55 protein-coding genes, 1 tRNA gene and 2 pseudogenes (1 of these 58 only partly in view) are annotated in these 56548 nt (G+C 63.2%); 36 read left to right on the top strand and 22 right to left on the bottom strand.

The window, feature by feature from the left end; translation table 11 throughout:
* The 5 genes from rsmB to WK25_RS15280 form a co-directional block, all read left to right on the top strand.
* Positions 1-1182, top strand: partial view of a 16S rRNA (cytosine(967)-C(5))-methyltransferase RsmB gene (gene rsmB / locus WK25_RS15300; RefSeq protein WP_069241889.1) — the 3' portion only. 207 nt of this gene lie to the left of the window's left edge; only the last 1182 of its 1389 coding nucleotides appear in the window; its start codon lies beyond the left edge, outside the window; it ends in the stop codon at positions 1180-1182.
* On the top strand, positions 1179-1769 hold the full coding sequence (locus WK25_RS15295) for a DUF4390 domain-containing protein (protein ID WP_040142545.1): 591 nt from the start codon (positions 1179-1181) through the stop codon (positions 1767-1769). The genes rsmB and WK25_RS15295 overlap by 4 nt, the downstream gene beginning before the upstream one ends.
* Positions 1759-4173: a sensor histidine kinase EsaS gene (gene esaS / locus WK25_RS15290; protein WP_040142543.1), complete on the top strand. Its 2415-nt coding sequence runs from the start codon at positions 1759-1761 to the stop codon at positions 4171-4173. The genes WK25_RS15295 and esaS overlap by 11 nt, the downstream gene beginning before the upstream one ends.
* Complete coding sequence (gene esaR / locus WK25_RS15285) at positions 4174-4875, top strand: response regulator transcription factor EsaR (protein ID WP_040142540.1); 702 nt, start codon at positions 4174-4176, stop codon at positions 4873-4875.
* A 61-nt stretch (positions 4876-4936) separates the two neighbouring features.
* Positions 4937-5012, top strand: a tRNA-Phe gene (locus WK25_RS15280).
* A gap of 341 nt (positions 5013-5353) precedes the next feature.
* Here WK25_RS15280 and WK25_RS31245 read toward each other — a convergent pair.
* Genes WK25_RS31245 through WK25_RS15265 form a run of 3 tightly spaced genes read right to left on the bottom strand, consistent with a single transcriptional unit; the run spans position 5354 to position 8527 of the window.
* Complete coding sequence (locus WK25_RS31245) at positions 5354-6295, bottom strand: hypothetical protein (protein WP_156789033.1); 942 nt, start codon at positions 6293-6295, stop codon at positions 5354-5356.
* Positions 6296-6328: 33 nt separating this feature from the next.
* Complete coding sequence (locus tag WK25_RS15270) at positions 6329-7291, bottom strand: hypothetical protein (RefSeq protein WP_069241887.1); 963 nt, start codon at positions 7289-7291, stop codon at positions 6329-6331.
* 3 nt (positions 7292-7294) lie between these two features.
* A complete protein-coding gene (locus tag WK25_RS15265; protein WP_069241886.1) occupies positions 7295-8527 on the bottom strand; it encodes a hypothetical protein in 1233 nt (410 codons plus the stop codon).
* Positions 8528-8761: 234 nt separating this feature from the next.
* On the opposite strand from WK25_RS15265, the gene WK25_RS15260 reads away from it, so the two are divergent.
* The 16 genes and pseudogenes from WK25_RS15260 to WK25_RS15190 all read left to right on the top strand — a co-directional run.
* Positions 8762-9109 carry a helix-turn-helix domain-containing protein gene (locus WK25_RS15260; protein ID WP_069241885.1) on the top strand — a complete coding sequence of 116 codons (348 nt, stop codon included), beginning with the start codon at positions 8762-8764 and terminating at the stop codon, positions 9107-9109.
* Positions 9106-9975, top strand: a complete 870-nt coding sequence (locus WK25_RS15255) for an ImmA/IrrE family metallo-endopeptidase (RefSeq protein WP_083252995.1) — start codon at positions 9106-9108, stop codon at positions 9973-9975. The genes WK25_RS15260 and WK25_RS15255 overlap by 4 nt, the downstream gene beginning before the upstream one ends.
* Before the next feature lie 62 nt (positions 9976-10037).
* On the top strand, positions 10038-11873 hold the full coding sequence (locus WK25_RS15250; protein WP_069241884.1) for a DUF262 domain-containing protein: 1836 nt from the start codon (positions 10038-10040) through the stop codon (positions 11871-11873).
* Positions 11874-12056: 183 nt separating this feature from the next.
* On the top strand, positions 12057-12272 hold the full coding sequence (locus WK25_RS30470; RefSeq protein ID WP_083252994.1) for a hypothetical protein: 216 nt from the start codon (positions 12057-12059) through the stop codon (positions 12270-12272).
* Positions 12269-12742, top strand: coding sequence for a DUF2924 domain-containing protein (locus tag WK25_RS15245; RefSeq protein WP_069241883.1), 474 nt, complete (start codon positions 12269-12271; stop codon positions 12740-12742). Before WK25_RS30470 ends, WK25_RS15245 begins: the two co-directional genes overlap by 4 nt.
* Positions 12739-14157, top strand: coding sequence for a recombinase family protein (locus WK25_RS15240; RefSeq protein WP_069241882.1), 1419 nt, complete (start codon positions 12739-12741; stop codon positions 14155-14157). Before WK25_RS15245 ends, WK25_RS15240 begins: the two co-directional genes overlap by 4 nt.
* Positions 14154-14645 (top strand): hypothetical protein, encoded by a 492-nt coding sequence (locus WK25_RS15235; RefSeq protein ID WP_226209410.1) that lies wholly within the window; start codon positions 14154-14156, stop codon positions 14643-14645. Before WK25_RS15240 ends, WK25_RS15235 begins: the two co-directional genes overlap by 4 nt.
* Before the next feature lie 169 nt (positions 14646-14814).
* The gene (locus tag WK25_RS15230; protein ID WP_069241881.1) at positions 14815-15072 is read left to right on the top strand and encodes a helix-turn-helix transcriptional regulator; all 258 of its coding nucleotides are present in this window, start codon (positions 14815-14817) and stop codon (positions 15070-15072) included.
* An 11-nt stretch (positions 15073-15083) separates the two neighbouring features.
* Positions 15084-15569 (top strand): hypothetical protein, encoded by a 486-nt coding sequence (locus WK25_RS15225; RefSeq protein ID WP_069242014.1) that lies wholly within the window; start codon positions 15084-15086, stop codon positions 15567-15569.
* A 2-nt stretch (positions 15570-15571) separates the two neighbouring features.
* Positions 15572-16324 carry a Bro-N domain-containing protein gene (locus WK25_RS15220; protein WP_069241880.1) on the top strand — a complete coding sequence of 251 codons (753 nt, stop codon included), beginning with the start codon at positions 15572-15574 and terminating at the stop codon, positions 16322-16324.
* Positions 16324-17145, top strand: a complete 822-nt coding sequence (locus WK25_RS15215; protein ID WP_069241879.1) for an ATP-binding protein — start codon at positions 16324-16326, stop codon at positions 17143-17145. The genes WK25_RS15220 and WK25_RS15215 overlap by 1 nt, the downstream gene beginning before the upstream one ends.
* A gap of 2 nt (positions 17146-17147) precedes the next feature.
* Positions 17148-17774 (top strand): hypothetical protein, encoded by a 627-nt coding sequence (locus WK25_RS15210; protein ID WP_069242013.1) that lies wholly within the window; start codon positions 17148-17150, stop codon positions 17772-17774.
* Positions 17775-17788: 14 nt separating this feature from the next.
* Positions 17789-18253 (top strand): DUF6511 domain-containing protein, encoded by a 465-nt coding sequence (locus WK25_RS15205; protein ID WP_069241878.1) that lies wholly within the window; start codon positions 17789-17791, stop codon positions 18251-18253.
* Positions 18250-18987: a hypothetical protein gene (locus WK25_RS15200; RefSeq protein ID WP_069241877.1), complete on the top strand. Its 738-nt coding sequence runs from the start codon at positions 18250-18252 to the stop codon at positions 18985-18987. The genes WK25_RS15205 and WK25_RS15200 overlap by 4 nt, the downstream gene beginning before the upstream one ends.
* On the top strand, positions 18984-19241 hold the full coding sequence (locus WK25_RS15195; RefSeq protein ID WP_059844642.1) for a hypothetical protein: 258 nt from the start codon (positions 18984-18986) through the stop codon (positions 19239-19241). The genes WK25_RS15200 and WK25_RS15195 overlap by 4 nt, the downstream gene beginning before the upstream one ends.
* Positions 19228-20574, top strand: a pseudogene (locus WK25_RS15190) (hypothetical protein); the annotation flags it as partial. The gene WK25_RS15195 and the pseudogene WK25_RS15190, both read left to right, overlap by 14 nt.
* A 71-nt stretch (positions 20575-20645) precedes the next feature.
* On the opposite strand, the gene istB reads toward WK25_RS15190, so the two are convergent.
* From istB to WK25_RS30465, 6 genes and pseudogenes are all read right to left on the bottom strand, one after another.
* Positions 20646-21443, bottom strand: a complete 798-nt coding sequence (istB, locus tag WK25_RS15185) for an IS21-like element helper ATPase IstB (protein WP_069240801.1) — start codon at positions 21441-21443, stop codon at positions 20646-20648.
* Positions 21436-22914 carry an IS21 family transposase gene (gene istA, locus WK25_RS15180; RefSeq protein WP_249181359.1) on the bottom strand — a complete coding sequence of 493 codons (1479 nt, stop codon included), beginning with the start codon at positions 22912-22914 and terminating at the stop codon, positions 21436-21438. The genes istB and istA overlap by 8 nt, the downstream gene beginning before the upstream one ends.
* A gap of 141 nt (positions 22915-23055) precedes the next feature.
* Positions 23056-23727: pseudogene (locus WK25_RS15175) on the bottom strand (plasmid partitioning protein RepB C-terminal domain-containing protein); the annotation flags it as partial.
* Positions 23724-24626 (bottom strand): plasmid partitioning protein RepB C-terminal domain-containing protein, encoded by a 903-nt coding sequence (locus tag WK25_RS15170; protein ID WP_069241876.1) that lies wholly within the window; start codon positions 24624-24626, stop codon positions 23724-23726. The pseudogene WK25_RS15175 and the gene WK25_RS15170, both read right to left, overlap by 4 nt.
* On the bottom strand, positions 24623-26188 hold the full coding sequence (locus tag WK25_RS15165; protein WP_069241875.1) for a recombinase family protein: 1566 nt from the start codon (positions 26186-26188) through the stop codon (positions 24623-24625). Before WK25_RS15165 ends, WK25_RS15170 begins: the two co-directional genes overlap by 4 nt.
* A 166-nt stretch (positions 26189-26354) precedes the next feature.
* A complete protein-coding gene (locus WK25_RS30465; protein ID WP_083253019.1) occupies positions 26355-26801 on the bottom strand; it encodes a hypothetical protein in 447 nt (148 codons plus the stop codon).
* A gap of 402 nt (positions 26802-27203) precedes the next feature.
* On the opposite strand from WK25_RS30465, the gene WK25_RS15160 reads away from it, so the two are divergent.
* The 9 genes from WK25_RS15160 to WK25_RS15125 all read left to right on the top strand — a co-directional run bounded on the left by WK25_RS15160 (position 27204) and on the right by WK25_RS15125 (position 35126).
* Positions 27204-27950 carry a hypothetical protein gene (locus WK25_RS15160; RefSeq protein ID WP_156789032.1) on the top strand — a complete coding sequence of 249 codons (747 nt, stop codon included), beginning with the start codon at positions 27204-27206 and terminating at the stop codon, positions 27948-27950.
* An 81-nt stretch (positions 27951-28031) separates the two neighbouring features.
* Positions 28032-28835: a hypothetical protein gene (locus WK25_RS15155; RefSeq protein ID WP_069241873.1), complete on the top strand. Its 804-nt coding sequence runs from the start codon at positions 28032-28034 to the stop codon at positions 28833-28835.
* Between the two features lie 143 nt (positions 28836-28978).
* A complete protein-coding gene (locus WK25_RS15150) occupies positions 28979-30619 on the top strand; it encodes an anti-phage dCTP deaminase (protein WP_069241872.1) in 1641 nt (546 codons plus the stop codon).
* Positions 30620-30640: 21 nt separating this feature from the next.
* Entirely contained in the window at positions 30641-30847 is a 207-nt protein-coding gene (locus WK25_RS31240) for a hypothetical protein (protein ID WP_156789031.1), read from the top strand.
* A gap of 507 nt (positions 30848-31354) precedes the next feature.
* Entirely contained in the window at positions 31355-32089 is a 735-nt protein-coding gene (gene queC, locus WK25_RS15145) for a 7-cyano-7-deazaguanine synthase QueC (RefSeq protein WP_040142538.1), read from the top strand.
* A gap of 75 nt (positions 32090-32164) precedes the next feature.
* Positions 32165-32797: a 7-carboxy-7-deazaguanine synthase gene (gene queE, locus WK25_RS15140; RefSeq protein ID WP_069241871.1), complete on the top strand. Its 633-nt coding sequence runs from the start codon at positions 32165-32167 to the stop codon at positions 32795-32797.
* Positions 32798-32815: 18 nt separating this feature from the next.
* On the top strand, positions 32816-33268 hold the full coding sequence (gene queD, locus WK25_RS15135; RefSeq protein WP_040142535.1) for a 6-carboxytetrahydropterin synthase QueD: 453 nt from the start codon (positions 32816-32818) through the stop codon (positions 33266-33268).
* 299 nt (positions 33269-33567) lie between these two features.
* Positions 33568-34353 carry an HpcH/HpaI aldolase family protein gene (locus WK25_RS15130; RefSeq protein WP_040142533.1) on the top strand — a complete coding sequence of 262 codons (786 nt, stop codon included), beginning with the start codon at positions 33568-33570 and terminating at the stop codon, positions 34351-34353.
* Entirely contained in the window at positions 34350-35126 is a 777-nt protein-coding gene (locus tag WK25_RS15125; RefSeq protein WP_069241870.1) for a tetratricopeptide repeat protein, read from the top strand. The genes WK25_RS15130 and WK25_RS15125 overlap by 4 nt, the downstream gene beginning before the upstream one ends.
* A 105-nt stretch (positions 35127-35231) precedes the next feature.
* On the opposite strand, the gene rodA is transcribed toward WK25_RS15125, so the two are convergent.
* The 5 genes from rodA to WK25_RS15100 form a co-directional block, all read right to left on the bottom strand.
* Positions 35232-36380, bottom strand: coding sequence for a rod shape-determining protein RodA (gene rodA, locus WK25_RS15120; RefSeq protein ID WP_040142529.1), 1149 nt, complete (start codon positions 36378-36380; stop codon positions 35232-35234).
* A gap of 11 nt (positions 36381-36391) precedes the next feature.
* A complete protein-coding gene (gene mrdA, locus WK25_RS15115; RefSeq protein WP_040142527.1) occupies positions 36392-38680 on the bottom strand; it encodes a penicillin-binding protein 2 in 2289 nt (762 codons plus the stop codon).
* Positions 38681-38792: 112 nt separating this feature from the next.
* Entirely contained in the window at positions 38793-39305 is a 513-nt protein-coding gene (mreD, locus tag WK25_RS15110) for a rod shape-determining protein MreD (RefSeq protein WP_011886346.1), read from the bottom strand.
* Positions 39305-40396, bottom strand: coding sequence for a rod shape-determining protein MreC (mreC, locus tag WK25_RS15105; RefSeq protein WP_069241869.1), 1092 nt, complete (start codon positions 40394-40396; stop codon positions 39305-39307). The genes mreD and mreC overlap by 1 nt, the downstream gene beginning before the upstream one ends.
* A gap of 128 nt (positions 40397-40524) precedes the next feature.
* Entirely contained in the window at positions 40525-41568 is a 1044-nt protein-coding gene (locus tag WK25_RS15100) for a rod shape-determining protein (protein ID WP_004189550.1), read from the bottom strand.
* 367 nt (positions 41569-41935) lie between these two features.
* Here WK25_RS15100 and gatC point away from each other — a divergent pair, with 367 nt between their 5' ends.
* The 5 genes from gatC (at position 41936) to WK25_RS15075 (ending at position 47091) form a co-directional block, all read left to right on the top strand.
* Positions 41936-42235 (top strand): Asp-tRNA(Asn)/Glu-tRNA(Gln) amidotransferase subunit GatC, encoded by a 300-nt coding sequence (gene gatC / locus WK25_RS15095; RefSeq protein WP_006407213.1) that lies wholly within the window; start codon positions 41936-41938, stop codon positions 42233-42235.
* A gap of 66 nt (positions 42236-42301) precedes the next feature.
* Positions 42302-43792 carry an Asp-tRNA(Asn)/Glu-tRNA(Gln) amidotransferase subunit GatA gene (gene gatA / locus WK25_RS15090; protein WP_040142518.1) on the top strand — a complete coding sequence of 497 codons (1491 nt, stop codon included), beginning with the start codon at positions 42302-42304 and terminating at the stop codon, positions 43790-43792.
* Positions 43793-43796: 4 nt separating this feature from the next.
* Entirely contained in the window at positions 43797-45272 is a 1476-nt protein-coding gene (gene gatB / locus WK25_RS15085) for an Asp-tRNA(Asn)/Glu-tRNA(Gln) amidotransferase subunit GatB (protein ID WP_069241868.1), read from the top strand.
* Between the two features lie 125 nt (positions 45273-45397).
* On the top strand, positions 45398-46237 hold the full coding sequence (locus WK25_RS15080) for a polyphosphate kinase 2 family protein (protein ID WP_040142515.1): 840 nt from the start codon (positions 45398-45400) through the stop codon (positions 46235-46237).
* Between the two features lie 80 nt (positions 46238-46317).
* On the top strand, positions 46318-47091 hold the full coding sequence (locus WK25_RS15075) for an exodeoxyribonuclease III (RefSeq protein WP_040142514.1): 774 nt from the start codon (positions 46318-46320) through the stop codon (positions 47089-47091).
* Between the two features lie 103 nt (positions 47092-47194).
* Here WK25_RS15075 and WK25_RS15070 read toward each other — a convergent pair whose 3' ends face one another.
* Positions 47195-48247 (bottom strand): NAD(P)-dependent alcohol dehydrogenase, encoded by a 1053-nt coding sequence (locus tag WK25_RS15070; protein WP_069241867.1) that lies wholly within the window; start codon positions 48245-48247, stop codon positions 47195-47197.
* 228 nt (positions 48248-48475) lie between these two features.
* On the opposite strand from WK25_RS15070, the gene WK25_RS15065 reads away from it, so the two are divergent.
* Positions 48476-49420 carry an AraC family transcriptional regulator gene (locus WK25_RS15065; RefSeq protein ID WP_040142509.1) on the top strand — a complete coding sequence of 315 codons (945 nt, stop codon included), beginning with the start codon at positions 48476-48478 and terminating at the stop codon, positions 49418-49420.
* A 21-nt stretch (positions 49421-49441) separates the two neighbouring features.
* Here WK25_RS15065 and WK25_RS15060 read toward each other — a convergent pair whose 3' ends face one another.
* The 7 genes from WK25_RS15060 to argB all read right to left on the bottom strand — a co-directional run bounded on the left by WK25_RS15060 (position 49442) and on the right by argB (position 56420).
* Positions 49442-50479, bottom strand: a complete 1038-nt coding sequence (locus tag WK25_RS15060; protein ID WP_069242012.1) for a M48 family metallopeptidase — start codon at positions 50477-50479, stop codon at positions 49442-49444.
* Positions 50469-51890 carry an AmpG family muropeptide MFS transporter gene (locus WK25_RS15055; protein WP_040142507.1) on the bottom strand — a complete coding sequence of 474 codons (1422 nt, stop codon included), beginning with the start codon at positions 51888-51890 and terminating at the stop codon, positions 50469-50471. Before WK25_RS15055 ends, WK25_RS15060 begins: the two co-directional genes overlap by 11 nt.
* Before the next feature lie 116 nt (positions 51891-52006).
* Positions 52007-52615: a methionine biosynthesis protein MetW gene (metW, locus tag WK25_RS15050; RefSeq protein WP_040142505.1), complete on the bottom strand. Its 609-nt coding sequence runs from the start codon at positions 52613-52615 to the stop codon at positions 52007-52009.
* Complete coding sequence (gene metX / locus WK25_RS15045; protein ID WP_040142503.1) at positions 52612-53757, bottom strand: homoserine O-succinyltransferase MetX; 1146 nt, start codon at positions 53755-53757, stop codon at positions 52612-52614. The genes metW and metX overlap by 4 nt, the downstream gene beginning before the upstream one ends.
* A gap of 337 nt (positions 53758-54094) precedes the next feature.
* The gene (gene slmA / locus WK25_RS15040) at positions 54095-54766 is read right to left on the bottom strand and encodes a nucleoid occlusion factor SlmA (RefSeq protein ID WP_040142501.1); all 672 of its coding nucleotides are present in this window, start codon (positions 54764-54766) and stop codon (positions 54095-54097) included.
* Positions 54733-55524: a pyrimidine 5'-nucleotidase gene (locus WK25_RS15035; protein WP_069241866.1), complete on the bottom strand. Its 792-nt coding sequence runs from the start codon at positions 55522-55524 to the stop codon at positions 54733-54735. The genes slmA and WK25_RS15035 overlap by 34 nt, the downstream gene beginning before the upstream one ends.
* The gene (argB, locus tag WK25_RS15030; RefSeq protein ID WP_006490510.1) at positions 55521-56420 is read right to left on the bottom strand and encodes an acetylglutamate kinase; all 900 of its coding nucleotides are present in this window, start codon (positions 56418-56420) and stop codon (positions 55521-55523) included. Before argB ends, WK25_RS15035 begins: the two co-directional genes overlap by 4 nt.
* Positions 56421-56548: the final 128 nt, after the last annotated feature.

The raw sequence follows: 56548 nt of genomic DNA, 5'->3' as shown, positions 1-56548 counted from the left end.
GCGACGCAGGACGTCGCGTACCGGACGATGCGTCGGCTCGGCAGTGCGGACTGGCTGATCGGCCGACTCGTCAGCAAGGCGCCGCCTGCACACGTGCATGCGGTACTCGCCGGTGCGCTCGCGCTGCTGCTCGATCCGGAGGACGCGGCCGCGTATCCCGCATTCACGATCGTCGACCAGGCCGTGACCGTGATCGGCGCGCGGCGCGCGCACGCGTTCGCGAAGGGGCTCGTCAACGCGGTGCTGCGGCGTTTTCAGCGCGAGCGCGACACGCTCGTCGCCGCGATGCAGGACGATCCGGTCGCGCGCTGGAACTACCGCCCGTGGTGGATCGATGCGGTGAAGCGCGCATGGCCCGATGCATGGCACGCGATTCTCGCTGCAGGCGAGCGCCAGGGCCCGCTGACCCTGCGCGTGAACGCACGCCGCGCGAGTGTCGACGCGTATCTCGACACGCTGCGCGCGAGCGGGATCGACGCGACGGCGATCGGCCGCCACGCGGTGCGGCTCGCATCGGCGATGCCGGTCGAACGCATTCCGGGCTTCGCCGACGGCATCGTGTCGGTGCAGGACGCCGGCGCGCAATGCGCGGCCGAATGGCTCGGTGCGCGCGACGGCATGCGCGTGCTCGATGCGTGCGCGGCGCCCGGCGGCAAGACCGGTCACATCCTGGAACTCGCCGATGCGGAAGTCGTTGCGCTCGAAAGCGACGCATCGCGCGCGGCGCGTATCGGCGAGAATCTCTCGCGCCTGTCGCTCACCGCCGACGTCCGAGTCGGCGACGCGGGCGCGCCGCACGCGTGGCACGACGGCCGTCCGTTCGACCGGATCCTGGCCGACGTGCCGTGCTCGGCGTCGGGCATCGTACGCCGCCATCCCGACATTCGCTGGCTGCGCCGCGAAGCCGACATCGCGGCGCTCGTCGCGGAACAGCGCCGCATCCTGACCGCGCTGTGGCCGCTCTTGAAACCGGGCGGCGAGCTGCTCTATGTGACATGTTCGATCTTCCCCGAGGAGGGCGAATTGCAGGCCCGCTGGTTTGAAGCGGCCTGTGAAGATGCGGTACGATTGGACGCGCCCGGCCAACTGCTGCCGGGCGGCGCGCACGGCGGGGGGGCCGGCGCACTCGACCAGAACACCGATCACGACGGATTCTTCTACGCGCGGTTTCAGAAACGGTGACGATCAAACACCTTTTTCCACTTCGGTTCGCGGCCGTCTTGCTGGTCGCGTTGGCGCTGTGCGTGGCCGTCGTTCGGCCCGCGCGCGCCGAATCGATCGCCGTGCAGCGCGCGTCGCTGCAGGCTGACGGAAGCGGCTGGAGCCTCGATGCCCGATTCGAGTTCGAACTGAACCCGAGCCTCGAGGATGCCGTCAACAAGGGCATCCCGCTTTACTTCACGACGGACTTCGAACTGAGCCGCGCGCGCTGGTACTGGTTCGACGAGCAGCCGGTGTCGGTGTCACAGACGATCCGCCTGTCGTTCCAGCCGCTCACGCGCGAGTACCGCGTGTCGACGGGCGGGCTGCAGCTCGGCTTCCCGTCGTTGAAGGATGCGCTCGCGGTCGTGCGGCACATCACGTCGTGGCACGTGATCGACCGCAACCAGGTGCGTGCCGGCGAAACCTACACGGCTTCGGTGCGGATGCAGCTCGATACGGCGCTGATGCCGAAGCCGTTCCAGGTCGACGCGGTCAACAACCGCGACTGGACGCTCGGGTCCGACTGGAAACGCTTCAACTTCACGGTGACCGAACGTGCTAAATAAAGTGCGCCGCGCGGCCAGCGGGAAGAGCCTGCTCATACGCGTGATCGTGTCGACCGTCGCGATCACGGCGCTGCTGCTGCTCGTGCTGCTCGCGGCCGCGAGCGCGAACACCGAGTTTTTCGACCGCTACTACTCGTGGCTGTACGCGATGAACATCATCGTCGCGCTCGTGTTCCTGCTGGTGGTGCTCGGGCTGATCGGGATGATCGTCGTGCGGCTGAGGAAGGGCAAGTTCGGCACGCGGCTGCTCGCGAAGCTCGCGGTGTTCTTCGCGCTCGTCGGCGTGGTGCCGGGCGGGATCATCTATATCGTGTCGTACCAGTTCGTGTCGCGCAGTATCGAGTCGTGGTTCGACGTGAACGTCGAGACCGCGCTGACGGCCGGCCTGAATCTCGGCCGCGGGATGCTCGACGCGTCGCTGTCCGACCTGCAGACGAAGGCGCGGCTGATGTCCGACCAGCTCGCGAGCGTCGATGCGAACACGAACGGTACGACGCTCACGCTGCTGCGCCTGCGCGACCAGTTCGGCGTGCAGGACGCGACGATCGTCGAGCCGAGCCGCGGCGGCTCGGGCGCCGCGCCGGATCTGCACATCGTTGCGCAGGCGTCGGGCAATTTCGCCGCGCTGATTCCGGACGACCTGCCGACGCCGCTGATGCTGAGTCAGGCGCGCGAACACGGCGCATACGCGGCGATCGAGGGCGAAGTCGACGGCGATCCGCGCGCGCACGGCGCGAAGGGCGCGCTGCGGCTGCGCGTCGTGCGGCCGATTCCGGACGCGACGACATCGCTGCTGCAGCCGGCCGAGCGGTTCCTGCAGCTCACGCAGCCGGTGCCGCCGACGCTCGCGCACAACGCGGATGCCGTGCAGCGCGCGTATCGCGAGTATCAGGAAAAATCGCTCGGCCGCACGGGCCTGCGCAAGATGTACATCGGCACGCTGACGCTCGCGCTGTTCCTCGCGACGTTCATCGCGATGATGCTCGCGCTCGCGCTCGGCCAGCAGCTTGCACGGCCGCTGTTTCTGCTCGCGCAGGGCACGAAGGAGATCACGGAAGGCGACTACACGCCGAAGCGCGAGATCAAGTCGCGCGACGAGCTCGGCTTCCTCACGCAGTCGTTCAACGCGATGACGCGCCAGCTGTCCGAGGCGCGGCTCGCGGTCGAGAAGAACCGGATCGCGCTCGAACACTCGAAGACGTATCTCGAGAGCATCCTCGCGAATCTGACTGCCGGCGTGTTCGTACTCGACCGCCAGTTCCGGCTGACCACGGCCAACCGCGGCGCCGAACGCATCTTCCGGCAGCCGTTCGGTTCGATGATCGGCACGGCGCTCGACCGGATCGGCGTCGTCGCCGAGTTCGGCGCGATGGTGCGCAAGGCGTTCGCCGATCGCGAAGCGGCGTCCGACGGCGGCAGCGGCGATCGCGGCCACTGGCAGCAGCAGTTCGCGATCGAAGTGCCAGGCGAAAGCGATCCGCTGACGCTGCTCGTGCGCGGCACGCGCCTCGTATCGACGGTGGAAGGCGAGGCCGACGATCCGCAAACGTCCGGCTACGTGGTCGTGTTCGACGACATCTCCGACGTGATTTCCGCGCAGCGTTCGGTTGCGTGGGGCGAGGTCGCGCGGCGGCTCGCGCACGAGATCAAGAATCCGCTGACGCCGATCCAGCTGTCGGCCGAGCGGCTGCAGATGAAGCTGTCGGACAAGCTCGAGCCGCACGATGCCGATGTGCTCAAGCGCGGCGCGACGATGATCGTGAACCAGGTGGCCGCGATGAAGCGGATGGTCGACGACTTCCGCGAATACGCGCGCACGCCGCCGGCGGTGCTCGCGAACCTGCAGCTGAACGAACTGGCGAGCGAGGTGCTCGGGCTGTATGGTGTCGGCGAAGGCAAGAGCGCGATCGTCGCCGAGCTCGCGCCGTCGCTGCCGGTGATTCGCGGGGATGCGACGCAGCTGCGCCAGGTGATACACAACCTGCTGCAGAACGCGCAGGACTCGGTCGCGGACGTCGCGCATCCGCGTGTGTTGATCGAAACCAAGACAGTAGAATATGGCGATCCCGACGCCGAGGGTAAAACGCGCGTCGCGGTACGTCTTACCGTGTCCGACAACGGGCCCGGTTTTCCGGCACGCATCCTGACCCGTGCGTTCGAGCCTTATGTGACGACGAAGGCGAAGGGCACGGGGCTCGGGTTGGCCACGGTCAAGAAAATCGTCGACGAGCACGGCGCGCGGATCGATCTGCGCAATCGCATGCACGGCGAGACCGTCGAGGGTGCGCAGGTGTCGATCCTGTTCCTGCAGATGGCGAGCGATACGCCAGGCGCCGATCATGGCGCGCAGGGCGGGGCGGCGCCCGCCAAGACAAAAGCAAGTGTGCAGACAAAGGCAGCGTAAATGGCAACCATCCTGGTGGTAGATGATGAAATGGGCATCCGGGAATTGCTCTCGGAGATCCTCAGCGATGAAGGACATGTCGTGGAGGCGGCGGAGAACGCGCAGGCCGCGCGGGAATACCGGCTGAATCAGGCGCCCGATCTCGTGCTGCTCGATATCTGGATGCCCGATACCGACGGCGTCACGCTGCTCAAGGAATGGGCGGCGCAGGGGCTGTTGACGATGCCCGTGATCATGATGTCCGGGCACGCAACGATCGACACGGCGGTCGAAGCGACGAAGATCGGCGCCCTCGATTTCCTCGAGAAGCCGATCGCGCTGCAGAAGCTGTTGAAGTCGGTCGAGCACGGCCTCGCGCGCGGCGCGGCGCCGGTGTCGGTCAACGCGGCGGCGAAGGCCGGCGGCGGCCAGGTGTCCGGACCGGTGGCGGTTGCGTCCGCGGCGGCGTTGCCGACGCTCGGCGACGACATGGCCGCGGCGCTCGGCCTTGCAGGCCAGACGGCCGCGATTCCGTTCGACATCCCGTTGCGCGAAGCACGCGACGCGTTCGAGCGCGCGTACTTCGAATATCACCTCGCGCGCGAGAACGGCAGCATGACCCGCGTCGCGGAAAAGACTGGCCTGGAACGCACGCACCTGTATCGCAAGCTCAAGCAACTGGGCGTCGAGCTCGGCAAGAAGCCGTCGGAAGGCGCCGCTTAAAAATATTTCGCGAAAACACTTGCACAAGGACTGAGGGCTCGATATACTTTCCTTCTTCGTTGGCCCGGTAGCTCAGTTGGTAGAGCAGCGGATTGAAAATCCGCGTGTCGATGGTTCGATTCCGTCCCAGGCCACCAGAATTAGACGCCCAACCTCTCTCGGTTGGGCGTTTTCATTTGCGGCGTTCCGCGCGCCATGCGGGTTTTCCGGCGATTCTGCGTGTGCTACGCACTGCCCAGGATCGGGTCGGTTTGTGCCCCGTTTGCCTATATTTCGCCCTCTGTTCTCTCAAAATTCGCGGCAACATTTTCGCCGTGGCACACGCACACTTCCTTTCCTGGCAATAAGTTACGCGTGTGCTGGGGCGCTACGGTTGCGCGTGGTATCTGCATACCAGTACCGTCACGTACGCCCCGGGTTGTTGACGTCCGACTCTGTCCCTTGATCGTGAATCTTGGGCGTGAGCGGACCGAGAACGTTAAGCCGCGCAGATCTGAGATTTTGCGACGGGCCACAGCCGCATCTCATAATTTACAAATGTTTTGATTGGTGAGTTCGCTTTGGAATTGGCAATTCTGCTTTCGGGTTTCCACTGCCACATACCAAATGCAATGATAGTCTGCCCCTCTCGGTAATCCGAGAAAAAATTAACATCGGGAGACCAAATCGACGTGCATGCCACCTCCCGAGCATCTGCTTCGTCCATGTTTCGCATGGGGCGTACAAGATTGACAACCGAAAAATTTTCTTTTTTCCCGGGCACGGTTTTTATTGATTTGATTGTGCCGTGGACGGCGATAGGTATCTGGGTGGTTGAGCTTTTAAGTTGTCGATAGCACCGAAAATAGTCGGTGTCCTCGAAATAAAAATCAGACCATGGGACACTTACACCGTCAAATACGAGAGTAAGAAGATTTTCTATCTCGGCATGATCTTCGCATACGGAGCGAACCTTAAGCACCCGTTTTGCACTATTGATGTATGCCCCCAATTTCTCTTCGCTAGCTATGTACTCCTTCTGCTGGCTGATTAATTTTTTATCGTCGGTGAGGGATTTTTTTGTTTTGGCTAGTTCAATAAGCTGGTCAAGTGCTTTTTTTACGGCAAGCAATCGAAGTTCAAATTGATTATTCGAAATGGCCATAAAAACGTCGCCATCTGATTCACGAGCGATAACAGTCAGTTGGCCGACGGAGTTGTAATTGCAGCCTTCGTGATGTGTGCTTTTGGGCGCCAGCCTAAAAAATGGTTCGACAAAAACAATATCCTCCCCTACTTCCCTTGGATGCCCATTCACAAATGAAACGGATGCATCGCAAAATTCACACTTCAGTGGTTTTTCAAATGATCCATTTTCCGCCATTTGAATGGTGATGCGATTTCCATTTGCATCGCGGGCAGCGGGCATTTTCGAGGCCATAGTTGTTGTTCCTTCTGGGCGTGAGTCTGACTTCTATTGCGTGAAAGATGCGTGCATGGCCGTAGGGGCACAAGCGAGTGAATACAGCCCTTGGCGCCGTTGAGTGATGACGAGTGCTCGATAGGCTGCCAACGGCTGTTCGTATTCCGGTTTGCCCTTATCGCGGGTTTTCACCTTGAACACGTCGATTGGTTTGTCACTGGCGAGCCCCGCCCGCTGCATGATCCGATCGGCGGTGACCTCTTGGCCATTGAACGACCACAGGGCATTGAATACCTTGGCCTGAGCTTCGGTGCAGTGGATTGGCGAGCCGTTGCCATTTGGTAGCGTGACCCAGCGGAAGTCAGCCGAGAATGGACCGTTCACCGGTATGGCTGGATCGGCTGTGACCGCCTTAGTGGCTGGCGAGCCCGGGTCGATGAACGAAAGCGTGTCACCGTAGAGTGCGAAACGCTCCTCGATCGCGAGCCATTCCACTCCAGCACCGGGCGGAGCATGTAGCTGCGAGCGAGGCGTGATCAGCCGGATGACTTGCCCGTCAACGCGGACTCGATCGAGCAGAGCAGGCTCATGCCAGATGCGCGTCGGGTCGCGGGCAAGCAGTACTGGAATGCTGCGGGCATTGCCCAGACGCCAGACGCCATTCCCCAGATCGTCGATGCCGTCACGGCTGTTGATTTCGAGGGCGGTGCGCAGTTTTCGGCGTAGCCAATCCTCATCCAGTGCCATCGATGCACCGTCGTCCCGATCGATGGCGACCGGCCCACAGTCCGGGCAGCGGCACATCCGACTGCCGTGCCCATCACCCCAGACCTGTACCCTATGCTGCTGGCAGTGCGGACAAAGCACGAAATCGCGGTCCAGCATCGCCTGCTTGATTGCGTGGCCGACGGCAGGCAGGACATTGATCTCGCGCGGCGACAGCGCGGCGCGCAATACAGGTGTCCCGCCGGAAAACAGCCGGCAGATCAGTGACCAGGATTCGTGCGAGGTCATCGGTTAATTTACCGATTCCGGCGACGATCCGACCGCATCAGCCCCGGGCGGCATTTCCTGCGCATTGAGCATCTGTCCTTTCTGGAGGATGCCGACCTTGACCAGATAGCCTTCCAGCTGCGATTGCAAGCGGGCATCGAACTGATGCAGGTTCAGCCTCCCCTTGCTGGTCACTTCGACGGAAACTACCTTCGCGCGCCTGCCCGGCTCGGGCGGATAGTAGAGGTTGATTTGTGCCGCCGTCACGGTCCAGCGATCAGCAAGCGGGGCCGGCAGCTTTTCCTGCAGCAACTCATGAACAGATCGCTGCTCCTTGGAGGCCATGGCGACGCACTCGAGCTTGAGCTCACTGTCCGGGCTGAGCAGCGTGAGGGCTTTGAGTTGGACGACTGCAAAGCCATCCTCGAAGACCTCCGGCACATCGAAACCGGTACGCAGCGAAGACAGATCGAGCGTCGGCGACTTGAGCCGTTGAGCGCTCACCTTGGTGCCCAAAACATGCTCTGCAAACGCATCGACCAGCATCTGCTGGTATTTTGCTCCTCCACGTACAAGCGTGCGGACCACGCCCGTGGCACGAGAGTATTCCAGTGCCATTTGGATATTGGGATTGCCAACGTGGCGCTTCAGATTAGAGCCCTCAAACTCCAGGCGCAGCGTCGCCAGATCCTTGACGTGGACGGTCAGGAGGAACACGCCTGGACTGCGTTGCACGAGGTGAGCCACGCTGCTGTCACCGCACTGCAGCTCACGCAGGTAGAAATCGGAGATGGCACCGCGCAAAGCGTCCAGAGCTACCGTGGACGAATCCGGTTCACACGCGATGCCCAGATCGTACTGCTGCGTTTGTGGCCCGTGGTGCTCCCAGAAGTTGAAGTCGAGCGCACGTTCGAAGATTTCGGGGTGATGCACATACAGCCAGAACGACCGGTGCAGGTCGCTGCCGCACAGCGTCAGGCCCGTGAGTGCCGCGCTGTCCCACATCGCCGCCTCGAACAGCACCTGCCTGCTTGTTGCGTCGCCGAGACGGACGCTCGCCATGAGGTTGCCGATCATCTGGTCACGGGCGGCGGCATCGGGCCAATCGTGAACGGCATCTACCAGCGCGTTGGACGTGGTATCCGCCTGGTTCCAGTCGAAGCCAGCCGGTAGGGGCAGCCCATGGGACGTCAGAAAACCGCGCAGCGCTCCATCCACCGGCAGTTCGAGCAAAATATCGACATGCGTCTTTTTCATTGCTTCGGTTCTTCCTGAAGATGTCGGAGGCTGGGGACCGATATTTCTGGTCGCTAGCCGGCGACTGGGTTCGCCAAACAGAATCTAAAATAAGTAAAGTTTTGAGATACTGGGAGGGATTCTGTCCCTCTCTTTTCCTCTTGTCAATCAATTTGAAACAACCATTGCATAGATGTATCTCATTGCTATACTCTCGGGTTTAGCGAACTTGACCCATCGAAACAGGAGTGCGCCATGGCTTCGGCGTTCGGTATACGGTTGCGCCGTTTGCGGGAAGCAAAAAAATTGACTCTCCAGCAGGTCGCCGACGAGATCGGCTGTACCAAGGCTTATGTCTGGGAGCTGGAAATGAGGGAGGGGCAACGACCGACGGCAGAACGCGTCTATGCCCTTTCCAAGCTGCTGGGCGTCACGGTCGAGGATTTGATGGGTGAAGCGCCCAAGGACGTTCCGCAGGCAACCCCGGAAGATGTCGCGTTCTTTCGGGAGTACGCGGGCATGACTGACGGCGACAAACAGCGTTATCGGGATGCGCTCAATTTGATGTTCGGCTCCCGTAAGGATGGCGGGAACGCGCAATGAACGCGGTGGCGCTCAACGGATTCACGGCGGCGACAGCGATCCTGCGGCTGTTGCGCACAGCCTTTCCGTCAGGGCTACCCGATGTGATTGACCTTGATTTGGTTCGCCAAGGATTGCCTGGTACACCTTATGGAAAGGGTGTTCGCGAGATCAAGGCTCCGATGCCTTCGCCAATCGCCAGCTGTGAAGGTATGCTGGTGCGTAATCCGAACGATGCTGCCGAGTGGGGAATTTTCTATAACGGTAACGCCAGTCCGGAGCGCCAAAGATTCACGATAGCACACGAGCTTGGGCATTTTATTCTGCACCGGGATCGCCAGATGTCTTTTCAGTGCGATAAGGCAAGCGTGTACTCGGGACAGGACACTCTTGCGGTGATTGAGCGCGAGGCGGATGATTTTGCGAGCAATCTGCTGCTGCCGGGTGACGTGCTGCGAGACGCAATGGCCGGGCAGACCATCAGTCTGCATCTGCTGAGTCAGCTCGCGTCACGTTTTCAGGTGTCTTTTGAGGCACTGTGCATTCGTTTCATAAAATACACTGACGTTCGAGCCATCCTGCTGCACTGGGACAACGGATTCCTAAAATACGAGTGGCGCAGTCGATCTGCTGTTCTAAGCAAAGCACGAATTCAGCGGCTAACCAATCCCGTCGAGCCGTTGCCAGGAACCATCGCCGCAGACACCAGTGTTTTGCAGGAGCGAGACGGCGTCGAACTTCCGGCGTCGCTATGGTGTACAGACGAAGCGCCGTACATGAAACTCCACGAATTCAAGCATACGTATGCCGCGCGTGATCGCGTGCTCACGCTGTTGCTGCTCGAGGATGCGGAGCCGCGTCGCTGGAATGTAGCGGGCACAAGATGACAAATGAAGGCGGGGATTTTCATCGCGTTAGCGATTGTGTTGAATAACTGATCGGGGAATAAATGGCTCGTATTGAAAACCATAAGTACAGCATCGAGGAGGCCTTCAGGGAATGCTTCTACATCGTCCCGGACTACCAACGCGAGTACGTCTGGACGGACAAGGAAGTGCATCAGCTACTGGAGGATATCGGTGAGCAGATCGATGGGAGCACGACGCGGGAATATTTCATTGGCACCGTACTGGTGTCGCCGACCCATCAAAAGAATCACTACGAGGTCATCGATGGTCAGCAGCGCCTGACCACATTTTTCCTGCTGCTGTGCGCGCTGAAGCATCTGTTCCAGGGTGAGCCACAACGGCAAATGATTTCCGGACTGATATCGACCAGCTATGTGGACAGCGACGGCGAGGTCCGCACGAATCTGAAGCTGGAGCCTCGTTACGAGAATGCGGCCGAAGTGATGACCAAGCTGGTGGAGTTGGATGCCGATCCACAGGCTGTGCGCACGGGCATTCAGGCTTCAGGGATCGCCAGCTTCGGCTCCCTCGAAAATCTGGTCAATGCCTACAGCACGCTGTACCACTATCTGAAAGATAACTACGACGACGTCGCCAAGCTGAAGAAGTATTGGGGCTATCTGGCCAACAACGTGGTATTCATCCAGATATCCACCGACGTGAGTAGCGCGCTGAAGATCTTCGAGACCATCAACGAGCGCGGCGTAGGTCTGAACCCGATGGATCTGCTGAAGAACCTATTGTTCACGCAGGTCAATCAATCGCAGTTCACCCAGCTCAAGGACGAGTGGAAGAAAATCACCAAGCCGCTGGAGAAAGAAAAGGAAAAGCCGCTGCGCTTCCTGCGCTATTTCCTGATGGCCAACTACGTGATTAAGAACGAGCGTGGTGACTCGGTGGTGCGCGAGGATGAAATTTATGACTGGTTCGTGGCCAAGGACAACGCGGCCATGTGCGATTACGCGAACAAGCCCTTCGAGTTCGTTCGCAAGGTGATCCGTAACGTCGAGCACTATCTGGCCTTTGCCAACGGGCTGGGTAATGACGGCAAGCCCAGTTTGGCGATGGATAGCCTCAAGCGGTTGGCCGGTGGCGCATTCAGCTTGCATTACGTTCTGCTGCTGGCGGCCGCCAATTTCCCCAAGCCGTTGTTTGATCACTTCGTGGCGCAGTTGGAGAGCTTCCTCTTCTACTACATCTTCACGAAGACGCCGACCAAAGATCTGGAGCGCAACTTCTCTCAATGGGCCGATGAAATTCGCACCATTGCCGCCGTCACAGATCCGATGAAGCAGAAGGTGCAGCTCAACGCATTCATTGCTGACCGCTTTGATACGAGCATGGCCGGAAAATCTCAGGAACTGGTCGATGCGTTGCGACGCTTCACCCTGTATTCGATGCAGCAATACCGCACGCGCTATTTGCTGGCACGTCTGACGCAATATGTTGATATGGCTTTCAGCGGGCTGAAAACGCCCGGTAGCTTGGGCCCGTTTACCAGTCTGGAGATCGAGCATATTCTGCCCAATACGCCAACGCCCGAACTGCGTGCCAAGTGGGCTGAGGAAAATCCCGGTGCGGATTACGACGGCTACAAAAACCGGCTCGGTAATCTGACTTTGTTAGAGAAGCCGATCAATATTGTCGCCGGCAATGATTTTTACGCGAAGAAACAGGCCGAGTACTGCAAAAGCGGGAACTATCTTACGCGCAGTTTGGTTGAGCTGACCAACGTCGGTCAGAACACCTCCATTTCCCGAATCAATGAAAAGCTGAAGGCATTTCCTGTTTGGGATGCAAAGACCATCGATGCCCGTCACGCGCTGCTGATAACCTTGGTGCAGGACGTTTGGAAGACATCGCCCATCGACGTCTGAAAGACGCCAAGGGTCCAGCCAAGGCATGGAAGCAATCAACGGCGCCGGATCGGATGGCGGTCAATACTGTGGTCGCCATCCCACGCGGGCGTTTGCCAACTCACGCGCACTCCCGCTAAATCACGTTACGCGAAGTATCTTCGGCTCATAGCATGAGCAGCGTTTTCCACAGAAACGCTCACCATGTCTGATATCCAACCTGTCGCTATTCCGGTGCTTACCGACAAGCCCCGGCACCCGCAGCAGGAAATCATAGACCTGCTGGCCGTCGCGCTGCTACGGCTTCGCGCACATCTGGCAGGGTCGGCCTACGATCGCAGCGAACCGGTTGGCCTTGGCTTCTTCGGCCACGAGCGCGTCAATACGAACCCCTCTCAACCGACTGGAGTTCGTTCATGACGACACACGCAGGTCAGCCTGGCGCCCCGACCATCACGGCACGCATTGCCCAGCTTCCCCATCTGCCGATCGACAGCCTGTGGGCACTGTGGGACGAGTATTTCGACGAGCGCCCGAACCATCACAATCGCATCTGGATTGAAACCCGGCTTGCCTACCGGATGCAGGAACGAGCGTTCGGCGGACTGCGTGCATCGCTTCGCCGCAAGCTCGAAGAGATAGGCGAAACTGGCATCATGCCGCGACAGGTGCATCGCGCCGGCGAACGCCTACTTCCCGGCACGGTCATCACCCGCACCTACAACGACATCGATCATCGCGTGCTCGTGCGCGGCATCAACGACTTCGATTACCAGGGCATCCGCTTCCGTAGCCTCACAGCGATCGCGCGCGAGATCACCGGCAGTAACTGGTCGGGACCTGCTTTCTTTGGCCTGAAATCCGGTCGGCGGAAAGCGGAGGTCGCATGAAGGGGACACGCAACATCGCGCCCATGCCTGCAACGGTCATCCCGAAAAAACGCTGTGCCGTGTACACGCGGAAGTCCAGCGACGAAGGCCTCGATCAAGAATACAACAGCCTCGAAGCACAGCGCGATGCGGGTCTCGCCTACATCGCAAGCCAGCGTCACGAGGGCTGGATCGCGGTGAATGACGGGTACGACGACGGCGGATATTCCGGCGGTAATCTCGATCGGCCATCATTGCAACGACTGCTTGCCGATATAGAGGCTGGCACGATCGACATCGTGGTGGTCTACAAGATCGACCGGCTCACGCGCAGTCTCCCGGATTTTGCTCGACTCGTCGACGTGTTCGATCGGTGCGGCGTCTCTTTCGTCGCCGTCACGCAGCAGTTCAACACGACGACCTCGATGGGGCGACTGACGCTGAACATTCTGCTGTCGTTCGCGCAGTTCGAGCGCGAGGTGACGGGCGAGCGCATCCGCGACAAGTTTGCCGTGAGCAAGGCGCGTGGCATGTGGATGGGTGGCATGCCGCCGCTCGGCTACGACGTCGTCGATCGGCGACTGGTCGTCAATGAGCCGGAGGCCATGCTCGTGCGGGATATCTTCCGGCGGTATGGCGAACACGGATCGGCGGCGCGTCTCGTGCGCGAGTTCGCCATCGAAGGTCGCACCACCAAGGCATGGGTCACGCAAGACGGGCGTCACCGTACTGGTCGTCCGATCGACCAGCAGTTCATTTTCCATGTACTGCGCAGCCGCGTGTATCTCGGCGAGATCCACCACAAGGGCGAGTATTTCGCCGGGCAGCATGAGCCCATAGTGCCGCAGGAACTTTGGAACGCTGCGCACGCATTCATTGAACGACGCCAGCAGGGCCCACGCGAGCGGCGCACAAAGCACTCGGCACTGCTCGCCGGGCTGCTCTTTGCACCGGATGGCCAGCGCATGCTACACACGTTCGTGCGCAAGAAAAGCGGCCGGATCTACCGGTACTACGTGCCCTACCTGCATAAGCGCCGACATGCCGGCGCGACGCTCGCTCCGGAGATCCCCGGCACGGGCCATCTGCCCGCAGCCGAGATCGAGCAGGCCGTGCTGGTCCAGATTCATGCGGCCTTGAGCGCGCCCGAGGTGCTGATCGGCGCATGGCGGTCATGCCAACGGCATCCCGCCGGCGCGGCGCTCGATGAACCACAGGTGGTCGTGGCCATGCAGCGCATCGGCGCGGTGTGGGAGCAGCTGTTTCCGGCGGAGCAGCAGCGGCTCGCGCGACTCCTGATCGAACGAGTCCAGCTGCATGCGCTGGGACTCGACATCCACTGGCGTGAGGATGGCTGGCTCGGCCTCGGTCAGGACATCAGCGCGCACCCGCTCGTCGCGGAATTTCGCCCGGACGCGATGGAGGTGGCGCGATGAAGCGCGAGACCATGGGCGCGAAGTGTCTGCCGCCGGATCCGCGCACGATCCGCGTCGAGGTGGCCGGCGGTTCTCGCAGCTATTACGACGGCACGCAGCGCGTCACGACCGTAGCGCTGTCCGTGAAACGACGGCACAACCGTAAGCTGCTGATCCCGCCACCGGGTGAGCACTCCGCGACAACGGGCGGCGGAATCGACCTGCCGATGATTCGCATGCTCGGCAAGGCTTTCTACTGGAAGCGGCAGATCGAGCAGGGCCATTATGCGACGGCCACGGAGCTGGCGCGGACGTTGAAGCTCGAGCCCGGCTGGGTGGCCGAGGTGCTGCGCCTGACGCTGCTTGCGCCCGACATCATTGAGGCGATTTTCGACGGACGGCAACCGCGCCAACTGGATCTTCACGCGCTGCGCGGCCGCGCAGCATTGCTACCCCGAGACTGGGCCGAGCAGCGCCGGCTGCTCGGATTCCCCGAACGTCCAGTCTGAATTTCCAGCACCATTTTTCCCGACGGCGAGCGCAGTGCTCGCCATTTTTTTGACCTGGCGGATTGGCGAACCAGAAGTTTCCGCGTGGTTCGCCAATGGTTCCCTTAAAGGTTCGCCATCGAAATCCTGAAATGACACCTGTTCCTCAACAGCGTCACAGGAGACTTTGATGACGACGATGACAGACGGTGTTACCCGGTCGCACCACGAGGCGATCTTTTCCCCCGGCGATCGCCGGGTGCTCAGCGAAAACGAGCTCGCGCAGCGCTGGGGCATCAGCCCCAAGACGCTGCAACGTTGGCGCAGCGAAGGGCGCGGGCCGAAGTACCTGAAGCTCTCCAAGCGCGTGAGCTATCCGCTCGACGCGATCCTCGAGTTCGAGCGTGGCGCACTGCACGACTCGACCTCCGGGCGCGTGGTTCGCTAATGGAGTTCGCCATGACCGATATGACGATCTTCCCCGCCGACCTCGCGGCCATGTCCGTGGCCCAGCTCGCGACGCTTCCTGCGGCCCAGAAAGCCGAAATCCACCGCAACCTCGCCGAAGCCAGCGAATGGCTGAAATCGGCCCGCGCGAAGTTCGACGCGGCGCTCGATGCCGCTTACGGCGAACAGGCTCGCGCAGCCCTGCGTGACTCCGGTCGCGACTTCGGCACCACGCACGTGTCCGACGGGGCGCTGCGCATCACGTTCGAACTGCCGCGCCGCGTGTCCTGGGACCAGGAAGGCCTGTCCAAGATGGCCGCACGCATCACGGCTGCCGGTGAGCGAGCCGAGGACTACGTCGACGTTGAGCTGTCGATTCCCGAATCACGCTTCTCGAACTGGCCGCCGGCATTGCGCGAGCAGTTTGCGTCGGCGCGTACCACCAAACCCGGTAAGCCGACTTTCCGCCTGGCCCTCCTCAACGACATGGGAGCCTGACCATGACGAATATCCTTCCGTTCGAATTCGAAGCCCACGCAGTGCGCGTCCATGTCGACGACGCTGGCCAGCCGTGGTTCAACGCCAACGATGTGTGCGCCGTGCTCGAGTTCGGCAATCCGCGCCAAGCTGTGGAATCTCATGTCGATGACGATGATGTCCAGAAATTGGACACCATCGATGCTATCGGTCGCTCGCAACGTACCAACCACGTCAACGAATCGGGGTTGTATGCCCTGATCATCGGCAGCACAAAGGACGCGGCAAAACGCTTCAAGCGCTGGGTCACGAGCGAGGTGCTGCCAGCGATCCGCAAGACCGGCAGCTACAACGCCGTCGCCAGCCTGCCCGCACCGACCCAGGACCGCGTGTCGTCGATCCTGCTAATCGGCGAGGCCGTAGCGAAGGTGCCTGGCGTCAAGGCCGGCATTGCGATGGCTGCAACGCTGACCTGTATCCACGAGAACACCGGTATCGCCGTCGAAACGCTGCGCCGCGCGTTGCCCGCTGCGGATGCGCCCATCTGCTCGCTCAACGCCACGCAGGTTGGCCAGCTTCTGTGCATCTCGGCGAAAGCCGCCAACCAGCGCCTCGCACGTCACGGCCTGCAGATGCGCAATGACCGCGACGAGTGGGAGCTCACCTCGGCTGGCGAAGCGTGGGCCGAGGCCATGCCGTATTCGCGCAACGGTCACTCGGGCTACCAGATTCTCTGGAATCCGGCAGTCGCGGATCTGCTGAAGGAGGCCGCGTAATGGCGCTTCCCATCATCACCGCTGACCAGCGGCTAGCCGAGCGCCAGGGCGTCAAGATCGCCGTGCTCGGCAAGAGCGGTATCGGCAAGACGAGCCTGCTCCGGACGCTGCCCGAGGCCACCACCCTGTTCGTCGATCTCGAGGCGGGTGACCTCGCAGTGCGCGACTGGCAAGGCGACTGCATGCGCCCGGCTACCTGGCCGGAATTCCGCGATCTCGTCGTGTTCCTCGCAGGCCCCAACCCGGCCCTGCCACCGGAGGTGCCGTTCTCGGACGCGCATTTCCACCACGTATGCGAACGCTTCGGCGATCCGGCGCAATTGACGCGCTACGACACGTACTTCGTCGACAGCATCACGGTGCTCGCGCGCCTGGCACTGGTCTGGTCCAGAACCCAGCCGCAGGCCGTGTCCGATCGCACGGGCAAGCCCGACATGCGTGGGGCCTATGGCTTGCTCGGCACCGAAATGCTCGCGGCACTGACCCACCTGCAGCATGCACGCGGCAAGAACGTCGTGTTCGTCGCGATTCTCGACGAGCGCGTCGACGATTTCAACCGCAAGGTGTTCACCCCGCAGATCGAAGGCTCGAAGACTGCCGCCGAGCTGCCCGGCATCGTCGACGAGGTCGTCACGCTCGCCGAGATCAAGGCCGACGACGGCACCTCCTATCGCGCATTCGTCACCCACACGCTCAACCCTTACGGCTATCCGGCCAAGGATCGCTCTGGTCAGCTCGACCTGCTCGAGCCGCCCGATCTCCACGCGCTGATCCGCAAATGCGCAGCCGCAGCGACCCAATCCCCGACGACGAGGAACTGATCATGTCCCAATGGAACGACTTCAACGATGCCGACGCCCAGCACGCTGGTTTTGAGCTGATCCCGAAGGGCACCGTCGTACCGGTTCGCATGACCATCAAGCCCGGTGGCCATGATGATCCCGAGCAGGGCTGGACTGGCGGGTACGCGACCGAATCGTTCGAGACGGGCTCAGTCTATCTGGCCTGTGAATTTGTCGTGACCGACGGCCCGTATGCCAAACGCAAGATGTGGACGAACATCGGCCTCCACTCCCGCAAGGGGCCGACCTGGGGGCAGATGGGGCGCAGCTTCATCCGCGCAATTCTCAACAGCGCTCGTCACGTCCATCCGCAGGACAACAGTCCGCAGGCATCGGCTGCCCGCCGCATCGAGGGCTTCGCCGATCTCGATGGCATTGAGTTCATCGTGCGCGTGGACATCGAGAAGGATGCGCGCGGCGATGACCGCAACGTCGTGCGCATGGCGGTCGAACCGGATCACGCCGACTACCCCGCATTCATGGGGAGTGCCGTGAAGCCTTCGGGCTCCGGCGGCCAGTCTGGTGCTCCGGCACAGACCGCGCCAACTTTCCGTCCCGCGCCGACCACGACCCGACCGGCACCGGCGGGCAAACCTGCCTGGGCCTGACGCGGAGATCCCCAATGAAATGCTGGGTCTGCACCCGTCAGGCCCGGGGACTCACGCATGCCGATACCCGTCACGGTATCGGCAATCCCCGGCGCTACCCGATTGACTGGGCGTTCTGCTCGCGACGCTGCCAGGACGCCTTCCATGCGTTGTACGGCACCAGGCTTCGTGCCCTGGACGGCGGCGCAACCCTTGCGGAGAACACGATGATTGATCCGACTGAAGTCGAATGCGCCGCAATGAAGCGGTGCCTCAAGGCCTTCGGCGAAGCCGCTGGCGAGATTGGTTTCGACAAGCCCCTTGGCGCGTATGCCGAGGAAGAAGCCCTGCGTGTGATTGACGCGATCGTCACCTGCTGGACGGAACAGATGGTCTCGCACCACGAGGCGACGCGCCAGTCCACCGTGCGCAGAACGACGCCACCGCGCGATCCGTTTGCCGATATGGCAGACGACCTGCCGTGGGAGGTCGCGCAATGATGGATTTCAATTCTTCGTCCACGCTGTCGGAACGGATTACCACCTTGATCGATGCCGGCATGCAGCGCACGAGCAAGCGTGAGGGCAGTCGCACATATCTCGGTGCCTCGCGTCTGGGAGCCGCGTGCGAACGTGCATTGCAGTACGAGTACGAGCGCACTGCTGTCGATCACGGTCGCGACGTTCCGGGCCGCATGCTGCGCATCTTCGAGCGTGGCCATGTGATGGAGGACTGCATGGTCGCGTGGCTGCGTGATGCCGGATTCGATCTGCGCACGCGCAAGGCCGATGGCGAGCAGTTTGGATTCTCGGCACTCGACGGCCGGCTGCAAGGGCACATCGATGGTGTGCTCGTAGGCGGCCCCGACGACGTCAGCTATCCGGCGCTCTGGGAAAACAAGTGCCTCGGCGGCAAGTCGTGGCGCGAATTGCTCAAGCACCGGCTCGCCGTCGCCAAACCCATCTATGCCGCACAGGTCGCGCTCTACCAGGCCTATCTCGGTCTGCACGAGCATCCCGCCGTGTTCACGGCAATCAACGCCGACACGATGGACCTGTACATCGAACTGGTTCCGTTCGATGCGGTGCTCGCCCAGCGCATGTCTGATCGCGCTGTGACTGTTATTAGCGCGAGCGATGCCGGTGAACGCTTGCCGCGCGCTTTCAACGATCCTACCCACTTCGAATGTCGGATGTGCGCGTGGCAGGACCGCTGCTGGAGGACGCAACCATGAATCATCACGTCTCGACTCCGCTTGCCGCCATGCTCGGTGAGCGTCTGATCTCGGCACGCGAGGCGGCGGTCAGTCTGAATCTGCCGATGTACTGGCTCACGCATGCCTGCGAGCGTGAACGCCTGAAGTTGCCACATTACCGCGTCGGCAAGCTTTTGCGCTTCAAGCTCGATGAACTGGTCGCATGGGCTGAAGCGCGGCAAGCCATCATCAATCAGACAGCGCATGAGGAGGGCGTCGATGCTGGACTTTAACGATACAGCGCAGCCATCGGCTTCGTTGCCTGAGAGTGGGCGAAATGAGATCCACGCGGCATTGTTGGCTCGACTCGAATCGGTACTGACCATCATGTTTCCCGCGGGCAAGCGACGTCGGGGCCGGTTCCTCGTGGGCGACGTCCTGGGCAGTCCGGGCGACAGCCTCGAGGTCGTGCTTGAAGGCGAGAAAACTGGCCTGTGGACCGATCGCGCAACTAGCGACGGTGGCGACATTTTCGACCTGATCGCAGCGTGGCTTGGTGTCAATGCGCAGGTGGATTTTCTGCGCGTGCTGCAGCAGGCCCGAGAGCTAATCGGGCAATGCGTTCCCATGTCCAGACTGCGCACGCCGAAGGAGGCGCCGGTCGATGATCTTGGCCCGGCCACGGCGAAATGGGACTACCTTGATGCCAGTGGTCAGCTGATCGCTGTCGTCTACCGCTACGACCCGCCAGGCCGGAAGAAGGAATTCCGGCCTTGGGATGCAAAGCGTCGCAAGATGTCTCCACCCAATCCGCGCCCGCTTTACAACCAGCCGGGCATGGTCGGCGCCTCGCAGGTGGTCCTGGTCGAGGGCGAGAAATGCGCGCAGACACTGATCAACGCAGGCATCGTCGCTACAACGGCGATGCACGGTGCGAACGCGCCCGTCGAGAAGACCGACTGGTCTCCACTTGCAGATAAGGCCGTGCTCATCTGGCCCGACCGGGACAAACCCGGCTGGGAATACGCCACGCAGGCAGCGCAGGCCATCCTCACGGTGGGCGCAAAATCCTGCCACATCCTGTATCCGCCTGAGGAAGCATCAGAAGGATGGGATGCAGCAGACGCCGTGGCTGAGGGTTTCGACCTTGCGGCTTTTCTCACCCACGCTCCGCGTGCGCAGATCTATGCCATCGACGTCGAGCAGGAGTCCGCCGTCGGCAGCGATGAGTCCGTGTGGGGCACGGAGGACGCCTTGGCGCTGGCTTTCACCCGTCGCTATCACCGCGACTGGCGCTACGTGTGCGCATGGGGGCGCTGGATGATGTGGGACGGCCAACGCTGGCGCTCCGAAGACACCCTGGCCGCGACCGATCTGATCCGTAGCGTGTGCCGTCACACGGCCGTGCGTGCAGAAAACCCGAAGATTGCCGCCAGGCTCGCCAGTTCTGGCACGGTCGCTGGTGTCGAACGGCTGGCTCGATCGGATCGCCGACATGCGGCCACCACCGCCGAATGGGACGCCGACCCGTGGCTGCTCAACACGCCGGGTGGCGTGGTCGATCTTACGACTGGCAGGCAACGTGCGCACGACCGTACCGACCGGATGACTCGGGTCACCACGGCTGTTGATTTCCACCGAATCTTGACCCACCGTTTTCATCTAAATCTGACCCACCCCGAGACAGCGTAGTACATCTATTCCGGTGTGGATAACTCCTCACTGCCTGCTGCTTTTGCTGCTCTCTTTCTGGTTGTCTTCGCCTTGGCAGAACTGGACTTGAAGCGCCAGGATTCATTGCCCGTTTCGACGATGTGGCAGTGATGGGTGACGCGGTCCAGCAGCGCCGTCGTCATCTTTGCGTCCCCGAACACGGTCGCCCACTCGCCGAAGCTGAGGTTGGTGGTGATCACGACACTCGTGTGTTCATACAGCTTCGAGAGCAAGTGGAACAGCAATGCGCCACCGGTCTGGCTGAACGGCAGGTAGCCCAGTTCGTCGAGGATCACCAGGTCGACGTACATCAGCTTATGGGCGATCTGGCCTTGTTTTCCGATGGACTTCTCCTGCTCCAGTGCGTTGGTCAGCTCGACGGTCGAGAAGTAACGCACGCGCTTGCCGTGGCGCTGCACGGCCTCAATTCCGATCGCTGAGGCGAGGTGCGTTTTGCCGGTGCCGGGGCCACCGATGAACACGACGTTGTGTGCGCCTGCGAGGAACGACAGGTCACTGAGTTCTCGAACCAGCGCTTCGTCGACGTGTGCCTGCGCGAAGTCGAAGCCCTTCAGGTCGCGGTGAGCCGGGAAGCGAGCGGCGGTCATCTGGTAGGCGATCGAGCGCACCTGTCGCTCCGCCGTCTCAGCCATCAGCAGTTGCTTCATGAAGCGCTCCGGGGCGAACTCCGTGTGACGCGACTGCGCCAGCAGCTCTGGCCAGGTGCTCGCCATACCATGCAGTTTGAGCCCCTTGAGTTGGGCGGCGATGTCGTTAGACATGACGGTCCTCCGGTGGGTTGGCGCGCAGGGTTTCGTAGCGGCTCACGTCGGCGGCCGGCTCTTCGGTAAGCTGGAGTTTCGTCGTCGCGAGGTTGGTGCTCGTGGTGGGTGCCTTCAACCGGCTCAGCACGTTCAGAACGTGCTCCCCACTGGGGCGTCCCGAGTCCAGCGCTGCCTGCACGGCAAGCAGCACGGCATCGAGTCCGTGTTCGCGCACCGCGGCGAGCACCTGCGTCATGATGCGATCGCCTCCCGGGTGCTTCAGTAGGTGCCGCTGCAACTGCTGCAGCGGCTGTGGCATCGTGACGAACGGAGCGCCGTTGCGCAACGCGCCGGGTTTGCGCTCAACCAGCGTGATGTAATGGCGCCAGTCGTAGAAGGTCATGTGCCGCTCGAAGCTGCGTTCGTGGCGTGCGATCTCCTGGGCGTCGGCGACGACGCTGAGATATGCCGGATAGCAGCGCACGCTCACCAGCTGGTTCGTGTACTCGGTGGGCACGCTGTAGCGGTTGCGCTGGAAGTGGATGAGGCTGGTCGACGACACCCGCAGCGTCTGCTCGACATAGCCGTCGAACGGGCGTGGATTGGGCATCAGCCTGGTGCGCTCGTCCTGCAGCACGTCCTCGACCGTCAGCTCGGGCCACTGCGGGTGCCGCATCTGCCAGGCCTGACGACACTGGCCCGCGACCCATTCGTTCAGAAGCTCCAGCGTTTCCCAGCGTCGTAGCGCAGCCTCGTGCCAGATCTGGCGGCGCCGGTCCTGCACGTTCTTCTCAACGATGCCCTTCTCCCAGCCGGCGGCACGGTTGCAGAATTCCGGCTCGAACAGGTAATGGCCGCACATTGCCTCGAAGCGGGCGTTGACCGCGCGCTCCTTGCCGCGGCCGACCTTGTCCACGGCGGTCTTCATGTTGTCGTAGATGCCGCGGCGCGGCACGCCGCCGAACGCGGCGAATGCGCGGGCGTGCGCATCGAACAGCATCTCGTGACTCTGGGTCGGATAGGCGACCAGCCAGAACGCCCGGCTGGCATTGAGCTTGACGTGGGCGACCTCCAGGCGTCGCCGCAACCCGCCGATGAAGGCGTATTCGCAGCTCCAGTCAAACTGGAAGGCTTCGCCGGGTTCGAAGGCCAGCGGTACATAGGCCTTCCTGCGCGGTGCTGCAGCCTGCTCCTCGTGCCAGCGTCTCACGAAGGCGCTGACGCGGCCGTAGCTGCCGGCATAGCCCTCGCCGCGGATGGCCTCGAACATGAACCGGGCCGTGCGCCGGTCACGCTTCGGGCGATGACTGTCTGCCCGCAGCCAGCCCGTCAGTTGCGCGGCCCACTCGTCGACGACGCTCGGGCTGACGCGCTTCGGGTACTTCGGCTCAACGGCATCCGTCTGCCGAAGCCAGCTGCGCACCGTGTTCCGGGACAGGCCCGTGCGCCTCGCAATCTCGCGCAGCGGGACCTTCTCGCGGAAATACATCCGCCTGATCTTGGCCAATATGCCCACCGTGATCACCTCTGTATCCCCTGCTCAAAGATTGAGCAGGGCATTCAATCACGTGGGTCAAAATTCGATGAAAACTACAGCCTCAGGTGGGTCAGTTCTGCGTGGACATCAACACGCCATCTGCTCGGCAGTGACGCCCGGGATCTTTTTGGGCTTCGCCTCCCCAACCAGCATCTCGGGTGGCGTTGCTGCAAGCAGTGCCTGGCAGTACGCAACAGTGATGTTGTTCGCAGCGAGCATCAGCTCGACGCACTCAATCTGCCGGGTCGGTTTCATTTTGCGCAACACGGCCCCGAGATTCGGAGAGAACTGCTGATCCTTCAGCAACTCCGTCGCTTCCTGACAGAGCCCGTCAAGCAGATTCATTTTCTTGACGATGTGGCTGACGTCGACGCTCAAGGCCTTTGCTAGTCGCTCGGGCGTGACCCCGCGATCGACGGCACGCCGGATCATGAAGTGCTCTTGGATCGTGGACAGGCGATTGATCCGGTTGTTATAGGTATAGCTTTCGTCATCAAGTGCGACGAAACACGGCGCGTCGACGAATTCGAGTTGCCGCAGCGCAAGCACCCGGATATGTCCGTCGAGCAGGACATGCTGGCCCGTTCTCGGATCCACCTTGCTGATAGTGAGTGGCTCGATCAGACCGACTTCCTCGATCGACGAGAGGATGGTCTTGAACTTCTTCGACTCTAGTACGCCCTCAGGCGGTTTCCGCGACGGCAAGATCCTGTCGAGCAGAACGGTGATAGGCTCGGGGACGAACCCAAGGGGCGGCTGGCTCATACGACGTGGCTCCCTTCCCAGACCCGCTCGGCCAGGTATTTCGGCAGCGTTTCGAGGCCTTCTGCACGTAGCAGATTGGTGAAATTTTCATTCGCGAGCAGTTGACGTAAGGCCTCAATGATGAACAGCAACCGTTGTTGAGTCACCTCGGCCTTCTTGATCATCAGCCGCTGGCGTTCGACTTCGTGTTGGTAGTTCCGAACGAGGCTCGATGAGGTCACCTCTGGCTTTACGCGCGAGGCGCCGCGCGCGAGCGATCTTCCTTGCGTTCGTCGCCTTTCAATGACGCGACGAGCCTGTATCAGCTGGTTTCCGCGCAGCGCCCCGGACTCATAGGCATCCTGTAACGCGGCCTGGATTGCCTTGTCGTCGTTGCCGGCGCCGGCGATGGTCATGGCGGCATTGAGCGGAATGCGCCCACGCTGAACCGCAGCCAACAGACGCTCTTCGCCGTTCTTGAGCAGGTAGAGGATTCCCTGTATGTATTCGATGCTCAGCCCGGTCTTCTCGGAAATGATTTTCTTGTCGTATCCCAGATCGCGCAGGCGCTCGATGCCGGAAAGTAGCTCGAGTGGTTGATATTGGCGCCGCGCGATATTTTCCGACAGGCTCATGATGAACGCCTGTTCGTCGTTGACGTAGTCGACGAGTGCCGGGATATGTGTTTCGCCGAGCGCCCGGAATGCTTTGAGTCGCCCCTCGCCGCAAATCAACAGATAGCGTTTCGATCCCCCGCCTCCGTTTCGAGGCGTGACACGGATGGGCTTTTTCAGACCAACGGCTTTGATGTTCGCGACGATTTCGTTGAATACCCGGGCGTTCCGTTCTCGGGGATTCAGCACGTCGATTAGATCGACCGGGATCATCTGCAATTCGATCGAGGGATGTTCCTTGGTCATGCGGCTCTCCGGAGTCGGCAGCGTGCGGCCATGCCATACAGGTAATCCAGGTTGTCAAAGCGATAGCTCTCAAACTCGATTCCGTTGTGATCGGCCAGGCAGATGCGCGGCTGCCCGAAATCGAGGCGCGGCAGCAGGTAGTAATCAAGTGGGACCTGGTTAGTCTCGTCAAGCCGGACAGCGACCGTGATGTCGGGCAGTAGACTGGTGTCGAACCGAACCTTCCAGCGTCGCCGCCCGTTTTCCAGAGCATGGCAGCGCGACAGCACCATTGACACACTGAATTCGCGATTAACGTCGAGCAGGTCGGTGGCCGGATCACGATCAACGGCGCCGCCGAGATCGGCGATCATGCGTTCAGTCTGGCTAACGATCTCTGGATGGAGGCGGCGCAGGAACTGGTTAACTTCCAGAAACTGGTAATCGCGGCCCGGCGTAAACCCCACTGCCTGATAGGCGCGCAGCAAGCTACCGAAGCGGTGAACGTACGCGGCCGTCGAGGGCATGCCTTCGGCCTCGTCGATGACCAGCCCGGACAGAAAGCCTCGCTGCCGGTACAAATTGCGAAGCTTCTCGAGCAGCTCCTCGTTGCTGAATCGGTGTGCCCGCGCCCGTAGGATTCCCTGTGCCGTGTAAAAGATCTCGGCCGGCACAATGGGCTCAAATGCGCCGTCCTTCCGGATCCACATCTCGGGCTGATTGACTACCCGATGCTTCTTGAGCTTGAATGAAATCCGGTTGTAGATGTTGTTGCCGATGTACTTCTCGTTACTGAGCACCTGGCGGACAGTCGCACGGGTCCAGTCTCGACCCAGATCCGTGCCGATACATTGAGCGTTGAGCCGCGTTGCGATTTCCGACTCGGTCAACCCATCGTTGACGAACCAGCGATAGATCTGATTGACCGTGGCCACCTCCGGCTCAGGGCCCGGCATCAGAATCACGCGGTCGGTTTGTAGGCTCTTGTGGTCACCCCGCGCCAGTTCGGCCTTAAACGTACCGCTTTGGTCCACGAGGACGCGTCGCAGACCATAGCCGGCGGGGCCACCTTGACGATATCCCAGCTCGATCAGTCGACATTGCCCAGCGAAAACCTTGGCCGACAGTTCACGGCTGTATTCACCGGCCATTGCTCGTTTGACGCCTTTCACGATAGTGGAAACCGGCGAGCCATCGTTCTCGAACTGTTCAGCGCAGTATGTGACCTGAATGCCAGCTCGTCGGCAGATGTATTCGTAATAGGCGCTTTCGTCGGCATCCTGGAAACGTCCCCACCGGCTGACGTCATAGACCAGGATCATCTCGAAATCAGCGTAACCAGACTCGACGTCCCGAATCAACTGCTGGAGAGCGTGTCGTCCATCGATGCTCAGGCCACTCTTGCCTTCGTCCGCGTAGGTCCGGACGATCTGGATGCCGCGACGATTCGCATAGTCCCGGATCTTGTCTGCCTGGTTCTCCGTCGAATATTGCTGATGTTCGGTCGACATCCGGACATATTCTGCTGCCCGATGAACGGCCGGCGAGGGGGTGGCGTCGCTGGGGTCTTCTTCTTGCAACATGGCAACCGATCGCGTGAGTGAAACGATTGAACGCTCTCGGATCCCCGTTGCCCGTTGGCTGCGTTCCGGGAGCAGGAAGCTCGTGGTGCCGCCGAATTTCCGCCCATGCAGGATGTTCGAGAGATGGTGTGAGAAAGACGGTACGGGCCGGCTTTTCCGATGTCGATCACGTCCTCTCTTTGCACGCATCCTTTTTGCACGGGCAGTCGACGCAAACCGGCTCGATAGCGACAAGCCACGAAGCCTTCGGCTCTCGTCCTGGCGCGGCAGCCAGCCGAATCCAGTACAGCCCGGGCGCGATCGGCGACACGTCCATCTTTGCAAAATCGCCGAACGAGCTTTGGGGCTGATCCCGATGTTGAGCTCGGTTACGGGCCACATAATCCGGATGGTCGCTCCGGTACTGGCGCCAGTAATCCGGGTGGCGCTTTTGCCAGGCGCGCTGTGCGTTCCGCTGGTTGTCACGGTAATCGGGATCGTTGCTGAGCTTCTCCCGCTGCCACTGACGCTTTCGAGCTCGCTGACATGTCGATGACGAGCAGTAGGTCTGATGTGGTGTTTGCGGGCGCGGTTCGAACAGGTCGCCGCAGCAAATACAGGGCTTGAGTGCCATCCACATCTCCTGCAGGAATGGGCGCCCGATCATGCTTACGTTTGTAAGCGCGATTGAATGCGTTCATTGGTGCTGGTTGACGACCGGGGCATAGATATTGAATAGTTAATTATGTGTAAACGTAGTAGAAGTTAACAAGGCAGAGCCCTATCTGTGCAAAAGGGGAAGAAGTCATTGATGATCAATGGCTTGGCGCGCGGCAAACCCTCTGAAGTTTGTGTGCGCACGACGAACACGCATGTGGACAACTTTCTCGGATTCACGGTGGATGAGCGATTGTCCCCAAGGTAGACACATGGTTTTCACAGCAATTGCCCGCCGAAATCCAGCCGTTGTTCACAGGTCGGCAGTGGAAGGAGCGAGCGCGAGCTGTGAACCATGAAAAATGGAGACCAAAGGCCTATGGCCAAGTCTGATGAAGATTCGATTTTCGAAAAGAAATCACCCGAGCAGGTGATCATGGAAGCAGGGGCCAAGGTACTGCAGGCCGGCATCTGGTTGATTCGGAATGGCTACGGAAGGATGCTGCTTCTTCCGTACGCGTCCCCATCCGGTGCGTACTGGCGATGTGAGTTTCACCCGGTTGGCCGGCCGAGCCGGACAATCTTCCGGTACACGAGCGGCAGCGAGGCCAAATATCTCGAAAATCACTGCGGTGGATCCATCCGCTCAAGCGTGTCGCCCGAGAAGCTGGCGCAGGCGATCATGAAAAGCGTACCGGACGACGTCAAGTCGTCGTGCGAAGGACCAGCGTCTCCTGAGACGCTCCGCTGGCTGGTGCTGCTCGAGGCCGCAGTCGATGGCGGTTTTCTGGCAGAAGCGTTCCACGACTACACCGAGGATTATTCGCGGTGGGAGCTGGTTAGCTTGATTCGAGGCAATGGCGACCCAATTCCTGCGCCTCCGGGCTATGTAAAACCTGGCGAGGAGCGCAGCGTCGTCGATCTGGAATGGCGGGACGGCGAGGCAGCATGGAACGCTGTTGCCAGTGACGAGGAGCTCCTCATCGGATTGGAGACGCTCAGCGACGACGAACGATGCTATGAGGTAGCCGATCGCGTTCGACGCGGGTTCGCAGAAACGACGGACGGATTTGAGGCCAGACGCCTCTTGCGTGCCGTAATTGGCACGCTCTCGAAGTTCGAGTGATTGCAAGTGCGCAACGAATCTGTTGGGGGTGCGAATTATTGAAGTTAGGCAAGTTCACGACAATAAGCTACGGGAAGAAAAATGGCATACGAATTGAATTCGCTGTTGATGAAATGCGAGGCAGATGATTTTTCGTTTTTGATCGATAGAATCGAGAGTTTCACGAACCTATCGTCAGATACCGAATTGAACGAGGCGTTTGGTTCCTTTAAACAAGGCGGCCGTCGATCCCAAAAAGAGTCGCTGGCAAAGATTTTAGAGCGAGAAATTCGCTATCTTGGCAGCTCAGACATTGCGTACGCGTACAGAAAATTGACATCTTCGGAGGAGCCGGCGGGTGTTAGCATCCATGAAATCATCGAGGATGTGAGCAAGAAATTAAAGGTAAAGCAGAAGTTAATTGGCGGTGTCGAGGCGAAGCTTGAAAGATTGGTGAAATTCACCGTTGAAAAGATGTTTTTCGAACTAAAGCCTGAGCAGCAACGTGAGATGTTTGATAAAGCGAAGGTAGGGAAAGATCAGCAGGATGAGTTTTTCGATAAGATTAAGAAAAACAAAGCATATTTCTTGCCGTTATTATTTTCTCTGCTCGGCCCCGAAATAACTGCGACGATTGTTCAGGGGCTCGCTGTTGCAGCGATAGCCGCTTTCATTGGGCGTAAGGCTGCTGAAGAGCTTTTAAAGAATCTCATTGCAAGGTTCCCTTGGTGGGCTGAGTGGCTAGGTCCGATAGTGTGGGGGCTCAGTCTTGGCTGGCTGGCGATTGACCTGCAGGGGGCTGCTAATCGCAAAACCATCCCTGTTCTTCTATACCTCGGCATTGTCGGTCTTCGGGATGGTCCGGAGGACGGCGACGCATTCTGGTCCGAGCCATCGTCAGACTAACGTCACCTGGCGGGAAAATTGGATCTCGATGAGATAGGCAGCGGCCGGGCGGCGAAACGGATGTCGCCGGCCGATAACTGATACCTCCGTCTGTTCGGGAAAGGGGTATCCTCTGTCCAATAACGTACCCAAGATGAGACCATATGTCGAAATCGAACTTAGAGGTTGTGCCGGCGCCGAGGCGGACTCCGAGAGCCAAAGGCGCTGCACTGGACGATCAGCAGACGATTGATCGGTCGCGAACTGCGGAAATTGTTATCGCGCTTTGTGGGCCAATGGGTACCCCACTGCATGACGTAGCCAAGACTTTTATGGAGCTCCTGCAGGGTACCGATTATCGATATGAGCAGGTTTCTATTATTCGGCTCAGCGATGAAATTAGAGACTTATCTGGTCTGACGGACCCAAATTGCTCTATCAAGGAGCTCATTGAGGCGGGCAACAAGCTTCGACGAGAACGTGGCAACGCCATCCTCGCACGAGTCGCAATTAAGCAGATTGCGCTTGCGAGGGAGGCATTGGGCGAAGCGCGTGACGACACAAATCAGGCTGATTTGTTTGGTGAGGAGCAGACCGATCCAGATTTAAAGCCGATTTATTCAATTCGAAGCTGCCACATAATTGATTCAGTCAAGAATATTGAAGAGCTGCGGCTCCTGAGATCGGTCTATGGAGACATGCTACATGTCGTCGGTGTCTACACACCGGTGGAGATGAGAATTGATCGTTTGTCTAAGCGCCCCAACCGTGGCGATGACGTGTATCAGCTGATCGACCGCGATTCTGGTGAGGAGGCGGATTACGGTCAGCAGGTTCGCGACACCTTTCCGCAATCAGATTTCTTTCTACGCGCCGACGCCGGTACTGATTCGCAATTGCGATCACGAGTTAAACGGTTTCTTGATCTGATGCTTGGGACGCGGATTGCGACGCCTACGCCAAATGAACGCGCCATGTATGCGGCTTACTCGGCTGCGCGCAATTCTGCTTGCCTGTCACGCCAGGTCGGCGCATCACTCACAAGCGCGGACGGGGAAATTATCTCCGTCGGCTGGAACGATGTGCCGCGGCCGTTCGGTGGCTTGTATGAGGCGCGGGATTCCGGGGACTCGTCTGATCACGATCATCGCTGTTGGAACATGGACGGAGGGCATTGTTTCAATGACGAAGAGAAGGACCTGATAGCAAATGCTGTTGTATCGAGAATGGTCCAGAAGAAGATTGTCGCTGATGACAAGCAAAAGGAGGCTTTTGACTTAATCCGCCACGACACGCAACTGAAGAGCTTGATTGAGTTTTCTAGGGCGGTGCATGCGGAGATGCACGCGTTGCTGAATGCTGGCGCGACTCATGGCAGCAAGGTTCGGGGCGGGAAGTTGTTCGTCACGACCTACCCGTGTCATTCGTGCGCACGACACATTGTCGCAGCAGGTATTACCGAGGTTTATTTCTTGGAGCCGTATCGAAAGAGCTTGGCTACGAAGCTCCACTCCGACGCCATTACTGAGCGCGAAGCTGATGCGGAGAAAGTCCGCATCCTCCCCTTCGATGGCGTCGCACCATCTCGTTTCCTGAAATTCTTCTCCGCACATGGCGAAGGGCGCAAGGATCCTGCCACCGGGAGAATGAGGGCTAGATCGCCGCACCCCGTTACAGCGATTACACTTGAGGCCATCCCAACGCTTGAGTCTGTGGCGGTTCGTAGTCTACAATTCGGGCTGCCTGAGACGCCGTCGTCAGGGGCCGTCCCTGCTAAGTCGGATGGTAAGTCCGATGGAGCGTGAAAGACAAAACCGGGGGATCAGATGAGTCGAATTGAGCAGCTGTCGCTGAATTTCGAGGTTTCCCCAGATCCCGTATCTCAACTGACGGACGGTCAGGGTCATATGGGGGCGGTCAGCGAAGCAAAAATACTGCGCATGCCAAGTCGTATAGACCGGGCTGACAAGCAGGCTTCTGAGCGGGAAGCTCGATTGCTTGAGCGGGTGCTGCGGCGCGCTTATTACTTTTGATCTAGGTCGCCCGACCGCCAAGGGTCGGGCGGGAATCAGAGGGCATACGAGCGTACTCGTAAACGACCTCGGATTTCCTCTTTGAAGTTGGCTGATGTACGTAGCTCCCGATAGCTACAGCACGGCGGTCGTTTTTGCTGGTATACTCCGCCACCAGCATTTAAAACCCCAAGAATCGGAAGGTTCTTGGGGTTTTTCGTTTGTGGTGGGTATCGCGCGTCAGTGGCGACGTGCCCGGCAGCATTCGGCGGGGCATGATAAAATCCTTGCCCGCTCAATGACTTAGCGCATTGCTTGAGGCGGCACGGCTGGCTGCCCGCTGGTGCTGCCGTGACGCGCGGCAACGATGCCGCGCGATGGGCGGTATAAGCGCGACGCCGCGTCCGCGGCCGGTCACGCTGCCTATACTGGTCGAGCCGGCGCAGGCCGGCACGCGTCGGGCCGCCCGGCGGCAGCCGGCCCCGGCGCGCAGCGCGACGCGAGCCTACACATTCACGGAGTATCACGGTGATTCGGACAGACGCTAAAGACGGCGCGCTCGTGTTGTTTTCCGGCGGGCAGGACTCGGCCACGTGCGTGGCGTGGGCCCTCGAACGCTACCAGACGGTCGAGACGCTCGGCTTCGATTACGGCCAACGGCACCGCGTCGAGCTCGAATGTCGCGAAGGCGTGCGCGAGGCGCTCAAGCGCCAGTTTCCCGCATGGGCCGATCGCCTCGGCGACGATCACATGATCGACCTGTCAGTGCTCGGCGCAATCAGCGATACCGCAATGACGCGCACGATCGAGATCGAGACCGCGGCGAACGGCTTGCCGAACACCTTCGTGCCGGGCCGCAACCTGCTGTTCATGACGATCGCGGCCGCGATTGCGTATCGCCGCGGGTTGCGGGTGCTGGTCGGCGGGATGTGCGAGACCGACTTCTCCGGCTATCCCGACTGCCGTGACGACACGATGAAGGCGCTGCAGGTCGCGCTGAACCTCGGGATGGACACGCGCGTCGTGCTCGAGACGCCGCTGATGTGGCTCGACAAGGCGCAGACCTGGCAGCTCGCGGAACAGCTCGGCGGCGCGGCGCTCGTCGAACTGATCCGCGTCGAGACGCACACGTGCTACGTGGGCGAGCGCGCGGAACTGCACGACTGGGGCTTCGGCTGCGGCGAATGCCCGGCGTGCAAGTTGCGCAAGCGCGGCTACGAGGCTTACCTGAAGGGCGAGCGCGTGACCGAAGCGCCGCTGTGACGCGGATGCGCGGGCGGCGCCGGATGAACAACGAATTCTGATCGACAACGAGCGGCGCGAGCCGGACGAAGCACGATGACTTACGCGGTCAAGGAAATTTTCTACACGTTGCAGGGCGAGGGCGCGAACGCGGGCCGGCCGGCCGTGTTCTGCCGGTTCGCCGGCTGCAATCTGTGGTCGGGCCGCGAAGAGGATCGTGCGGACGCCGTGTGCCGCTTCTGCGATACCGACTTCGTCGGCACCGACGGGGAGAACGGCGGCAAATTCAAGGACGCCGAAGCGTTGGTGGCGACGATCGCCGCGCTGTGGCCGGACGGCGAAGCGCACCGTTTCGTCGTCTGCACGGGCGGCGAACCGATGCTGCAGCTCGACCAGCCGCTCGTCGACGCGCTGCACGCGGCCGGTTTCGAGATCGCGATCGAGACCAACGGGTCGCTGCCCGTGCTCGACACGATCGACTGGATCTGCGTGAGCCCGAAGGCCGACGCGCCGCTCGTCGTCACGAAAGGCAACGAACTGAAGGTCGTGATTCCGCAGGACAACCAGCGGCTTGCCGACTACGCGAAGCTCGATTTCGAGTATTTTCTCGTGCAGCCGATGGACGGCCCGTCGCGCGACATCAACACGAAGCTCGCGATCGATTGGTGCAAGCGGCATCCGCAGTGGCGGCTGTCGATGCAGACCCACAAATATCTGAACATTCCCTGAGCCACGGCTTTTGACATCGTGCTGATTACCCGAAAACTCGAATTCGACGCGGGCCACCGCATTCCCGATCACCGCAGCCAGTGCAGGAACCTGCACGGCCATCGCTACGTGCTCGAAATCACGCTGCGCGGCGATCTCGTCGATACCGAGGGGGCGCCCGATCGCGGCATGGTGATGGATTTCGCCGACGTGAAGGCGCTCGCGGTCGAGCACCTCGTCAACAAGTGGGATCACGCGTTCCTGGTCTATGCGCGCGACGAGGTCGTGCGCTCGTTCCTCGAGCAGATGGCCGACCACAAGACCGTCGTGCTCGACCGGATCCCGACCGTCGAGAACCTCGCGGCGATCGCGTTCGACATCCTCGCGAACGTGTACGACGCGCATTACGGCGTGAATCTGCGGCTCGAGCGTGTGCGCCTGTACGAAACGCCGAACTGCTGGGCCGACGTCGAGCGTCAACCGGGCCGCTGATCTTCCATTCGCGGCAGCCGCGCCGGCCCGCGCGCTGCCCTCCCACCGCGCCGTGCGGTCCCGCCCGCCGCCGCTTCCCGCCTGATCCCACATCCGCCTGTCGCCGCGCTATGATCGTCGCATGGCGCCGGAGCGCGCGCCCCGCGCGCGATCACGCTGTCCCGCCGTCAGATCGGCCGCCAGGCGCCGACTAACGTTCTAGGGGGCGGTCCGGTTCCGTGCTGCGCCGCACGACGCTTTGCCGCTTCCGTCCGTTGCTTGTCCCGTTCGATTGCCGTTCCGTCCAGGAGCCCGTATCGATGAGCACGCTCACCAATTCCCTCAAGCAGCGTCTGCGCGACGGCGACGAGCCGCTGTATGGCCTGTGGCTGTCGCTCGGATGCGATTCGGTCGCGGAAGCGCTCGCGCACGCCGGCTACGACTGGCTCTGCATCGACATGGAGCACGCGCCGAACGACAGTCGCGACGTCGCATCGCAGCTGCGCGCGCTGGCCGCCGCGCATCTGCCGAGCGAGCCCGTCGTCCGCGTGCCGGGGCGCGAGCCGTGGCTTGTGAAGCGCGCGCTCGACGCCGGCGCGCGCACGCTGATGTTCCCTTGCGTCGAGACGTCCGACGAGGCCGCGCACGCGGTGCGGCTCACGCGCTTTCCGTCGCCGGATTCGCCGGACGGGCTGCGCGGCGTCGCCGGGATGGTACGGGCGGCCGCATACGGCATGCGCCGCGAGTACCTGCAGACCGCGAACGCGCAGGTCGCGGTGATCGTGCAGATCGAATCGGCGCGCGGGATCGACGAAGTCGAGCGGATCGCCGCGACGCCGGGCATCGACTGCCTGTTCGTCGGCCCGGCCGATTTGGCGGCGAGCCTCGGGCATCTCGGCGACAGCCGTCACCCGGACGTCGAAGCCGCGATGGCGCGCGTGCTCGCGGCAGGCAAGCACGCCGGCGTCGCGGTCGGCATCTTCGCGAGCGATACGGCGAGCGCGCGGCAATATCGCGAGGCAGGCTACCGGATGATTACGCTGTCTGCCGACGTGACCTGGCTGCTGCGCGCGACACGGCAGGCGCTGCAGGAGGCACGGTCATGAACGGCGGTGGCGATACGGGCAATGGGCGCGCGCAGCGCGCGATCGACGCACGCGGGCGGATCGGCGCGACGCTCGGGCTTTTGGCCGTCTGCGCGGCCGCATGGGCGCAGAATGCGCCGCACACGAAGCCTGACCCGGCGCACGAGACGCAGTCGGCGGTCGCCGATTACAACGCCGGCGACTATCGCGCGGCGCTGGTGCAGTTCCACGATGCGGCCGAACGAGGCGACCGGCTCGCGCAGTTCAACTACGCGATGATGCTGCTCACCGGCGTTGGCGTGACCGCGAACGTGGACGAAGGGCTGCGCTGGCTGAAACGGGCCGCCGACGCGAACATGTCGCACGCGCAGTATGTGTACGGGCGGATGTTCGACGACGGCGAGTTCGTCGCGCGCAATCCGGCCGAAGCGCACCGCTGGTTCCTGCGCGCGGCGAAGCAGGGGCACGTGCAGGCCGAGCTGTCGCTCGCGAACCAGTTCCTCGACGGACGCGGCACGCCGCGCGATAACCGGCAGGCGTTCGTGTGGTACAAGCAGGCGGCCGACGCAGGCGAGCCGACCGCGCAGTACGTGACGGCTTCGTTCTACGAGCGCGGCGGCGACGGCGTCACGCAGAATCTGAACATCGCGCGCGCGTATTACGCCGCTGCAGCCGCGCACGGCGACGAGGCCGCCGGTTTGAAATTCAAGGAGCTGAGTGCGCGGCTTAAGGCGCAGGAGCCGGCGTCGGGCGCCGAAGCCGACCCGGGTAGCCCGCGCGCGACGCCGCAGTGAGCGATCCGGATCACGGCACCCGACGGCCGTCACAGCGAAAAACGGCGCCGGTGCGCCGTTTTTCGTTGCTGCGAATGCGGTGCGACCGCGCGCTGTGGGGCGCCGTCAGCTCTTCATCAGCCGCCGCTGTCGCCCGACGCTCATGATCATCCCGATCGCGACGCCGAGCGTCGCGAGCGCGGTGCCGCCGTAGCTCATGAACGGGAGCGGCACGCCGACCACCGGCAAAACGCCGCTCACCATCCCGATGTTCACGAACGCGTAGACGAAGAACGCCAGCGTGAGCGAACCGGCTAGCAGCCGGCCGAACAGCGTCGCGCCCTGTGCGGCGATGTAGAGCCCGCGCGCGATCAGCGCCATGTACAGCGTCAGCAGTACGAGGCCGCCGGCGAGCCCCCATTCCTCCGAGAACACCGCGAAGATGAAGTCGGTATGCTTCTCCGGAATGAATTCGAGGTGGGCTTGCGTGCCTTTCAGGTAGCCCTTGCCGAGCGCGCCGCCCGAGCCGATCGCGATCACGGCCTGGATCGTGTGGAAGCCCTTGCCGAGCGGGTCGGACGTCGGATCGAGCAGCGTGCACACGCGGTGCTTCTGATAGTCGTGCATCAGCGGCCATTGCACTTCGGGCTGGCAAATGCGTTCCTCGAACACGGCGATCGAGCCGACCGCGATCACGCCGGCGACGAGCACCGGCACGATCAGCTTGAACGACAGGCCGGCGAGGTAGATCACGAAGAAGCCGGCCGCGAACACGAGCAGGCCGGTGCCGAGGTCGGGCTGCTTCGCGATCAGGCCGACCGGCACCAGCAGGATCCCGAATGCGGCGACGAAGTCGTACCAGCGCAGTCCGCCTTCGCGGCGTTGGTAGTACCACGCGAGCATCAGCGGCGTCGCGATCTTGAGGATTTCCGACGGCTGGATCACGACGCCGACGTTCAGCCAGCGCTTCGCGCCCTTCTTGGTCATCCCGAACAGCGCGACCGCGACCAGCAACGCAACCCCGAACGTATAGAGCGGGACCGCGAAGCGCATCAGCGTCGTCGGCGGAATGTTGGCGATCACCCACATCAGCACGAACGTCAGCAGGATGTTGCGCAACTGGTCCTCGACACGGCCGGGCATGTCGATGCTCGCGCTGTACAGCGTGACGATGCCGACGCACAGCAGCAGGAACACGATAAGGGCGAGCGGGCGGTCGAAGCCCGCAAACATCTGCTTGATCTTGTCGAGCCAGGCGCGCTTGTCGAATTGCATGCCTTTCTCCGTTAATGAGCGGTGCCGGCGTTCGCCGCTTTCGCGGCGGCGTTGGCACGGGAGTTGTCGTCGCGCGGTGCGGCGGCGAGCGGCTGCGCGTCACTCGCGGGCCGGCGCGGCCGGTGCGGGCGCCGGATCGGCGGCAGGCTCGCGGCGCGCGGCGCCGCGGCGCCCGCTTCGGCGGGCTGCGCCGCGCTTGATGCTTCGGCTGCCGAAGCGGCCGAAGCGGCGGCAGCAACCGAAGCGGCGTCCGCCGCGCTCGCGGCGGTCGGTACGACCGGCTGCGGCAGCGCGGTGAAGCCGGCCGCGACGACGGCGGGTTTCACCGCATCGCCGATCACCGGTGCGCTAACAGGTTCGGTTGCGGACGCGGCGGCGGCCACCGCCGCGGCCTCGTTCTTGGGGTTCTGGCGCTCGACGAGGTAGTAGTCGAGCACGCGCCGTGCGATCGGGCCCGCGGCCTGCGCGCCCCAGCCGCCGTTCTCGACGACCAGCGCGAGCGCAATCTGCGGATGGTCGACCGGCGCGTATGCGATGAACAGCGCGTGGTCGCGCAGGTGTTCGGCGAGCAGGTGGCCCTTGTAGTTCGAGCCCTGCAGCGAGAACACCTGTGCGGTACCGGTCTTGCCGGCCGCGAGATACGGCGTGCCGCGGAACACCTTGTACGCGGTGCCGGACGGGTTTTCGATCACGTTTTCCATCCCGCGCTTCACGACGTCGATGTCGGCCTGCTTCAGCGGGATCACATCGCTTTCCTTCGGCACCGTCAAATGGCGCGCGCGCGTGATCGGATCCTCGACTTCCTTCACGAGGTGGGGTTTCATCACGACGCCGTTGTTCGCGAGCGTCGCGGTGGCGTGCGCGAGCTGCAGGATCGTGAACGAGTTGTAGCCCTGGCCGATCCCGAGGCTGATCGTCTCGCCGTCGAACCACTTCTGCTGCGCGGCCTTCTTGAAGGCCTTCTTCTTCCAGTCGGTCGACGGCAGGATCCCGCGCGCCTCGCCCTGGATGTCGATGCCCGTGATCTGGCCGAACCCGAACGGCTTCATGAAGTTCGCGATCGCGTTCACGCCGAGGTCGCGTGCGAGCATGTAGAAATAGGTGTCGTTCGACACCATGATCGCCTTGTTCATGTCGACCCAGCCCTGGCCGGAGCGCACGTCGTTACGGAACGTATGGCCGCCGAACGTGAAATAGCCGGGGTCCTGGAAGCCCCAGCCGGGCGAGCGCTTGCCGAGCGTCAGGCCGGCCAGCGCCATGAACGGCTTGTACGTCGAGCCGGGCGGGTAGGTGCCGTGCAGCGGGCGGTTCAGGAGCGGCTTGTCGGGCGAGTTGTTCAGTTCGTCCCAGGTCTGCTGGTCGATGCCGTCGACGAACGAGTTCGGGTCGAAGCTCGGCGACGACACGAACGCGAGCACGTCGCCCGTCTTCGGCTCGATGGCGACCAGCGCGCCGCGCTTGCCGGCGAATGCCTGCTCGGCGACTTGTTGCAGCCCGATGTCGAGCGACAGCACGAGGTTGTTGCCGGGTGTCGCCTGCGTGCGCGACAGCGTGCGCACCGGCCGGCCGCCGGCCGTCACCTCGACTTCCTCGAAGCCCGTGAGGCCGTGCAGCTCGGTTTCGTAGCTCTGTTCGACGCCGATCTTGCCGATGTAGTCGGTGCCCTTGTAGTTGTTCGCGTCGCGGCGCGGATCGTAATGTTCCTGATCGCTGTCGTTGTCGTCGCTCATTGCGTCGATGCGATCCTGATCGCGCTTCGAGATCCGGCCGATGTAGCCGATCACGTGCGCGGCCGTCATGCCGAGCGGGTACTGGCGGAAAAGCCGCGCGCGCACGTCGACGCCGGGGAAGCGGAAGCGCTGCGCGGTGAAGCGCGCGACCTCCGCATCGGTGAGGCGCGTGCGGATCGGCAGGCTCTCGAAGTTCTTCGAGTCTTCCTGCAGCTTCTTGAAGCGGCGGCGGTCGCGTGCGTCGATCGGGATGATCTCGGCCAGCTTGTCGATCGTGTTGTCGAGCGTGTCGTTGAGCTTCGACGGCGTGATCTCGAGCGTGTACGCCGAGTAGTTCTTCGCGAGCACCACGCCGTTGCGGTCGGTGATGATCCCGCGGTTCGGCACGATCGGCGCGACCGAGATGCGGTTTTCCTCGGCCTGCAGCGCGTACTTGCCGTGCTGCATCAGCTGCAGGTAGAAGAAGCGGCTTGCGAGCAGCCCGAAGCACACGAACACGAACACGCCCGCCGCCGCGACGCGCAGGCGGAACTTCGAGAGCTGCTGTTGGGTGTCGTTGAATTCGGTCATGCGGTTACAGTCGATCCGGCCCATGCATGCGTGCGACGCACGCGCGGGCGAGGGGCCGCCGGAAGCGCGGCGCGCAGCGGGCGTGAGGGCGGCGGGTGTTCAAGGTCGGTGCTCAGATGGGGCGCGTATCGTCCGGGTCGACCGGGCGGCGTTGCGGCATCAGCAGCAGGTGGCTCGCGATCGGCCACAGCGCGGCCTCGACGAAGCCGTCCACCAGATAGCGCCAACCGGGAAACGCGGCGCCCATCATGAGGCGGATCACGAACGGCACCAGCTGCGCGCCGACGAGCAGCGGCGTCACGTACAGCACCTGCACGCCGATCGGCATCCACAGCACGCGGCGATGGATCGTGATCGCGCCGTACGACAGCAGCGTATAGGCGAGCGCATGCTCGCCGAGCAGCCCCGCGTCATGCACGTCCATCAGGATGCCGAGCGCAAACGCGACGCCCATGCCGACCTTGCGCGGCTGGTGAATGTTCCAGAACAGCAGCACGAGCGCGACGAAGTCGGGCACGCCGGGCAGGCGGCCCCACGGCATCAGGTTCAGCAGGAACGCGGCGGCGAGACTGAAGACGATGAAGTACGGATTGACCGGCTGCAGGATGTATTGCGGGCGGTTCATCACTGGGCTCCTGATTGCCCGGCCGCGGGCTTCGCGGTCGCGGCAGCGGGCTTGGCGGGCGCGACAGGCACTGTCGGCGCGGGTTTCGCACCCGGCGTGGCCGCGGCGGCAGGCTTCACGTTCGCGCCGGCATCGTCGCCCTTGTCGGCCTTTTCGCCCTTATCGCCTTTGTCACCTTTAGCAGCGGCCTTGGCGCCCTTCTTGCCCTTCGCGTTCTTGTCGGCGGCCGGATCGGACTCGGCCGGGCGCGGCGGGACGTCGTTCTGGTAATGCAGCACGAGCATCTCGCGCGCGCCGCGCACGGCGGCGACCGGCGCGCACGTGACGCGTGCGAACGCGGTATCGGCGAGCTTGTCGACGCGCACGACTTTCGCGACCGGCAACCCGGGCGGATACACGCCGTCGAGGCCGCTCGTGACGAGCTCGTCGCCCGCGACGAGGTCCGAACTCGTCGGCACGAAGCGCAGATCGAGCGAATCGCCCTTCGGCGTGCCGTAGATCACGCTGCGCAGCCCGGTGCGCAGCACCTGCACGGGAATCGCGAGATCGCGGTCGGTGATCAGCGTGACCTCCGCCTGCAGCGGGAACACGCGCGTGACCTGGCCGACCACGCCGTCCTCGCTGACGACCGGTGCGCCGTTCTGGATGCCTTGCTGCGAACCTTGCCCGATCACGATCTTCTGCGTGAACGGATCGCTCGTGTCGTACTGGATCTCGACCGGCGTCGATTGTGTCGCGATGTGCTGGCGCAGCTCCAGCACCGCGCGCAGATGCGTGTTCTCTTGCGCGAGCACCGCGGCCTGGTTGGCCTGTGTGGACAGCTGCAGGTTGCGCTTGCGCAGCGCGTCGTTCTCATGGCGCAGCGACGCGCCGGTAACCGCGATGTCGGCCGCACCCATGAACAGGTCGCGCGGCACGAGGGCCGCGCGTTGCAGCGGATACAGCACGGTGCCGAGCACGCCGCGGACGATTTCGAGCGTGCTGAAGCGCGCGTCCGATACGAGAAGCGCGATGGCGAGGGCGACGAAGAAGATGAGCCGCGCGAGCGCGGGCGGACCTTGCTTGAAGAGGGGCGGCGGACTGTATTCCATGGTCGGCGCCGGGCGCGTGGTGATCGGTTAAATGATGCTCAGACGCGCAAACGGCGTGGCGGTTCGTTCTGAACGAGCGATCCGGCCACGCCGCGGGTGCGCCATATCAAACTGGACTGCTTAGGCGATCACTCGTACGAGAAGATGCTGCCCAGCTTGTCCATGCGCTCGAGCGCCATCCCCGAACCGCGTACGACGCAGGTGAGCGGGTCTTCGGCGACGAGCACCGGCAGGCCGGTTTCTTCCGCGAGCAGGCGGTCGAGGTCGCGCAGCAGCGCGCCGCCGCCCGTCAGCATCATCCCGCGCTCGGCGATGTCCGCGCCGAGTTCCGGGGGCGTCTGCTCGAGCGCGATCTTCACCGACGACACGATCTGGTTCAGCGGATCGGTCAGCGCTTCGAGGATTTCGTTGCTGGAGATCGTGAAGCTGCGCGGAATGCCTTCCGACAGGTTGCGGCCCTTCACTTCCATTTCCTTGACTTCGGAGCCCGGGAACGCGGAGCCGATTTCCTTCTTGATCGCCTCGGCGGTTTGCTCGCCGATCAGCATCCCGTAGTTGCGGCGGATGTAGTTGACGATCGCTTCGTCGAACTTGTCGCCGCCGACACGCACCGAGCCTTTATAGACGATGCCGCCGAGCGAGATCACGCCGACTTCGGTCGTGCCGCCGCCGATGTCGACGACCATCGAGCCGGTGGCTTCCGACACCGGCAGGCCCGCGCCGATCGCGGCCGCCATCGGCTCCTCGATCAGGTAGACCTGCGATGCGCCCGCGCCGTGCGCGGCTTCCTTGATCGCGCGGCGCTCGACCTGCGTCGAGCCGCACGGCACGCAGATGATGATGCGCGGCGACGGCGAGAACATCCGCGACTCGTGCGCCGTCTTGATGAACTGCTTGATCATCTGCTCGGTGACGGTGAAGTCGGCGATCACGCCGTCCTTCATCGGGCGGATCGCCTCGATGTTGCCCGGCACCTTGCCGAGCATCTGCTTGGCTTCCTTGCCGACCGCCTGGATCGTCTTCTTGCCGTTGGGGCCGCCTTCCTGGCGAATCGACACGACGGACGGCTCATCCAGCACGATGCCTTTGCCGCGCATGTAGATCAGGGTGTTTGCGGTGCCGAGGTCGATCGCGAGATCGTTGGAGAAATAGCTGCGCAAAAAACCGAACATTCAGAATCCTGTTTCGCTCTGGGCCGGCCCTGCATAGCGAGCGCTGAGGGCGGCAGCGGAAAAAATAACAGCCTCGGGAAACGTGGCGGAAGCGGCCGCCGCGGCGCACGAAGCTGCGAGTGATGTCTACCGGGGATCGCACGAAGCACGCACGGCTTTGCCGGAACAGGGCGAAACGGTGCGGGAAAAGGCTGCCGGGTTTGGGTCGAACGCGTAATGATACCTTATAATTTCTCGGTATTTGAATCGAAACGGGCGGTATTTTTGCCGCTTCGGCCCCGATTTTTGAGGGTGGGATCGCACCCTTCAACCCCCGCCGCAGCGCAGTTTTCGATGCGCTGCGCAGTCTTGTTTTTCCGGTGATCGCATGGCCCTGACCTTGACCGATGTGAAACGCATCGCGCACCTGGCGCGACTCGAAATGGCCGACGCCGACGCCGAGCATACGCTCGGCCAGCTCAATGAATTCTTCGGCCTCGTCGAGCAGATGCAGGCGGTCGACACCGCCGGCATCGCGCCGCTCGCCCACCCGATCGAACAGATCCAGGAAGTCGCGCAACGCCTGCGCGACGACGCCGTGACCGAAGTCGTCAATCGCGACGACAACCAGCGTCCGGCGCCGGCCGTCCAGGACGGCCTCTATCTCGTGCCGAAGGTGATTGAGTAAGCATTCGATGACAAGCGCGCCGGCGCCGCGCCGCGCGCCACCCAGAATTCCCAGGAAAACCACTCAATGCACGCAAAAAGCCTGACCGAACTGCGCGCCGCGCTTGCCGCCAAGGAATGCTCGGCCGTCGAGCTCGCGCAGCTCTACCTGAAACGGATCGACGCGGCCCGCGACCTGAACGCGTTCGTCCACGTCGACGCGGACCTCACCCTTGCGCAGGCGAAGGCCGCCGACGCCGAACTCGCGCGCGGCGCGGGCGGCCCGCTGACCGGCCTGCCGATCGCGCACAAGGACGTGTTCGTCACGCGCGGCTGGCGTTCGACCGCCGGCTCGAAGATGCTCGCGAACTACGAGAGCCCGTTCGACGCGACCGTCGTCGCCCGGCTGCAGGCAGCCGGCATGGTCACGCTCGGCAAGACCAACATGGACGAGTTCGCGATGGGCTCGTCGAACGAGAATTCCGCGTTCGGCGCGGTGAAGAACCCGTGGGACACGAACGCGGTGCCGGGCGGCAGCTCGGGCGGCAGCTCGGCGGCCGTCGCCGCGCGCCTCGCGCCGGCCGCGACCGGCACCGACACCGGCGGCTCGATCCGCCAGCCCGCGTCGTTCGCGGGCGTGACGGGCATCAAGCCGACCTACGGCCGCGTGTCGCGCTACGGGATGATCGCGTTCGCGTCGTCGCTCGACCAGGGCGGCCCGATGGCGCAGAGCGCGTCCGACTGCGCGCTGTTGCTGAACGCGATGGCGGGCTTCGACGAGCGCGACTCGACGAGCCTCGAGCGCGACGATGAAGACTTCACGCGCCATCTCGGCCAGCCGTGGGCTGCCGGCAACGACGCGGGCAAGCCGCTCGCGGGGCTGCGCATCGGCTTGCCGAACGAGTATTTCGGCGACGGTCTCGCCGACGACGTGCGCGCGGCGATCGACGCGGCGCTGAAGCAATACGAAGCGCTCGGTGCAACGCTCGTGCCGGTGTCGCTGCCGAAGACTCAGCTGTCGATTCCGGTGTACTACGTGATCGCGCCGGCCGAGGCGTCGTCGAACCTGTCGCGTTTCGACGGCGTGCGTTTCGGCCACCGCGCAGCGCAGTACGGCGACCTGCTCGACATGTACAAGAAGTCGCGCGCCGAAGGCTTCGGGCCCGAAGTGAAGCGCCGGATCCTGGTCGGCACGTACGTGCTGTCGCACGGCTATTACGACGCGTACTACCTGCAGGCGCAGAAGATCCGCCGCATCATCGCGAACGATTTCCAGGAAGCGTTCAAGTCCTGCGACGTGATCATGGGCCCGGCGTCGCCGACGGTCGCATGGGATCTCGGCGCGAAGGGCGACGATCCGGTGCAGATGTATCTCGCGGATATCTACACGCTGTCGGTGAGCCTCGCCGGCCTGCCCGGCATGAGCGTGCCGTGCGGCTTCGGCGCCGGCGCAAACGCGAAGCGCCCGGTTGGTCTGCAGATCATCGGCAACTATTTCAACGAAGCCCGGATGCTGCAGGTCGCCGACGCGTTCCAGCGCGCGACCGACTGGCACAAGCAAGTACCGGCAGGGGTGTAAGCATATGGCTACTCAGTGGGAAGTCGTTATCGGCCTCGAGACGCACGCGCAACTGTCGACCGTCTCGAAGATTTTCTCCGGCGCGTCGACGCAGTTCGGCGCCGAGCCGAACACGCAGGCGTGCCCGGTCGACCTGGCGCTGCCGGGCGTGCTGCCGGTGCTGAACCGCGGCGCGGTCGAGCGGGCGATCCGCTTCGGTCTCGCGATCGGCTCGACCATCGCGCCGCGCAGCATCTTCGCGCGCAAGAATTATTTCTACCCCGATCTGCCGAAGGGTTATCAGATCAGCCAGTACGAGATCCCGGTCGTGCAGGGCGGCCGGATCACGATCCAGGTGCCCGCCAACGAAAAGGCCGGCAAGGCCGCATACGAGAAGACCGTCAACCTGACGCGTGCGCACCTCGAGGAAGACGCGGGCAAGTCGCTGCATGAAGACTTCGCCGGGATGACCGGGATCGACCTGAACCGCGCAGGCACGCCGCTGCTCGAGATCGTCACCGAGCCGGAAATGCGCAGCGCGGCCGAGGCCGTTGCGTACGCGAAGGCGCTGCATGCGCTCGTCGTGTGGCTCGGCATCTGCGACGGCAACATGCAGGAAGGCTCGTTCCGCTGCGACGCGAACGTGTCGGTGCGGCCGCTCGGCCAGGAGAAGTTCGGCACGCGCGCCGAGATCAAGAACCTGAACTCGTTCCGCTTCCTCGAGGAAGCGATCAACTACGAAGTGCGTCGCCAGATCGAGCTGATCGAGGACGGTGGCGAAGTCGTGCAGGAAACGCGCCTGTACGATCCGGACAAGCGCGAGACGCGGTCGATGCGCAGCAAGGAAGACGCGCACGATTACCGCTACTTCCCTGATCCCGACCTGATGCCGCTCGTGATCGGCCAGGACTGGATCGAGCGCGTGCAGGCCGGGATGCCCGAACTGCCGGCCGCGATGCAGCAGCGCTTCGCCGAGCAGTACGGCGTGTCCGCGTACGACGCCGGCGTGCTCACGTCGAGCAAGGCGATGGCCGCGTACTTCGAGGCGGTCGTCGCAAAGGCCGGCGCGGCGAATGCGAAGATCGCCGCGAACTGGCTGATGGGCGACGTATCGTCGCAGCTGAACCGCGACGGCATCGAGATCGACGCGATCCCGGTATCGGCCGCGCAGCTCGCGCTGGTGCTGCAGCGCATCGCCGACGGCACGATCTCGAACAAGATCGCGAAGGAAATCTTCGCGACGATCTGGGACGAGAAGGCGGCCGACGAAGGCGCGGCCGACCGCATCATCGACGCGAAGGGGCTGAAGCAGATCTCCGACACCGGCGCGCTGGAAGCGATCATCGACGAGGTGCTCGCGGCGAACGCGAAGTCGGTCGAGGAATTCCGCGCCGGCAAGGAAAAAGCGTTCAACGCGCTGATCGGCCAGGCGATGAAGGCCACCAAGGGCAAGGCGAACCCGCAGCAGGTCAACGAGCTGCTGAAGAAGAAGCTCGGCTGACCATGGCGGCGCGCCTGAGCCGCGCCTGAGCACGGGCCGCCGCCGACGCTGTTCGGGGCGGCCCGTCGCTTTGGTGCATGCGGTATCGTGTGACGTGTGCATCGCACCGTCCAACGGAGGAACGAATGGCGAAACAACCGTCGCTCGACGATTTCCGCGTGCCGTACAGCACGCGCGAGAAGGAAGCTGCCGCATTCACGCTCGATGCGTTCGACCCGGGCGCGAAGCCGTTCTCGTCGGGCTCGAAGGAGGCCGACCGCGAGCGGCTCACCGCCGTGTCGACGGAGCTCGACGTGCAGCAGGAGCGTCTGCATACGCAGCAGAAGAAACGCATGCTGCTCGTGCTGCAGGGGATGGACACGAGCGGCAAGGACGGCACCGTGCGTGCGGTGTTCCGCGACGTCGATCCGCTCGGCCTGCGTATCGTGCCGTTCAAGGCGCCGACGCCGATCGAGGCCGCGCACGATTTCCTGTGGCGGGTGCACGCGCAGGTGCCGGCCGCGGGCGAGCTCGCGATCTTCAACCGCAGTCACTATGAAGACGTGCTGGTGCCGCGCGTGCTCGGCCTGATCAACGACAAGGAATGCGAGCGCCGCTACCGGCAGATCCGCGATTTCGAGACGATGCTTGCGGAGAACGGCACGACGATCGTCAAGTGCTTCCTGCATATCTCGAAGGACGAGCAGCGCGAGCGGCTGCAGGCGCGCATCGACGATCCGACCAAGCACTGGAAATTCGACATCGCCGATCTCGACGCGCGCAAGCACTGGGACGCATATCAATCGGCGTATCGCGATGCGCTTGCCGCGACGTCGGCCGAGCATGCGCCGTGGTACGTGATCCCGGCGAATTCGAAAACCCACCGCAACGTGATGATTGCCGAGCTGCTGCTGCGCGCGATGTCCGACATGAAGCTCGAATTCCCGCCGCCGAAGCCGGAACTCGAAGGCGTGAAGATCGGCTAGGCCGCGATGCCGCGACACGCATCGAACAAAGCTGCATTCAATTGAACTGAACCGACCTGGACTGAACAACGGAACCCGACATGATGCGAGTGATTACCGCCAACCTGAACGGCATCCGCTCAGCCGCGAAGAAAGGCTTCTTCGAATGGCTCGGCGAACAGAACGCCGATTGCGTGTGCGTGCAGGAAATCAAGGTGTCGGCCGACGACTTGCCGGCCGAATTCGTCGAGCCGCACGGCTTCAAGAGCTATTTCCATCACGCCGAGAAGAAGGGTTACAGCGGCGCCGGCCTGTACAGCCGCCACGAGCCCGATGACGTGATCATCGGTTTCGGCAGCAGCGAATTCGACGCCGAGGGGCGCTACGTCGAGGCGCGCTACGGCAAGCTGTCGGTCGTGTCGGTGTACGTGCCGTCCGGCTCGAGCGGCGAAGAGCGCCAGCAGGCGAAGTACCGCTTCATGGACGAGTTCATGCCGCACCTCGCCGAACTGAAGAAAAAGCGCGAGGTGATCCTGTGCGGCGACGTGAACATCGTCCACAAGGAAATCGACATCAAGAACTGGAAGAGCAACCAGAAGAACTCGGGCTGCCTGCCGGAAGAGCGCGCGTGGCTCACGCAGCTGTTCGACGAGGTTGGCTATGTCGACGTGTTCCGCACGCTCGACCCGCGCCCCGAGCAGTACACGTGGTGGAGCAACCGCGGTCAGGCTTACGCGAAGAACGTCGGGTGGCGGATCGATTACCAGATCGCGACGCCGGGCGTTGCCGGCACCGCGAAAAGCACGTCGATCTTCAAGGACATCAAGTTCAGCGATCACGCGCCGCTGACGGTCGATTACGACTACAAGAAGTAACCGCCGCTATCGCCGCAATCCAGCCGCCGGATGCAAAAAAAGCGGGCCGCATGTCGAACATGCGGCCCGTTTCGTCTGCTCCGTCGCGTGCTGCGTTACCGCGTTACTGCTTGAGCGACGCCATGTCGATCACGAACCGGTACTTCACGTCGCTCTTCAGCATCCGTTCGTAAGCGGCATTGATCTGCTGCATCGGGATCATCTCGATATCGGACGTAATGCCGTGCTCCGCGCAGAAATCCAGCATTTCCTGCGTTTCCGCGATCCCGCCGATCAGCGAGCCCGCCAGGCGGCGGCGCTTGAAGATCAGGTTGAACACCTGCGGCGACGGATGATCGTGCTCCGGTGCGCCGACGAGCGTCATCGTGCCGTCGCGCTTCAACAGGTGCAGGAACGGATTCAGGTCGTGCTGCGCGGCGACCGTATTCAGAATGAAGTCGAAGCTGTTCAGGTGCGCGTTCATCTGCGCTTCGTCCTTCGAGATCACCACTTCATGCGCGCCGAGCCGCTTTCCGTCTTCGATCTTCGACGGCGACGTGGTGAACAGCACCACGTGCGCGCCCATCGCGCGCGCCAGCTTCACACCCATGTGGCCAAGGCCGCCGAGGCCGACGATCCCGACCTTCTTGCCCGGCCCGGCGTTCCACTGGCGCAGCGGCGAATAGGTCGTGATCCCCGCGCACAGCAGCGGCGCGGCGCCAGCCGGGTCGAGCGTGTCGGGCACGCGCAGCACGAACGCCTCGTCGACGACGAGCTGCGTCGAATAGCCGCCGTAAGTGACGTCGCCGGTCACGCGATCCTGGCCGTTGTAGGTGCCGACGAAGCCGTTCTCGCAATACTGTTCGAGACCTTCCGCGCAGCTCGCGCAGGTCCGGCACGAATCGACGAGACAGCCGACGCCGACCAGCTCGCCGACCTTGAAGCGCGACACTTGCGGGCCGGTCGCGGTCACGCGGCCGACGATTTCATGGCCCGGCACGACCGGATAGATCGTGTTGCGCCATTCGTTGCGGGCCTGATGCAGGTCGGAGTGACACACGCCGCAGTACAGCACGTCGATCTGGACGTCGAGGTCGCGCAGCGCGCGGCGCTGGAATTCGAACGGGGCGAGCGGCGAGCGTGCGTCGGTCGCCGCGTAAGCGTAGGTTGTGCTCATGCAGGGGGCTCCTTGTCCGGGAAAACATCCGGCGAAACAGACTGCCGCCGCATCTTGTGGCGATGCGGCGAGACAGGTGCTCATCGTAAGGAGCGAGCCGCCGCAGCGAAATACACGAACATCTCGAAGATTTGCCTATTCCTCTCGAATTGCGCGCGAACGCCCGTCAAAACGCTTTCAAGGTGCTACATTGCGAGCCTGATTCTCTTGCAGGACAGGACGACGCCGATGAGCTTCCAGCCCCTTTTCGACGACTCGGGCGACCGTGTGCGGCGGCGCATGATCGAGCTGCATTCGCGTCTCGCGCCGAACGACGGCGATACGCTGGCGGCGCTCGACGGGGTGCGCTTCATTCGCGTGAGCCGTCCGGTGCCGCGCATGCCGGTGCTGTACGAGCCGAGCATCATCGTCGTTTGTCAGGGCCGCAAGCTCGGCTATCTCGGCGATCGCTCGTTCGTCTACGATGCGCAGCAGTATCTGGTGCTGTCGGTGCCGCTGCCGTTCGAGTGCGAAACCTTCGCGACCACGGAGGAGCCGTTTCTCGCGATCTCGATCCGCGTCGATCTCGCGGTGATCGCGGAGCTTGCGATCCTGCTCGACGAGACGCTCGGCGCCGCGGTCAGCGAACCGCACGGCGTCTATTCGACGCCGCTCGACGCACCGCTCGCCGATGCGGTGGTGCGCCTGCTCGAAGCGCTCGCGTCGCCGCACGACACGCGCGTGCTCGGCCCCGCGATCATGCGCGAGATCGCGTACCGCGTGCTGACCGGCGCGCAGGGCGACGCGATTCGTGCGGCGCTCGTCCAGCAACATCATTTCGGGCGCGTCGCGAAGGCGCTGCGGCGCATCCATGCGGACTTGAAGGCCGACCTGGACGTCGAGACGCTCGCGCGCGAGGCCGGGATGAGCGTCGCGGTGTTCCATGCGCAGTTCAAGCATGTGACGGCGACGTCGCCGATGCAGTACGTAAAGGCCGCGCGCCTGCACCAGGCGCGGCTGATGATGGTGCAGGACGGTGTCGGCGCGGGCGCGGCGGCCGCGCGGGTCGGGTATGCGAGCGCGTCGCAATTCAGCCGCGAATTCAAGCGGCTGTTCGGCCGCAGCCCCGGCGATGAAGTGCGCGCGATGCGCGAAAGCGGCGTGCGACCGGCCGATTCGGCGGTCGGCGCGTAGCGCGGTGTCGGGCGCCTACGCTCAGCGCCGCGCGACCTTGCGCCGCTGCGCGCTGATGCCGGCGTAGTCGGCCAGCGTATCGACCCGTTTGCCGATCGCCTTCGCGTAGAGCGGCATCAGGTCCGGCAGGCGGTTCAGCAGATCCTGTCGCCGCGTCGCGCTGTACGGGTGCGTGTAGATGAAGCCCGACGTCTTGTTCGCGCGCGTGGCCGCCGCGAGTTTGTCCCACAGCGTGATCGCCGCACGCGGATCGAAGCCGGCGCGCGCGGCGATGTCGCCGCCGATCACGTCGGCTTCGGTTTCGTCGGTCGGGTCGTAACGCAAGGTCTGCAGGCGGGCGCCGAGGTTCAGCGCCTGCGGCAGCGGATCGCCGACGCCGAACAGCGGCGGCAGCGTGGCCGCGCGCAGCGACGTTTGCGACGCCGCGCTCAGATTGCTGCGTGCATGCTCGCGCAGCGCGTGCGCGATGCCGTGCGCGAGCAGCACGCCGAGCTCGTCGTCGTTCAGGCGAATGCGGTCGAGCAGCCCGCCGTACACGAGCACCTTGCCGCCCGGCAGGCAGGTGACGCGGATGTCGCGCGAGCGGATCGCGTTCACGTCCCACGCCCAGCTCTTCACGCGATCGTTCCACTTCACCGAATACGGCGCGAGCTTCATCACGATCGTTCGCAGCCGCTTCACGCGCGGCTGATTCGCGGGCAGCAGGCGATCGCCGTCGGCGGCGGCCTGCACGATCTGCGCGTATTCGCTCGCGGTCAGCTGTTCGAGCAGCGGCGAAGGGATCAGCGTGCGGAACGCGATCGCATTGCCGTAGCGCACCTGCTGCGTCGCAGGCGCATACGCTTTGGCGGACACGGCCCCGCCCGTCGGCTGCGCGGCTTCGGCCGCGGACGGCATGGCGGCAGGCGATGTGGGCGGCGGCGCGGTGGCCGGCGCGGAGCCAGCGGCTGTTCCGCCCGGATCGGATGCATGTGCGCTCGCCGCGATGCCGAGCGATGCGATGCCGACGCCGAGCGCGACGGCCACCCGTGTCAGCCGCAGCAGCCGATCACTGCGCACGGCTGGCCTCGCCATTGCGCGCGACGCCATTCCACGGTGCGATCTTGAACAGCAGCAGCATCCCGGGAATCGCGAGCGCGGTGCATGCGATGAAGTAGTCGAACCAGCCGATCTTCGCGACGATGAAGCCGCTTGCGGCGGATGCGAGCGTGCGCGGCACCGACGCGAGGCTCGTGAACAGCGCGAATTGCGTGGCCGTGTAGCGCGGGTCGGTCGTACTCGCGATATATGCGACGAACGCGGCCATCGTCAGCCCTGTCGTGAACGTTTCGAAGCCGTAGACGATGGCGAGCGCGACCGTCATTGGACTGAATTGCGGCGTGACCGCAATGCCGAACACCGACAGCGCCGCCGCGATCGCGTGGCTCGTCGACACCGTAAAGTCGTACAGCAACGCGAGCACCGGCGAGCCCGGACCGAGCTGGGCGAGCCATGCGAAGCCGAGCGTCGACACCATCTGCAGCGCGCCGAAAATCCACAGCCCGCGCCCGATCCCGATCTTCACGAGCCACACGCCGCCGATGATGCCCCCGGCGACGCTCGCGACGAGCGCGGTGGTTTTCGCGACGATGCCGATCTCGGTGCGGCTGAAGCCGATGTCGAGGAAGAACGACGTGGACAAAGTGGTCGCCATCGTGTCGCCGATCTTGAACAGGAAGATGAATGCGATGACGAGGAGCGCGCCGGCCCAGCCGTCGCGCTGGATGAATTCGCGGAACGGCAGCACGATGGCGTCGCGCAGGTTGCGCGGCGGCGCGCCGACCACTTCCGGCTCGCGCACGACGAGCGTCATCAGAATGCCCGGCAGCATGAATGCGCCGGTGATCGCGAACACGGCGTCCCACGGCATGTGGTCGGACAGGATCAGCGCCAGCGAGCCGGGGATCAGCGCGGCGAGCTTGTACGCGTTCACGTGCACCGCGTTGCCGAGGCCTTGCTCGGTGTCGCGCAGGAGTTCACGACGATACGCGTCGATCACGATGTCGGCGCTCGCGCCGAAGAACGCGACGAGCGTCGTGAGCGCGGCGACGGTCCAGATCGAATCGCGCGGCGACACGAAGCCGAGCGCGGCGATCGCACCGGCGACCAGCACCTGCGTGAGCAGCAGCCAGCCGCGCCGGCGACCCGGCCGCCAGCCGGGCAGGCGCGGGATGTAGCGGTCCATCAGCGGCGCCCACAGGAACTTCCACGTATACGGGAACTGGATCAGCGCAAACAGGCCGATTTCCTTCAGGTTCACGCCCTCGGAGCGCAGCCATGCCTGCACGAGATAGACGAGCGTGAACAGCGGCAGCCCGGACGTGAAGCCCAGGAACACGCAGATCAGCATGTGCGTGTTCAGATAGGCGCGCCAGCCGGGGTGATCCTCGTGAGCGGTGAGTGCGGGCGCCTCGTGTGGCGTTTTCGACATGGACAGGAACTGGGTAGCGTTGACTGATTGCGGCGGCAGCGCAGGCGTGGCAGACGGCGCAGGCGGGGCGTCCGCACGCGCGTGCGGACCGGATCATCCGTCAACGGCCCCCCGGCTCAGCTGCGCTTGACGCGGTAGACAGCAAGACTACCACGCCAGTTCGCTCCCCATCGAATCGGCTGCCCCTCGTGCAGCACGATGCGGTCGAGAATCGTCACGCCGACCTCCGGCGCGAGCGCCTCGAAATCCTTGATCGTCAGCACGCGGACGTTCGGCGTGTTGTGCCACTGGTAAGGCAGCGACTTCGACACCGGCATCCGGCCGCGCAGCACCGACAGCCGGTGCGCCCAGTAGCCGAAGTTCGGGAACGACACGATGCACTCGCGCCCGACGCGCGCGGTTTCGCGCAGGATCGCGGCCGTCTGGTGGATCGTCTGCAGCGTTTGCGACAGGATCGCGAAGTCGAAGCTGTGATCCTCGAACAGCCGCAGGCCGTCCTCGAGGTTCTGCTGGATCACGTTGATGCCGTTCTTCGCGCTCGCGAGCACGCCGGCGTCGTTCAGTTCGATTCCGTAGCCGGTCACGTCCAGTTCTTCCATCAGCAGCGACAGCAGCGAGCCGTCGCCGCAGCCGAGGTCGAGCACGGTCGCGCGTGGTTCGACCCAGCGGGCAATGGCACGGAAGTCCGCGCGTGCGGACAGGGAATTCAGCGCTTGCTGGTTCATGCGCCCACCTCGCTGGCGATACGTTCGTAATAGGCGCGGATCAGGTTGTGATAGCGCGCGTCGTCGAGCAGGAATGCGTCGTGGCCGTGCGGTGCGTCGATTTCCGCGTAGCTGACCGTGCGCTTGTTGTCGAGCAGCGCCTTCACGATCTCGCGGGAGCGCGCCGGCGCGAAGCGCCAGTCGGTCGAGAAACTCGCGATCAGGTATTTCGCCTGCGTGTGCGCGAGCGCGGCCGTCAGGTTGCCGTCGAACGCCTTCGCCGGGTCGAAATAGTCGAGCGCGCGGGTGATCAGCAGATAGGTGTTCGCGTCGAAGTAGTCGGCGAACTTGTCGCCCTGGTAGCGCAGGTACGATTCGACCTCGAACTCGACGTCGAAGCTGAAGTTGTACGCATCGAGCGCGCCGTCCGCGCGGCGCAGCGCGCGGCCGAATTTCTCGGCCATGTCGTCGTCGGACAGATACGTGATGTGGCCGATCATCCGCGCGACGCGCAAGCCGCGCTTCGGCTTCACGCCGTGCGCGTAGTAATCGCCGCCATGAAAGTCGGGATCGGACAGGATCGCCGAGCGTGCGACCTCGTTGAACGCGATGTTCTGCGCGGACAGCTTCGGCGTCGATGCGATGTCGATGCAGTGCGCGACACGCTCCGGATACATCAGGCTCCACGCGAGCGCCTGCATCCCGCCGAGGCTGCCGCCCATCACGGCGGCGAAGCGCTCGATGCCGAACGCGTCGGCGACGCGCGCCTGCGCATGCACCCAGTCCTCGACGGTAACCACAGGGAACTTCGCGCCGTACGGCTTGCCGGTCGACGGATCGATGCTCATCGGGCCGGTCGAGCCGAAGCACGAGCCGAGGTTGTTCACGCCGATCACGAAAAAGCGGTTCGTGTCGAGCGGCTTGCCGGGGCCGACCATGTTGTCCCACCAGCCGGTGCTGCGCGGATCGTCCGCGTAGACGCCGGCGACGTGGTGCGACGCGTTCAGCGCGTGGCAGACGAGCACCGCGTTCGAGCGCGCGGCGTTGAGCTCGCCATACGTCTCGACGACGAGCTGATAGTTGCCGATCACGCTGCCGCTTTGCAAGCGCAGCGGTTCGGCGAAGTGCATGGTCTGTGGAGCGACGATGCCGATCGATTCCATTCGTTCCGCCTTATGACTGGGCGGCTAAATGGTGTCGGCGATGCGCGGAGGCGAAGGTGCGCGGCTGACGACCTCTTTAGCCGCATTTATAGTGAACCGCCGGGGAACGACGCACGACGCATCAAGGCCCCGGCCGGTTCGCGCGCCCGCAATCGAGTCAGCAAATCGGCGCGCTTCCGACCTGCCGCCAACCGGGCGGCAAGTCGGCAGAGTATAGCGGAAATTGACGAACGCGCGGATCCGGCCGATGCGAAGCCGGATGGCGCTTGATCGGCGGAGGAGCGCGCCCGCCGGCGGCGCACCGTGCGGAGAGGTGCTCGGCGATCGCGGGCGCTGCCTACTGCAGGATCAGGCGAAGTTGCGCATCCGCATGTTCGGTCGGCGGTTTTGTGAAGCCGCTCTTCGCGTAGCGGTGCCAGCGACCGAGCACGTAGCTGACCACGAGGCTTGCGCGCACCGCCGGGTCGTAATCGGCGGGCAGCGCCGCCGGCGCGGTCGCAGCCGGTGCGTCCCGCTCGCCGGCCTCGAGCCGCGCGAACCGCAGCGATTGCCTGAGCGACGCCTCGATCCGCTCGAGCATCTGCTCGACGCGCTCGGCCAGCCGCTCGTCCTCGCCGACCAGCGCCTCGCCGGTCAGCACGCGCGTCATCCCGGGATTCTTTGCGGCGAAATTGAGCATCGTGAGCGCGATCGTGCGCGCCTGCAGCACGCCGTTCGGCTCCTTTGCGACGATCTGGTTTACGAGCCCGAACAGCGCCTGCTCGATGAACTCGATCAGCCCTTCGTACATTTTCGCCTTGCTGGAGAAATGGCGGTACAACGCGGCTTCCGACACGTCGAGCCGTGCGGCGAGCGCGGCCGTCGTGATTTTCTCGGGCTTCGGCGCTTCGAGCATCGCCGCGAGCGTCTGCAGGATCATCACGCGCCGCTCGCCCGGCTTCGGGCGCGGGCGGGACGGCGTGGCCTGGTTCTCCGTTACGGCTTGGTCCTGCGGGTAAGTCGGCTGCATTTTTGTCGCCCCGATCGTGTGCCCAGTCGCAGCGATTTTAACGAACGAATGCGCTGGTCGACATAATGCGGCCGGCCGGTGTTCGGCAGATGGCCGGGCAGGTGGCCGGTGATCCACACGGTGCCGATGCCGAGCCGCTTGTAGCGCTTCAGGTGGCCGCGCGTATCCTCGACGAGGATCGCGTCGGCGAGCCGCGCGTGCGCGGCGCGCAGCGTCCGGCGCAGCATCGTGTGATCGGGCTTCGCGCGCCACGTGCGGCGGTCGCGCATGTGCTCGATCGCGATCACGCGTTCGAACAGCCGCTCGATGCGCAGCTCGCGCAGCACCGCGCGCGCATAGTTCTCCGGCGCATTGGTCAGCACGAACTTGCGGCCCGGCAGCGCCGCGACGATGCGTGCGAGGCCGCGCTCGGCGCGCAGCATCGCCGGCAAATCGGGAAACGTGTGGACGACCCGCAGGAAGTCGTGCGGATCGATCGGATGATGGCGCGTGAGGCCGAGGAGCGCGGCACCGTAGCGTTGCGTGTAGCCCGTGCGCAGGCGGTCGGCTTCGGCGCGTTCGATCTGCAGCGCGTCGATGATGTACTGCGTCATCGCACGGTTGATCTCCGGAAAGATCGCGTGCGATGCGTGGTGCAGCGTGTTGTCGAGATCGAACAGCCAGACGGGCGCGCCGGCACGCGGCCGGCTGCGGGAGATGCGCCGGCGTCGCAATGACGCCGGCAGGCCGGTGCGCGAGGACGGGCGGCGCGCGCTCAATGCGAGCGGATCATCGTGCCGAACGGCTGCTCGGTCAGGATTTCGAGCAGCACCGAATGTTCGATGCGGCCGTCGACGATGTGCACCGACTTCACGCCGCTCTTTGCCGCGTCGAGCGCCGACGAGATCTTCGGCAGCATGCCGCCCGAGATCGTGCCGTCTTCGAACAGCGCGTCGATCTCGCGTGCGGACAGGTCGGTCAGCAGGTTGCCGTCCTTGTCCATCACGCCGGGGATGTTGGTCATCATCAGCAGCTTCTCGGCATTCAGCACCGTGGCGAGCTTGCCGGCGACGAGATCTGCGTTGATGTTGTACGACAGCCCATCTTCGCCGAAGCCGATCGGCGAGATCACCGGAATGAACGCATCGTCCTGCAGCGCCTTCACGACCGCCGGGTTGATCGCCTCGACTTCGCCGACCTGGCCGATGTCGATGTACTGGCCCGGATTGTCGCGGTCCGGCATCAGCAGCTTGCGGGCGTGAATCAGGCCGCCGTCCTTGCCCGTCAGGCCCACCGCGTGGCCGCCGAAATGGTTGATCAGCATCACGATGTCCTGCTGCACTTCGCCGCCCAGCACCCATTCGACGACTTCCATCGTCTCTTCGTCGGTCACGCGCATGCCCTGGATGAAGGTGCCGGCCTTGCCGATCTTCTTCAGTGCGTGATCGATTTGCGGACCGCCGCCGTGGACGATCACCGGATTGATGCCGACGAGTTTCAGCAGGATCACGTCGCGCGCGAAGCCCTGCTTGAGCCGCTCTTCCGTCATCGCATTGCCGCCGTATTTGATCACCACGGTCTTGCCGTGGTAGCGGCGGATGTACGGCAGCGCCTCGGCGAGGATTTCTGCTTTCAGCGTCGGGGCGATCTGCGAGAGGTCGATGGGCTCGGACATGGCGGCGGCTCTGGCTGGGAACGGTTGAAACAGGGCGAATTGTACAGGAGTGGCGCAGCGCAGCATCGGGTTTTTGGGCCGGCCGGAAGGCGGGTGCCGGCGGCCGTGGGCCTTGCGCGGCGGCCCGC

Source organism: Burkholderia latens (assembly GCF_001718795.1).
Classification (GTDB): Bacteria; Pseudomonadota; Gammaproteobacteria; order Burkholderiales; family Burkholderiaceae; genus Burkholderia; species Burkholderia latens_A.
The sequence above is the reverse complement of the archived record's forward strand: the minus strand, read 5'-3'. Positions and strand labels throughout refer to the sequence as shown.

Excerpts from the sequence above, each read along its gene's own strand:
- WK25_RS15055 (WP_040142507.1), bottom strand. The coding sequence starts at position 51,890 with ATGTCGAAAACGCCACACGAGGCGCCCGCACTCACCGCTCACGAGGAT.
- mrdA (WP_040142527.1), bottom strand. The coding sequence starts at position 38,680 with ATGACCGAATTCAACGACACCCAACAGCAGCTCTCGAAGTTCCGCCTG.
- WK25_RS15065 (WP_040142509.1), top strand. The coding sequence starts at position 48,476 with ATGAGCTTCCAGCCCCTTTTCGACGACTCGGGCGACCGTGTGCGGCGG.
- WK25_RS15150 (WP_069241872.1), top strand. The coding sequence starts at position 28,979 with ATGTCGAAATCGAACTTAGAGGTTGTGCCGGCGCCGAGGCGGACTCCG.
- WK25_RS15210 (WP_069242013.1), top strand. The coding sequence starts at position 17,148 with ATGTCCCAATGGAACGACTTCAACGATGCCGACGCCCAGCACGCTGGT.
- metX (WP_040142503.1), bottom strand. The coding sequence starts at position 53,757 with ATGGAATCGATCGGCATCGTCGCTCCACAGACCATGCACTTCGCCGAA.
- WK25_RS15155 (WP_069241873.1), top strand. The coding sequence starts at position 28,032 with ATGGCATACGAATTGAATTCGCTGTTGATGAAATGCGAGGCAGATGAT.
- WK25_RS15230 (WP_069241881.1), top strand. The coding sequence starts at position 14,815 with ATGACGACGATGACAGACGGTGTTACCCGGTCGCACCACGAGGCGATC.
- WK25_RS15200 (WP_069241877.1), top strand. The coding sequence starts at position 18,250 with ATGATGGATTTCAATTCTTCGTCCACGCTGTCGGAACGGATTACCACC.
- WK25_RS15225 (WP_069242014.1), top strand. The coding sequence starts at position 15,084 with ATGACCGATATGACGATCTTCCCCGCCGACCTCGCGGCCATGTCCGTG.
- WK25_RS15215 (WP_069241879.1), top strand. The coding sequence starts at position 16,324 with ATGGCGCTTCCCATCATCACCGCTGACCAGCGGCTAGCCGAGCGCCAG.
- WK25_RS31245 (WP_156789033.1), bottom strand. The coding sequence starts at position 6,295 with ATGGCCTCGAAAATGCCCGCTGCCCGCGATGCAAATGGAAATCGCATC.
- WK25_RS15245 (WP_069241883.1), top strand. The coding sequence starts at position 12,269 with ATGACGACACACGCAGGTCAGCCTGGCGCCCCGACCATCACGGCACGC.
- WK25_RS15165 (WP_069241875.1), bottom strand. The coding sequence starts at position 26,188 with ATGTTGCAAGAAGAAGACCCCAGCGACGCCACCCCCTCGCCGGCCGTT.
- WK25_RS15270 (WP_069241887.1), bottom strand. The coding sequence starts at position 7,291 with ATGACCTCGCACGAATCCTGGTCACTGATCTGCCGGCTGTTTTCCGGC.
- WK25_RS15220 (WP_069241880.1), top strand. The coding sequence starts at position 15,572 with ATGACGAATATCCTTCCGTTCGAATTCGAAGCCCACGCAGTGCGCGTC.
- WK25_RS15070 (WP_069241867.1), bottom strand. The coding sequence starts at position 48,247 with ATGAGCACAACCTACGCTTACGCGGCGACCGACGCACGCTCGCCGCTC.
- rodA (WP_040142529.1), bottom strand. The coding sequence starts at position 36,380 with ATGCAATTCGACAAGCGCGCCTGGCTCGACAAGATCAAGCAGATGTTT.
- istA (WP_249181359.1), bottom strand. The coding sequence starts at position 22,914 with ATGTATTTCCGCGAGAAGGTCCCGCTGCGCGAGATTGCGAGGCGCACG.
- istB (WP_069240801.1), bottom strand. The coding sequence starts at position 21,443 with ATGTCTAACGACATCGCCGCCCAACTCAAGGGGCTCAAACTGCATGGT.
- mreD (WP_011886346.1), bottom strand. The coding sequence starts at position 39,305 with ATGAACCGCCCGCAATACATCCTGCAGCCGGTCAATCCGTACTTCATC.
- WK25_RS15250 (WP_069241884.1), top strand. The coding sequence starts at position 10,038 with ATGGCTCGTATTGAAAACCATAAGTACAGCATCGAGGAGGCCTTCAGG.
- argB (WP_006490510.1), bottom strand. The coding sequence starts at position 56,420 with ATGTCCGAGCCCATCGACCTCTCGCAGATCGCCCCGACGCTGAAAGCA.
- WK25_RS15235 (WP_226209410.1), top strand. The coding sequence starts at position 14,154 with ATGAAGCGCGAGACCATGGGCGCGAAGTGTCTGCCGCCGGATCCGCGC.
- WK25_RS15260 (WP_069241885.1), top strand. The coding sequence starts at position 8,762 with ATGGCTTCGGCGTTCGGTATACGGTTGCGCCGTTTGCGGGAAGCAAAA.
- gatC (WP_006407213.1), top strand. The coding sequence starts at position 41,936 with ATGGCCCTGACCTTGACCGATGTGAAACGCATCGCGCACCTGGCGCGA.
- WK25_RS30465 (WP_083253019.1), bottom strand. The coding sequence starts at position 26,801 with ATGGCACTCAAGCCCTGTATTTGCTGCGGCGACCTGTTCGAACCGCGC.
- WK25_RS15195 (WP_059844642.1), top strand. The coding sequence starts at position 18,984 with ATGAATCATCACGTCTCGACTCCGCTTGCCGCCATGCTCGGTGAGCGT.
- WK25_RS15205 (WP_069241878.1), top strand. The coding sequence starts at position 17,789 with ATGAAATGCTGGGTCTGCACCCGTCAGGCCCGGGGACTCACGCATGCC.
- gatA (WP_040142518.1), top strand. The coding sequence starts at position 42,302 with ATGCACGCAAAAAGCCTGACCGAACTGCGCGCCGCGCTTGCCGCCAAG.
- WK25_RS15255 (WP_083252995.1), top strand. The coding sequence starts at position 9,106 with ATGAACGCGGTGGCGCTCAACGGATTCACGGCGGCGACAGCGATCCTG.
- WK25_RS15265 (WP_069241886.1), bottom strand. The coding sequence starts at position 8,527 with ATGAAAAAGACGCATGTCGATATTTTGCTCGAACTGCCGGTGGATGGA.
- WK25_RS15080 (WP_040142515.1), top strand. The coding sequence starts at position 45,398 with ATGGCGAAACAACCGTCGCTCGACGATTTCCGCGTGCCGTACAGCACG.
- slmA (WP_040142501.1), bottom strand. The coding sequence starts at position 54,766 with ATGCAGCCGACTTACCCGCAGGACCAAGCCGTAACGGAGAACCAGGCC.
- WK25_RS15170 (WP_069241876.1), bottom strand. The coding sequence starts at position 24,626 with ATGACCAAGGAACATCCCTCGATCGAATTGCAGATGATCCCGGTCGAT.
- WK25_RS15100 (WP_004189550.1), bottom strand. The coding sequence starts at position 41,568 with ATGTTCGGTTTTTTGCGCAGCTATTTCTCCAACGATCTCGCGATCGAC.
- WK25_RS15240 (WP_069241882.1), top strand. The coding sequence starts at position 12,739 with ATGAAGGGGACACGCAACATCGCGCCCATGCCTGCAACGGTCATCCCG.
- queE (WP_069241871.1), top strand. The coding sequence starts at position 32,165 with ATGACTTACGCGGTCAAGGAAATTTTCTACACGTTGCAGGGCGAGGGC.
- esaR (WP_040142540.1), top strand. The coding sequence starts at position 4,174 with ATGGCAACCATCCTGGTGGTAGATGATGAAATGGGCATCCGGGAATTG.
- WK25_RS15130 (WP_040142533.1), top strand. The coding sequence starts at position 33,568 with ATGAGCACGCTCACCAATTCCCTCAAGCAGCGTCTGCGCGACGGCGAC.
- WK25_RS30470 (WP_083252994.1), top strand. The coding sequence starts at position 12,057 with ATGTCTGATATCCAACCTGTCGCTATTCCGGTGCTTACCGACAAGCCC.
- WK25_RS15125 (WP_069241870.1), top strand. The coding sequence starts at position 34,350 with ATGAACGGCGGTGGCGATACGGGCAATGGGCGCGCGCAGCGCGCGATC.
- mreC (WP_069241869.1), bottom strand. The coding sequence starts at position 40,396 with ATGGAATACAGTCCGCCGCCCCTCTTCAAGCAAGGTCCGCCCGCGCTC.
- gatB (WP_069241868.1), top strand. The coding sequence starts at position 43,797 with ATGGCTACTCAGTGGGAAGTCGTTATCGGCCTCGAGACGCACGCGCAA.
- WK25_RS31240 (WP_156789031.1), top strand. The coding sequence starts at position 30,641 with ATGAGTCGAATTGAGCAGCTGTCGCTGAATTTCGAGGTTTCCCCAGAT.
- WK25_RS15160 (WP_156789032.1), top strand. The coding sequence starts at position 27,204 with ATGGCCAAGTCTGATGAAGATTCGATTTTCGAAAAGAAATCACCCGAG.
- metW (WP_040142505.1), bottom strand. The coding sequence starts at position 52,615 with ATGAACCAGCAAGCGCTGAATTCCCTGTCCGCACGCGCGGACTTCCGT.
- WK25_RS15075 (WP_040142514.1), top strand. The coding sequence starts at position 46,318 with ATGATGCGAGTGATTACCGCCAACCTGAACGGCATCCGCTCAGCCGCG.